Raw genomic sequence first — 57,234 nt, 5'->3', positions numbered from 1 at the left:
CGTGGGTGGCAGGGGCGACATCATGCTGCCCTCGTACTTCGTCAAGCAGGGGTCCGGCGACGTGTACGACCTGGACAACCGCCTCGTCCCGGCCGACTTCGAGGGGACCGGCGGCCTGCGGGTCCACACTGGCGGCCCCATGCTGACCGTGTCGGGCACCTTCCTCCAGAACGAGGGCGTCCTGACCTACTTCAGGGACAACTGGAAGGCGCTGGGCGTCGAGATGGAGGGCATACCGTACGCAAGGGCGATCAGGCACGCCATTCTGAGAGAGAGGGTCGATCCGGGCATCAAGGTGGGGGTGGCCTACTACGCCTCCGACGCGCCCCTGTCGGGCGACCTCCTGTCGGTGCCGCTGGGAGGGTCCGGCGTGGCCCCGGCCTATGCGGCCAGCATAGCGATCCTCAGGAGCATACTCGGGGAGGCCGGGGCTACTTCACCTGCTTCTTGAGTATCATCACCGCACCGCCCAGGCAGTCGCCTATGGCCGCGACTATCCAGCCTTCCTTCTCCTTCTCCCTGATCATCCCGGCCACGTTGTCCTTCATCTTCCAGAAGAGCTGGATCACCTCGTGGGTCCACATGCCCCCGCCCCTTATCATGACGAGGACGCTCCCGCTGAAGACCTCTCCCAGGGTCGCCACGCACCAGCCGTCGGGCTCCATGTCGCGGATGACCTTCTCCAGCGTGCCCCTGCTCTTCCACGAGGCCGTGACGACTTTGTGCTCCATCGCATCCTCCAGCCCGGGTCGGATTCCGTCGATCCGGGAGATCAGGGCATCTGGCCCTCGACCACGTACAACTACACCTTCGACGTTGCCCATTCCCGGGTCGGATTACGTTCGATCCGGGACACGTATGATGACACTTCCGCAGCCATCCCCGCTCTGACGGCGCGCCCGCACCGGTCATCCCCTAGTAGGCGCCGCGCCTCGAGAGCGCTGCGGGGATCGTCAGGAGGAGTATCGACAGGTCGAGCCAGATCGACCAGTTGTCGACGTAGTAGAAATCCAGCTTCACCATCTCGTCGAATCCCAGCTGGCTCCTTCCGGAAACCTGCCAGATCCCGGTGATTCCCGGAACGGTCTGCAGCCTCTTGAGCTGCCTCTCGGTATAGGATGCCACCTCTTCGGGGAGCGGAGGCCGGGGTCCGACTAGGCTCATCTCGCCCTTCAGGACGTTGATGATCTGGGGCAGCTCGTCGAGGCTCCATCGCCTCAGGAAGGCGCCCGACCTGGTCACCCGCGGATCGCTCCTCATCTTGAAAAGGGGGCCCGAGGCCTCGTTGCGGTTCAAAAGCCCCGGCTTCATGGCATCGGCGCCCACCTTCATCGATCTGAACTTGATCATGCGGAAGGGCCTGTTCCTCCTCCCGAGGCGGGTCTGGACGTAGAAGACCGGCATCCCGTCGTCGAGCAGGATCAGAAGTGAGATCAGGATCCCCGGGATGAGCAGCAGCACCGCGGCGACGGATGCGAGGGCGATGTCCACGAGGCGTTTCGTGACCATCCTCGCACCGCTCAGGGGAGGCGCCACCGACTCGACCAGGGTGGTCCCGCCGAGGCTGGTGAATCGAGTGGTCAGGCTCACCATCGTGAACACGTCGGGGACCAGCATGTAGGGGACCCCGGCATGCTCGCACGCGCAGACCACGTCGGCCGTCTCCTCCCGGGAGATCGTGGTGTCGGCCACTATCAGCCTGCCGATCGCCTCGTCCTTCAGGAATGCCTCCAGGTCCTCCACGTGCTCGGCGTCGACCACGGGCGTGTCCGACCCACCCGAGGGCCTCACGAATCCGTGCAGGACGGCCGGGAAGGCGCCCCTCCCGCTCAGGTGCCTGGACAGCTCCCGGGCGAGGCCTCCGCATCCGTAGACGGCGGTTCTGCATGCGAGGCCGGACCTCAGGAACATCCTCCTGGCGAATTCGCGGAAGGAGTTGTGCCACAGCGTCAGGCACAGGGTCGCCGCGGGGAATGAGAAGAGGAGGACGGAGCGGGAGAAGTTGAGCTCCTTCACCGCGAAGCTCAGGGCGAATGTGATCACCACCGCAGTGAAGGTGGACTTCATGATGCCGGCGAGCTCGTCGATCTGGGCGAGCCCCCAGTTCTTCCTGTAGGCCCCGAAGGCCTGGAGGAGGATGACGGATACCAGCCCCATGAGTGCACCGGAGACCAGGTAGTGCATCGCGGAGAGCCGGAAGTCGCGGGAACGGCCGAAGGTCTGCTCGATGAAGCCGGCGAGCGCCTCGTGCCTCAGCCAGAACCCGAGCATGTAGACGCCTATCACCAGGACCATGTCGCCGGCTGCCATCAGCAGGGCGTTGATCCAATCCGGCCTTCTGTTCATCGAACTCCCGGGCGTCTTCCGGAAAGCGCCCCGTGATGGTCTGAATAGAATCTAAGCATGCTCGCGAGGTGCAGCAAAAGAGCTTTTCCGGGCCTCCCTGCGCTCTCGCGCCGGGAGACGTGCTCCATCAGGGCGCCCGGTACCAGCCAGACCTGCGAACCCGATTCCCAGGCCCTCCAGCAGAGGTCTACATCCTCGAAGTAGAGGAAGTAGCGTGGCGACATGAGCCCGAACCTCTCCCTGCCTGCCGCTGTGACCCACATGGCCGCCCCCACGATCCAGTCGACCGGCGACGGCCGGTCGACCGGAGGCGGGAGATGCCTGGCGGTGGCGGCCCTTCCGGCGGGAGTCGCGCCCCATGGCGTTCTCCGGGCGAGTATCGAGGCCGGGTCGGGGAAACTCCTGGCCGAATGCTGGATCAGGCCGTCCGGGGAAAGCAGGCGGGGGCCTGCTATCCCCACCCAGGGGTGCGAACCGCAGAATTCGGACAGGGTCGAGATGGACCCGGGCCTGGCGATGACGTCCGGGTTCAGGAGGAGCACGGGGCCGTGGCCGCAGAGGCCGGCCGCGATGCCGTTCGCCCTTGCGAGGCCGAGGTTCCTGTCCGATCCGACCGCCCTCACGCCCCGGAATCCGCGGGCGATGGCGAAGGACCCGTCCGACGAGGCGTTGTCGAACACCACTATCGCCCGCGGGGCATCGTCGCCGGTCAGGTCGAGGAGCGATCGGAGACAGAGCCCCAGGGTGCCGGAGCTGTTATACGTCGTGATGATGACCGATACTTCGGCTGGCATATCTCCCGGAGGATCGCGGGCGGGGCAAAAAAAAGGAAGGGAGGGGCGGTCACCCGCCCCTCCCGGGCAGCCGGTCTAGCGCTTCTTGCCCTTCTTGGGGCCCTTCTCGATGAGCTCCTTCAGGGTCTTGCCAGCCTTGAAGTGCGGTACCCTCTTAGCCGGATAGGTCTTCTTGGCGTGGGTCTTGGGATCGACACCAACCCTCTGGGCCCGGAGCTTGTTCGAGAAAGTCCCGAAGCCGACCAGGCTGATCTTGGCGTCGTCCGCCTTCAGAGTCTCCATGATTCCGCCGAGGAACGCGTCAACGGCACCACCAGCCTGCTTCTTGGTCAGGCCGGTCTTCCCCGCGACGTGCGCTACCAGATCCTTCTTGGTCATGAAGTCACCCCCTTTCCACGACCATAGTCCGAGTGTAGATCAACGAAAGCCCCGTGTCAAGCGTGCATCTCATGCGGGGAAGTCGATCTGTGCACCATCCCTGAGCACATTCGGCAAATATTCTAATGAAACAGCAAGTAAAAAGCACTTAACGGCATTCTGCCACGAAACCAGCCGTTGCAGTCCGATGGACATCCGCGGCTTCGATCGGCCGGGTCGCGGGCTCTGGAACGGGTCGTGGGGCGTGTCGGGACGGAGGAACGGCTAGAAGTTGGTGACGTGCTGCTCTATCTTGATGTCGGGGAGTTCGGTGATGTTGATCCTGAAGTAGAAGCCCGTGTCCGTGTCGGAGATCTGCCTCACGAAGAGCGCCTCCCAGCAGTGGAGGTCGCGCCTGAGCGTGTAGCTCTGGTTGATGAAGTCACCCTCCACCGCATCGTAGTAGGCCGTGTAGTCCACCGACCACGCCGGCGTCAGTTCGAGGGAAGCCGAGGCCCTGACCTTGCTCAGGTCGTCCGATCCGTCCATGCCCATCCGGTAGTGGTGGGAGAGGGTGAGCCGCCACGGGAGCCCGTCGAATGCTGCGGAGTCGGGGACGAGAGTCCTGTCGTTGCCCGCGAGCTGGAGGGATGTCGTGAACCCTAGATCGTCGAGTTCCCCGTCGTACATGTCCCAGGAGGCGTCGGCGCGGAAGCTGGCGATTGCCAGCGGGGTGAGCTCCAGCGACGCCGAGAGCGGCGAGAACCGCCTGCCCGTGCTGTCCGGATCGAGGTCGAGAGAGGTGGAGACGTCCAGCGAGGCTAGATCCAGCTTCTCGAGCTCCCCGCGGGCCTCCCTCTTGGCCGAGAGGCTCTGGAACAGCCCGAACTGGACCGTGCCTCCGCTGCCGGGCAGCGAGAGGTCGGAGAACGAGTAGAACCTGGATGCGGCGGAGTCCGACGGCTCGAAAGAGAGCCCGCCGTCAGCGCCCGTGATGTAGCTCGAAGGCTCCCAGCCCACGATCACCCTCGGGGTTATGGTATGTCTGAAGGCCGAGAAGCCCAGACCCCCCCCCTGGAATGTGCCGTACAGGTCGGTCGTGAAGCCCAGACTGCCTTCGCCCGCGCCCCACCACGGGAGGCTGCCCCCCTCCCTGTCCCTGTCGTAGACGGTGAACACTCCGCCTATCCTGGGCGTCACCGACAGGAACCCCAGGATCCTGTCCGAGGCCGACAGCTCGATGCCGGTACGGGAGCCGGAATGCGTCGTGCGCGAGTCCTCCCGCTTCGTGTCCATGGCGATGTAATGGCTCGACAGGCTCCAGTACAGGGAATGCCAGGGCTTCCTCTCCGCAGGATCGGAGGGAGCCCGGAACAGCGGGGTGGAGGAAATGCCGATCCTCAGGTCGGGGAGGCTCTGGACGGATTCGGTCTCGTCGGGGATGCTGTCCGGGTTGTTGTCGAGGTAGGCGGTGCGGTCGAGGGTGGCCTGCACCGAGGCTATCCCGAAGGTCCGCGAGATGCTCGCCCACGACCTCACCTCGCTGGTCATCCTGTCCTCGACGTCGGGTTCGGTGTCGTGGAGGTAGGACCTGTCGCTGATGAACTCGCCCCTGAGGCGGGCGGCAGTCCCGTCAGGGAAGTCGTGCAGGTGTTCGCCGAAGAACCTCCACCTGTCGAGGTGGTTCTCGAACTCGCGCCGCCATTCCATCTCGACCGAACCCTCGTGCACGTATCTGAGGCGGTGCCTCTCCCTCGCCGAGACAGAGAACCTGGACCTGTCGAGGATGTCGCCCTGGAAGAGCAGGTCGGTGTAGTCCGACAGGGCGAGGTAGTATCCGAGCCCCCTCAGGAACCGTCCGTCGCGCGAGGTCTGACCGAACCTGGGGATGGTGAAGCCCGACTGCCTCCCAGTCCTGATGGGGAAGACCATGTACGGGAAGTAGAAGACTGGCGTGTCGGCCACGTAGAGGTAGATGGGGCGGGCTATGGCCCTCTCGTTCTGGAAGACCTTCATGGCGGGGGATCTGAAGTAGTAGTCGGAGGTGTCGGCGTCGCAGGTGGTGAACCTGGCGTCGGTGATGTTGAACTCGCGCCTGCCGACCTGGATGATCGAGGAGCCCGAATAGAAGCCGAACTCGTATCGGGAATCCGCCTCCTCTATCATCCCGCGCCGCGCGGTCATGTCGTAGAGCATCCTGCTGCCCCTGATGGACTCTCCGGCGTCGAACAGCTCCGGCGACCCCGATGCCTCTATGAGGTCGAGCTCAGACCTGTAGCGCACCGTGTCGGCCTCCAGGTTCATGTCCCTGTAGTCGACGCGGGATGCGCCCACGAGAACGAGATCCCCCGTGGACGGGCGGAAGCAGATGGAGTCTGCGGAGTAGGCGATGATCTCGAGAGTGGTGGCCGTTGAGTCGGCCGTGCTGTCGGAGAGAACCATGGCGAGGGCGAGCGCGAGCGGGTTCAAGAGGCCGAATCTCTGGCCATGAGGGCCGCGCCGAGCGCTCCCGCATCGGACGATCCCGGCAGGATTGCGACTCTCCACGGGTGTCTCGTGCGCCGCCCGAACTCCTCGCGTGCCGAGGGCAGGAAGAGGCCGGCGGTGTTCGAGAGGCCTCCCGCCAGGTAGAACCCTTCCGGGCTCAGGCAATTGGCCAGGCCGGCCAGGCCGGTGCCGACCCAGCGGCCGAACGTCGCGAAGGCCTCCGATGCCCTGGCGTCTCCGTCCGCGGCCAGCGCGGCGATCTCGCGCGGATCGGGGCCCCCGGCTCCGCCGTCGCTCCCGGTGAAGTACCTGATGAGCGCCTCCCGGCCTGCATAGCGCTCCCAGCAGCCCGTCGAACCGCAGGGGCAGGCCAGCCCGAGGGCATCCACCGGCATGTGCCCGAACTCCCCGGCGTATCCGGTGCCGTAGAGTATCCTTCCCGAGTCTATGATCGTGCCACCGATGCCGGTGCCCAGCGTCACGAGGACCTGCAGACCCCTGGAGGGCACGAATCCCGAGCCCACGGCCCCGTACGCGAATGCGTTGCAGTCGTTGTCGACGACCACCCGCGCCCCCGTGAGGGCACCCATGCGGGACGCCACGTCCAGGTCCTCCCATCCCCTCAGGTTGGGGGAGAACTCGAGCCACCCCCTCGACCTGTCCACCAGGCCGGCGATCCCTATACCCACGGAGGCGGGTTCGGGGTCCGCCCCGAGGATGGTCGAAGACAGCTCGGCGAGCAGCCTACCGGGGCCTTCCGAAGGTCTGGTCTCGAGCACGGCGAGCCGCCTGAAACCGGTGCCGCCGGAGAAGGACCCGACTATGGTCGTCGTCCCCCCGATGTCGGCCCCCCAGAACGCCCTACTCGACACTGACGATCTCGCCGTCGCTGACCATCACGAGAGGAAGGGAGACCCTGGAGACGGTCCTGGCGCCGATGGTGCAGATCCCGCTCGCGCCCCGGATCGACCCCCCCTCGGACAGGGCCCGCTCGAACCCGCCCCTGTCGTCCGCTCCCGCCGACGAGGCATCCAGCAGAACCGAGGCGGCATCGTACCCCTGGGCGGCGAGTATGGACGGATCGTTCCCGTATCTCCTCCTGAAGTGGAAGACGAAGCTCGAAGTCGGGGGATAGGTCGATCCCGCGCCGAAGGAGCAGGTGAACACGGCTCCCTCCATGTACTCCCCGCCGAGCCGGAGCACGGCCTCGTTGTCCAGACCGGAAGTGCCGAGGATCACGGCGTCGAGCGAGTAGTAGCGGAGCTGCGGTGCTATCTGGACTGCCTCGTATGCGGTCACGGGGATGAAGATGCCGTCGGGCCGGGAGGCTCTGATGGAAGAGATCTGCGATCTGAAATCGGTGTCGTCTGTCGCGAAGGCCTCCGTCCTGACCACCTGCGCCCCCATGCTCTCGACGGTGGCCGCGAACTGCTCGGACTGGGTGACCGAGGAGCTCGTATAGCTGTGCAGTATCGCGAGCCTCTCGCAGCCCGCCCTCCTCACCGCGTACTCGGCCACGGTGACGGCCTCCTCTGCGCCGGAGGGGACGAGCCTGTGCACATAGTCGCCTATTTCGTCGATATCCGCGGAAGTCGCTGCCGGCGCGAGGATGGGCAGGCCGTAGTCCTGCGCGAAGGGGGCGAATTCCTCCGTCTCGCCGCTGGTCAGGGGTCCGATCACTGCAAGGCAGGCTTCGTCCCTTCCGAGGTCGGTGGCGATCGAGGACAGCCGGCCGCCGTCGCCGCCCGTGTCCAGCACTACTAGCTCGGGAACATCCGGTGAGAGGTCCGCGGCCCTCTCGAACCTCAGCCTCACCCCGGCCTCGACCTGCGCGGCGTAGGAGGCCCCGTCACCGGTGACGGGCAGTACGAGGGCGATGTAGCCCTCCTCCGGCCGGCTGATCTGGATGCCGCCGCCCCAGCGCTCCCTGAAGCCGGGATACAGGCGGTCGAGTTCGGCCGCGGTCATCGAGGCCCTCGCAGCCTCGCCGGACGCGGCGTATCTCTCCGACAGCGCGAGCAGGACGTAGGGCTCGCACCAGTCGTCCGACCTGAGGGCGGCGAGCTGCTCGGGCGTGAGGCCATCGAGCACTTCGAAGAGAAGGGCCGATGCTTCGTCGGCTTCTCCCGACGGAAGGTCTTCCGGGTCCAGCGCGGAAAGGGCGTCCGCGGCCCGCGACCAGCGGCCGGATGACGAGAGCACCCGGGCCACCAGCATCAACGCCGAGGCCCGTGTTCGCGACCTCGATTCGACAGCCACGCTGTCGGCCGAAGCAAGGGCCTCGTCGGTCCTGCCCATGCCGAGCCACGCCTCCGCCCGCCCGAGGCGCCACTCCTGCAAGGAGGGATTCCCGGATCCCTTGCCGATGGCCTCGGTGTAGAGGTCGGCCGCACGCGCCCACTGGCCCGACTCGAGGCATGCCTCCGCCTGTTCAGCCTGCGCCGATCCGTCACCTGCATCCGTGGTCCTGCAGGACATCGACGTGAAAGCGGCGGCGAGGGCCGTCAGTGCGAGGGTGCGGCGCCAGCAGGACATCTCGTGACCTCCAGTTCGTTGTCTTCGTGACTGCGAATATGCCCCTGACGCGGCTCCCGGTGCAACGAAAGGGCCCGCCTCGCGGCGGGCCCCAACACGTCGGACCGGGTCCGGGCCTCAGTTGCCCTGGGCGGGCTGGCCCTCGACCGGGATCAGGCTGTCTATCGGAGTCTCCATGTTCTCGAGCATCCACTGTGCATCGTCGGTCAGCTCGGACGCCGGGAAGCGCTCGATCATGTCGGAGAAGGCGGTTCTGGCACTCTCGTAGTCCCTGAGGTACTCGCTGTAGGTGAAGCCGACGAGGAAGGCGGCCTGATAGGCGGTGGAATCCTCGGGGAACCTCTCGAGGAAGAGCTTGAAGTACGTGATGGCGGTTTCGGGGTTGGATTCCATCATGCTCTGCGCTAGCATCATCAGGGAGTCGGCAGGGACGTCGGGGCCGGGGAGGAAGGCCTCTTCGTTGATGGAGACGGCGTACCTCTCTCTGAGTCCGGGCAGGAGCTGGTCACGGTAGTAGGTGTTGACCATCGAGGGCTTCAGCGTGTTGATGATGGACTCGCGGACCTCCTCGAGGGGCCTCGCGCCCTCCTCGACCTTTTCCGCGACCCTGAGGACGACGGTGCCGAGGTCGGTGTCGAACGGGCCGACGATGTCGCCGGCCGAAGCCGCGAACAGGGCCGCGGTCATCTCCTCCTGGGCGCCGAGATACGGCATGGGGGAGTCGGCTGTGATCCAGCCCATGTCTCCTCCGAGGGAGGCGGTGGGAGCGTGCTCGCTCGTCCTGACGGCGACGCTGTCGAAGGGCTGGCCGGCTTCTATCTCTGCGAGGGCTGCGTCTATCGTCGCGGGCGATGCGGCGAGGATCATGTATGCATGGACCTGGGCGCTGCGGAAGTAGATGTCGCCGGTGTGCTGCTCGTAGTAGGCGATGATCTCGGAGTCGGGCACGACGACGCTGTTCACTACGTTGTTCTCGTAGAAGACCTGGATCAGGGCGCGCTGCCTGGTGAGCTCCACCTGCTGCATGGCCAGCTCCACCTGGGCCTGCACGAAGGAATCGCTCTCTAGGCCAGCCTCCTCGGCGGCCTGCAGGAGGAGTTCGCGCTCGACGAGATGATCGAGGAGAACCCTCTGGCCCTCGGGGGTCTCGAAGCTGGCCCGCTGGTACGGCGGGATGAGGTCCAGTTCCTGCCTGAGGGTCTGCATGGTTATCTCGACGTCACCAACCGTGGCGAGGACCACGGTCGAGTCGGATTCGACGGTGTTGACACCGGGCGTGCCGCATCCGGCCGTCATGGCCACAAGGAACGCCGAAACGACGACAAGCTCCTTCATTCTGTTCCTCCGTCGGCTCTGGCTTCGAGTGTTCCCTGCTCCGCCGGCAGGTCGTATACTATGAATCCGCGCGCAAGCTCCTCGAGTGCAGTCTCGACCGGCTTGTCAGGCTTCGCACCCTCGATCAGGGGCGGGGAGCCGGCCTTGAGGTGTCTGACCCGCTTGGAGGCCGCCAGGGACAGCAGATACTGGTTCTCGCTGGCGGCGGCCTGTTCCTCGATCTGGAAGAAACTCCTCATCATACTCCGTACGTTCCTTCTGCACGGCAGGGCCGCGCTGGGCGGCCCTGCCGTGCGCTCAGCGGGATAATGGCTCTATTGGCTGTCTGCGTTCTGGGCTTCGTACTCCTGCAGGAACTGCCAGCGGGGCAGGTCGATGAGGTCGACCTCCCTTTCGTCGACACGCTGGGTCCCGAGCTCCGAGACATCCCAGCGGCGTATCACGAGAAGACGGTCGACATCGGAGGAAAGGGCTCCGTCTGCCCTGCTCGGGAAATTGAGCGGCCTGCGGAAGAATACCTCGACCCTGGAGACCTCGGGGCTGGACGTGGTGTAGCCCACGAACCTGAAGGTCTCGACCACCACGGAGTCGCCCCTGGGGCGGCCGCGCCTGTCGGGGTTCTGATAGAAGACGTATGTCGTATCGGGCTGAGTCTCGAAGACGTACTCGCCGCCCATCGGGTCGACCAGTTCGGCGGTGCTGATCTCGAGGGCGGAGAGATCGGCGGGGAGAAGCACCCAGGGGTACCTGTTGCCGAGATATGCCGCCTGCTCCTCGCAGACCCTGACCAGGTTGGCCCTGGATGCGTCGATGCGCCTGTTCTCGGCGTACGTGGCGAAGGCGACGCGCCTGAAGGTGGGCGCCCAGTCGGCCTCCATGAACAGAGAGTCGGGGAATTCCTTCTCCACGAGGCCGCCCACGACGCCCCCATGCCTCTCGAGATTGTTGCAGGAGATGGCGAACTGGGAACCGAGAGCAAGCTTGGGATCGTAGTAGTAGGTGGAGTCGCGGAGTTCCTCCTCGACCCAGATGCTCGGGCATACCCCGACGCTGTCGGGAAGGCCCGCGTACTCTAGGAGGGATGCGAGGTCGGGCGCGATGCCGCCGTCGTTGTTGTACATGTAGTCGATCTCTGCGGTGGCGAGCTCCTGGAGGTGGGAGCGGCACAGGTCCCTGGGGATACGGTGCGACTGCACCCTGTCGTAGATCCTGTAGATGAGCAGGGCGGCAAGAATGACGATGAGCACCCTTACGAGGAACTTGCCTTTCATGTCTGATATCCCTCCACGGAGCGCGGACTCGGCAATTTGTATCCGATGTTGCAGGAATCTATGGGCGCTTCTTTCCGGCTGTCAAGTTGGGCTACATGTCGGAGAAGGCGATGACGGGCACCGGACGGGCGAGCCCGGCGACGACTTCTCCGGGCACGGCGGAGATCAGCGGAGATCCCGCCTCGACAGTCAGCGTGGCTGGCGGCTGGCCGGGAGTGAGGACCGCAGTCTCGACGCTGTCCATCTCCGAGATGACCGATGCCGGACCCTGCAGGACTACCGTCTCCGGGGAAACCGAAGTCCACAGGTAGCGCGACGGGACCGGCCCCATCGTGGGCACCCCGACCCTGACGGACCGGGTTCCGATGCTGTCGACGACTGCGGTCACCAGGCCGGGCTCGAAGCCGGACACCGATAGTTCCGAATAGGGTCTTCCGCTCCAGCGGATGGCCGCGGGGTCGAACTCGAACGAGATCGTGGCCGGAAGCGGGCCTGGTCTGGCCGTGGGCGGCAGCAGACCGATCGATGAGGGGGCGCCGTTGATCTGGTCCCAGAGCACCATACCCCCGCGGCCGGTGAAACTGACCGTCACGCTGTCGAACTCTCCGGCATTGCAGAAAGCCAGGCTGTCCGGCAGGTCCGGCCGTTCGACGGCCATCCGATGGACGACGTCGAAAGTACGGTTCTCGAGCGCCACGAGCCAGAGGATGACTGCGATGACCACCGGGAGGACGTTGGCCGAGAACCTCCCGGGGGTCGTGGACATCAGCCCTCCTCGCCTGGCTGCCCCGAGGGGTTCTGGAAGCCTATGGAGCCCTGCGGATCGGTATCGTCGAGCTTGCCGTACTTCGACTCGTACACCTTCACCTGGCCCTCGAGGGCCGAAATGAGCGACTTGATCCTGTGCGGCGACAGGATGACCCTCGCCTTGAGGCTGGCTGCGGGGACTCCCGGCATCTGCCTGGCGAAGTCGAGCACGAATTCGGCCCGCGAGAAGCTCACGAGCGCGATGTTGCTGTAGACTCCGTCCGCATCCTCGGGTCTGACGTTGATTCGCGGCGGTGTTTTGATCATCTTCACCTCCTGGAGCCATTTCGCGGACCTATGCACCAGGCCGTGCCGGCGGTCAAGCCCGCCGGCGCCGGAGGACAGAGTGACCCCCCGGATCGATCCCGAGCCCGTTCTCGAATCATTTCCCGGCAGGAGGCTGCTGGTGGTCGGCGACCTCATGCTCGACCGCTACCTCGAAGGAACCGTCGACAGGATATCTCCCGAAGCCCCGGTTCCGGTCGTCGCGCTCGACGACTCCCGCGGGAGGACGATCCCGGGCGGTGCGGCCAATGTTGCGATGAACATCCGGACCCTGGGCGCGGATGTCGGTATCGCGGGCGTGGTGGGAGACGACGCCGACGGCCGGGAGCTGCTCGAGATCCTGTCGGGCGCGGGGATAGACTGCGGGGCCGTCCTGACCGACGCCTCGAGGCCCACCACCTCCAAGACGCGGATCACCAGCAGGAACCACCAGATCATGAGGCTCGACAGGGAGGTGTGCGCGCCGCTGGACGGGCTGGTGCGGGATTCTCTGCGCAGGCTGGTCCTCGACCGCCTTCCCGGATCCGATGCGGTTGTCTTCCAGGACTACGACAAGGGCGTGATCGACGAACCGCTGATCAGGGATGTCGTGGCTTCGGCCTGCGCGCTGGGCCGGCCGGTGGCCGTCGATCCCAAGCACAGGAACTTCCTCTCGTACCTGGGATGCACCCTGTTCAAGCCCAACCGCCTCGAGACCTCGCGCATCCTCGGAAGGGACATCCCGGACGTCGAATCGGCCATGCATGCGGCCGCCGAGCTCGTCGAAAGGCTGGACGCCGGCGCGGTCATGGTGACCCTCGGCGAGCAGGGGTCCGTGACCGCCCTCAGGGGCGGAGGCGGATTCCACAAGCCCACCTTCGCACGGAGGATATTCGACGTCTCCGGGGCCGGTGACGCGGTGATCTCGGTCATGAGCCTGTGCCTCTCCGCCGGGATCGACCTCGAGACTGCGGCGACGATCTCGAATCACGCCGCGGCGGCGGTCTGCGCCAGGCCCGGCGTGCATGCCGTCACTCCCGAAGACATAAGGGAGGAGTGCCGCGAGTATTATGCCTGCGACTGACGGGGGCCTTCCGGACCCCGCCCTCGCCGCGGCCCGCTGCAGGCGGGTGAGGAGGGCGGGGCTCTCGCTCGTGTTCACGAACGGCTGCTTCGACGTGCTCCATCCCGGCCACCTCTCTCTTCTCGAACAGGCCCGGGCTCTGGGCGACTTCCTCGTGGTCGGGCTCAACACCGACAGGTCGGTCAGGGCCCTCAAGGGTCCCGGGAGGCCGGCCCTCCCGCTGGAGGGCAGGCTGGCCCTGCTGTCCTCCCTCGAACCGGTCGACCTCGTCATCCCGTTCGACGAGGACACCCCGGAGCGCCTCATCTCCGAAGTCGCCCCCGACGTGCTCGTGAAGGGCGGCGATTATGCCGCATCCAGCGTCGTCGGCGCAGCCTCGGTCGAGGCCCGGGGGGGAAGGGTCGTGATCGTGCCTCTGGTCGAGGGATTCTCGACCACCCGGATCCTCGGCGGAGGCCGGACGACGGGATGACAAGGCCCCGGGGCGCTTCGGCCGATACCCTCGCGGTTCTGGCGGTCGCCCTCTCCGTCAGGCTCGTCCTTCTGTTCGAGATCTCCGGGACGCCCCTCTTCCTCCACCCGCCTGTCGACGCGGCATGGCATCACGAGTGGGCATCCCTCGTGGCGTCGGGCGATGTCCTCGCGTTTGCGCCCTACTTCCGCGCCCCGCTCTTTCCGTGGCTCCTGGGGGCGTGGTACGCACTGGCGGGATCGTCCGTCCTGGCGGGGGCGCTGTTCTCGCTGGCAGTCTCGGTCGCAGGATGCGTACTCCTCCACAGGGCCGCCCTGCTGTTCACGGGGAGGCGCGCCGCGCTCGCCGCGGCCCTCTGCTGGTCCCTCTGGGCCCCCGCCGTGTTCCAGTCCTCGACCCTGCTCATAGAGCCCCTCTACATGACGCTGCTGATCGCCTCCCTCCTGCTGCTCCGCGGGGGGCGCCCTTCCTGGGCGTCCCTCCTGATGGGTCTTGCCGCCATAGCGAGGCCGGGAGCCCTGCTGCTGATTCCGACCCTGTTCATGCCCACCGGCCGCAGGAGGTATCTGAGGCTGCTGCCTGCGCTCGCCCCCGCTGCCCTCGTGTGGGGTGTCAACGCGTGCGCCGGCGATCCGGGCGTGTTCATCTCCTCCCAGGGCGGCATAAACCTCTATCTCGGCAATGCCGCGGAGGCTGACGGGATGACCGCGTTCGCCCCGAGACCCCCCGACGGCTCCGTGGTCCGGCCCGACAACGTATGGTCGGCCAGCGTGCTCGGTGCCCCGCCCGGCTCCACGGAGTCAGCCGTGTCACGATACTGGACTGTCCGGGCCGTCGGATCGGCCATGGACGATCCGGCCCGCTGGGCGGCCCTCACCGCGCGGAAGGCCCTTCTCCTCCTCTCACCGGTGGAGATCCCCGGCAACTACGACCTCTACTACATGCGCGGATCGTCGCGGCTCCTGGGTGTGCTGCTGCTGCCGCCGCCCTGGTGCGTCCCGTTCTCGATCCTGCTGCTGCTGCTGCCCCAGGTGCTCGCATCGGGGAGGGCGGACTGCGGCGACAGGCTCCTCGCGGCCTGGGTCCTGCTGCTCCTGGCCGGTGTCCTGCCGTTCTTCGTGACGGGGAGGTTCAGGCTGCCCGCGATACCGTTCATCCTGCTCCTGTACGCCCGGAGGCTGCCCAGGAGGGCTCCCGGGCTGATACCGCTGGCCGCGGGACTCGCGCTCGCAGCCGGGGGGGCGCTTGCGTCGGGGGGGCTCGCAGGGAGGTCCGGGGTGAACATGCCCTTCCAGGATGCGCTCGCCCACGTCGAGGAGGGCAGGACGGCCGAAGCCGAGGTTCTGTTCCTGATGTCGCTCGACAGGTCCTCCCTCAGGCCCGACCTGAACATGAACAGGGTCGAGGCCATGCACGACCTCGGCCTCCTGGCCGCGCGGAGGGGCGATCTCGAGGAGGCTGCGGGATGGTGGAGGGCCGCCCTCGCTCTGGCGCCCGGATTCGCACCCTCCCGCGAGGCGCTGGAGGCCATGCCCTAGTCCGGCCCGCCCGCCACCGGACATATTCGGGATCAGTCGAGGAACTGGCCAGCAATGCGAAAGGAAGAAGCCATGGCCGATCAGGTGGAGTTCAACGAGGCCAATGTCCGGGCCGAGATCGAGAAGATCCGTCCGTTCCTCCAGAACGACGGCGGCGACATCGAGTTCGTGGCGCTCGAGGGCAACGTGGCAAGGGTCAGGCTCAAGGGGTCCTGCTCGGGCTGCGCCTTCGCCTCCCTGACGCTCCAGTTCAGCGTCGAGAAGACCCTGAAGCAGACTTTCCCGCAGCTGGAGAGGGTGGAGAACGTCCAGGGAGCATAGGGGGCCGGGAGCCAGGAAGGCTGCCGTCGACCTCCTCTGCGGAAGGGATGCCCGGGGTGTCTCCGGCAGGGACAGGGACTTCGCATTCCTCCTCGAGCGCGGGGCGGTGGCCTGGAGGCTCCGGCTGGATGCGGCCCTGGCGCCGCTCTGCTCGCGGCCGCTCCAGTCCCTTCAGATCGAGGTTCTCTCGGCGCTCCGCATAGGAGCGCTCCAGCTCCTCGTCCTGGACACCCCGGCGCACGCCGCGGTGTCGGCCACCGTCGACGCCTGTCCTCCGAGGGCCAGGCCCTTCGTCAACGCGGTCCTGAGGAGGCTCGCCGCCGAGGGCGAGCCCCGTGACCTCCCCCCGTGGATCGCCCAGTCCCATCCCCGTGAACTCTGGGACCGCTGGTCCGCCCGCTACGGCGCAGCGGGGGCCGAAACCCTCATGCGCTGGGACAACTCCCCTCCCGATCTGGGCTGCTGGTGTCCCTCCCGCGAGGTCGAGGGTGCGCCCGGCCGCTACCTGGAAGGCTACAGGTACTTCGAGAGATCGGGCAGGCTCGGTCCGTCCGGCATGGAAGGAATCTACGTCCAGGACGAGGGCGCGGCGGTCGTGGCCTCGGGAGCCGCCGGCCTCCCCGGGGAAACGGTGCTCGACATCTGCGCCGCACCGGGCGGCAAGACGGCCCATCTCGCCTCGAAGGGCGGGACGGTCCTCTCCATCGATTCCTCCGTCGAACGCATGGGGCTGTGGAAGGAGAACGCGCGCCGCCTGGGCTGGGAGTCATGCCACCCTGTCGTTGCCGACTGCACCGCCCTCCCGGTGAACTCCGCCGACAAGGCGGTGGTGGATGCCCCGTGCACCGGAACCGGCGTCCTCAGGAGGAGGACCGACGCGAGATGGGGCTTCAGCGCTGGGCTTCTGGAAAGGTGCACGGCCGTACAGGCCGCGCTTCTCGATGCCGCGGCGGAGTGCGTCAGGCCGGGGGGGAGCCTCGTCTATTCCGTGTGCAGCCTCGAACCCGAGGAATCCACCATGCAGGTCTCCCGCTTCGAGGATGCTCATCCCGTTTACAGGCGGGCCGCGTTCCCCGCGCCGGGGGTTCTTGTCAGGGACGGCATGCTGTGCATATTCCCACCCGAACACGGCATCGACGGGCATTTCGCAGTCCGCTGGGAGAGGATGAGTTGAAAGACACGGGCAGGTTCCTCGTCCTCCTCCTGTCGGGGGCGGCCATGGCCTTCATAGCCGGCGCAGTCATCGCCCCTCTCGCCTTCAGGACCCCGAGGTTCGTCACGGCGCTCGGCGCTTCGGCCCAGCCGGTCATCGTCCCTCAGGTCACGGGCTTCACCAGGCAGGATGCACGGCGAGAGATCGAGACGGCCAACCTCGTCCTGGCCGGCGAATGGTCCGAGTACGGGCCTGCCGAATCGGCCGGGCAGGTCATCAGGCAGGATCCGGCCCCGGGGACCCAGGTTCCCAGGGGGTCGCCGGTCAACGTCTTCTGGAATGTGGGCCCGCTCTTCAGGCCCTACGATCCCGACATGCTGGTCGGGCTCACGGCCACCGAGGCCGAGGAGATGATAGCGGACTGGCAGCTCTACACCTCCGGCAGGAGCCGCGCCCCGCACATCACGGTCCCCGAGGGCAGGGTCATCTCGGTCCATCCCCGATATGCCGACAGCCTCCCGGTCTACATACCCGTCAGGCTCCTCGTCTCGACCGGGTGGGACGGGATGCCCCTCTTCACCGGGATGGGGATGGCCGAGGCCGAGAGCATCGCCGCCGTACACGAGCTGACGCTCGTGACAGAAGGCTCCGACATGGTGGGGGAGAGCGGGATGGACAGCCTCGTGGGCTCCCAGACACCGGCGCCCGGCACTTCGTACATGCCGGGGGATACCGTGCGGGTGCGCATAACGATCACATCGCCGGCAGCCCTCGGCGCCGGGACGGAGGAACCCGGCCAGCAGGGCTGGGGCCAGTGGTGATGGCTGCATGAAGCGCCTTGTTTCGGCCTCGATCCTCTCCTGCGACCATGGGATGCTCAGCCCGGAGGCAGCCTCCATGGAGGCCGCCGGGGCTGACATGATCCACCTCGACGTCATGGACGGGGTCTTCGTGCCCGAGCTCACGTTCGGCCCCGCCGCCGCGGCCTCGATATGCCGCGCGACCGGCATTCCCGTCGACGCGCATCTCATGGTGATGCAACCAGATACGCTCATCGACGGCTTCGCCGGGGCCGGGTGCAGGTACGTGACCGTCCATGCCGAGACATGCCCCCACCTCGACAGGACTCTCGCCAGGATCCGTGAGAGGGGATGCCTCTGCGGGGTCGCCCTGAACCCCGCCACCCCTCCGGAGGCGGTGAGATGGGTTCTCCCGGTCGTCGACCTGGTGCTGGTGATGACCGTCAACCCGGGCTACGGCGGACAGGGCCACATCGATCATGTCCGCCCCAAGATATCTGTTCTGAGGCGCAGTCTCGACGAACTCGGCCGCGACGACGCCCTCGTCTCCGTCGACGGGGGAGTCGACTCCTCGAATGCCGCCCTGCTGCGCAACTGCGGCGCCGACATGCTCGTGGCCGGATCGTTCATCGCCCGGAGCTCCGACCGGGCGGCAGCCATGGAGGCACTGAGATGAGGAAGGCCGTGCTGGCGGCATCCGGACTCCTGGCCCTGCTGGCGGCATCCTGCGGGACCCAGACCCGTTCCGTCGACGAGGGAACCGTGGAGGAGCTCCGTACGCTGTTCGAACAGACGCAGTGCGAGTTCAGGATGGACGACCTGGCCTATGCCGTCTCGGTGCAGTTCCCCTATCTGGTGGAGGACTCGCTTCCCCCCGACGTGATCCCCGCCGGAGTCCCCGACAGCCTCACGGCATGTCCCGTGAGTCTCCTGCCTTATGCGATCCACTTCGAAGTCGACGGCATAACGGTGACATGTCCCTCCGGGCACGGGTCCGTCACCGTCGATTACTAGCACTTGAAGTTGTGTGCAGCCTTGCATATGATTGACTTTCTCCCGGCCTGCGGCCGGTAGGGCCGACGGATGCTCGAGAGGCTCTCGGAGAGGCTCGGATCCGTGCTCGACCGCCTGCGCGGGCGGGGGGTGGTTTCCGCCGCCGACGTGTCGGAGGCGATGCGCGAGATCAGGCGTGCGCTGCTCGAAGCCGACGTCAGCATCCGCGTCGCCCGCGACTTCGTCGATCGGGCCGGGGCCGAGGCCCTGGGCGAGAAGGTCCTGAAGAGCCTCACGCCGGGCCAGCAGATCGTGAAGGTCGTCCACGACCAGCTCGTCGGACTCATGTCCCACGAGAGGACCGCGCCGGATACCGGCGGCAGGCGGCCGGTCGTGTGGCTCCTGGCCGGGCTCCAGGGTTCCGGCAAGACCACGACCGCGGCGAAGCTCGCGGTCTGGGCGGCCAGGAGGCGCGGGATGCGACCGCTGCTGGCGGCATGCGACCTGCAGAGGCCCGCTGCCGTCGAACAGCTCGGAATCCTGGCCCGGAAGGCAGGCACCGGGTTCTTCGGCGAGAGATCGGCCGGAGGTCCCGCCGACGTCGCGAGGGCCGCGCTGAAGCTGGCCGGCAGGGAGATGTACGATCTCCTGATAGTCGACTCCGCGGGCAGGCTGCATGTCGACGACGGGCTCATGGAGGAGCTCTCGGAGATCCGGGGCGCCGTGGAGCCCAGGGAGACGATCCTCGTCCTCGACGGGATGACCGGCCAGGACGCCGTGAACGTCGCGCTCGAGTTCGACGGGCGAATCGGCATCACCGGGGCCGTGCTGTCCAAGATGGACGGAGACTCCCGGGGAGGCGCGGCGCTGTCCTTCGCCTCCGTGACCGGGAGGCCTATCCTCTTCCTGGGCACCGGGGAGGGGCTCGACGATCTCGAGGCCTTCGACCCCTCGCGCATGGCGGGGCGGATCCTCGGGATGGGCGACATCCTGGGCCTCGTGGAGAAGGCTTCCGAGGCATCGGACAGGATCGACGCCGAGAAGCTCGAGAAGAAGCTGCGCCGGGGCGAGTTCACGATGGACGATCTGCTCGCCGAGTTCGGGCGGCTGCGGAAGATGGGCCCGCTCTCGGACATCCTGGGGATGCTCCCCGGGCGCATGGTGCCGAAGGGCGTGACCGTCGACCCGAAGGAACTGGGTCGCAAGGAGGCCATGATCCTGTCCATGACGCCGGAAGAGCGTCGCAGACCGGAGCGGATAGATGGCAGCCGGCGCAGGAGGATCGCGAAGGGGAGCGGAGTCTCCGTGCGCGAAGTGAACAGGCTGCTACAGGATTACAGGGCGATGAAGGAGATGATGAAGAGGATCGGGAAATCGTCGAGGCTCGCATCCCTCCTGAGAGGATAGGCGGCCCCGGTTCCCGGCTACACGGGATGCAACGGAGGTGTTGACTTGGTGAGGATCCGGCTCAGGAAGATGGGTACGAGCAAGCTCTCGTTCTTCAGGATTGTCGCGGCTGACGGCAGGAAGGCCCAGGACGGGAGCTTCCTCGAAGTTCTCGGATACTACGACCCCCTGCGCAGGCCGCATGAGATAAAGGTCGACGAGCAGAAGGTCTTCGACTGGATGAAGCGCGGAGCCCAGGTGAGCGAGACCGTGAGGAGTCTGCTCCGCAGGACCGGTACGTGGGAGAGATGGTCCAGGTATCGTGCTGGCGAAGAGGTTGCGCCGGAGATGGTCTTCCTGAGGGGTGACAGGAGGACCGCTGCGGACTCCGGGAGTTCCGACCGGGCCTGACTGACGCCGCAACAACACGACTGGAGGGGTGTCCATGAAGGAGCTCATCGAGATGATCGCCAAGACTCTCGTCGAGAATCCTGATTCCGTTCAGGTCGACGAGAAGACGACCGAGGACATGCTCGTATACGAGCTCAGGGTCGCGGAGAGCGATCTGGGAAGGGTCATCGGTCGAGAGGGCAGGATCGCCAAGGCCATGCGCACGATCATAAGGTCGATCGCAGCGAGGAAGGGTCAGAAGGCGACTCTCGAGATAATGGACTAGCATGACCGGGGTCGTGCGGGCCGGATTCGTGACACGGCCGCGCGGCCTAGCCGGCGAAGTGGATCTGAGGCTCTTCCTGGCCGGACGCGCAGTCGGCCTCCCTGCGGGCTTCGAGTCGGAGGTCGGCGGCAGGGCGCTCAGGGTCGTCCGGTCATCGGTGCGCTCCGTGGACACGGTCGCGGCTCTGTTCGAGGGGATAGACTCGCTGGAGGCCGCGGAGGAGCTCAGAGGCGGGGATTTCTGTGCCCGGCGCGAGGCATTCATGGCCGTGCCCGGGCTTCGGCCCATGGGTCTCTTCCTCGGCATGAGGATGGAGTGGCAGGATGGCGGGGGAGTCGTCGAGGGCTTCGACCCCTTCTCGGCCAACCCGCTTCTCGAGGTCGCATGGGAGGGCGGCAGCTTCGAGGTGCCGCTGCTCCTCGTGACCGAGACGGGAACCATCGACTGGGACGGCGGGTGCATGAGGCTGAGGCTCCCCGCCGGGCTCGCCTCGGGAGCGGATTGAGGATAGCGGTAGCGACTCTCTTCCCCGAGCTCCTCGAGCCGTTCCTGCGCACGGGTGTCGTGGGCAGGGCGGTCTCTTCGGGGAAGGTCGAGGTCGAAACCCTGGACATCAGGCTCCACGGAGTGGACGCCAGGGGATCGGTCGACGACTACCAGTTCGGGGGCGGAGCCGGCATGCTGATGAGGCCGGAGCCCCTGTTCGAGACTCTCGAATCCGTCGAATGGCGCGGGGGCGCCAGGGTGGTCCTGATGGCGCCGGACGGCAGGAGGCTCGACCAGGATCTTGCCCGTGACCTCTCGCAGGCTGACGGCATCGTGCTCTTCTGCGGCAGGTACGGCGGGGTCGACGCGAGATTCGTCGACGGGGCCGTCACAGATGAAGTGAGTGTCGGGGATTTCGTCGTCTCGGGCGGGGAGATCCCGGCGATGCTCCTGCTGGAGGCGGTGCTGAGATGGGTCCCCGGGGTGCTCGGGAGGCTCGAATCGGCGGTTTCCGACAGCTTCGCGACCGGCCTGCTCGACTACCCGAGGTATACGCGGCCGGCCGTGTTCCGGGGTGAGCCGGTGCCGGAGGATCTGATCTCCGGCGATCACGCCCGTGTGGAGAACTGGAGGTTCGAGAGGGCGCTTTCCAGGACCAGGGCGAGGAGACCGGACCTCCTTGATGGTGTGAGTGTGGAGGACGCGAGGGATAGATTCTTGGGGGCGGTCAGACAGGCCGCCAGGACGAAGGAGCGGGAAGATGGATGAGCTGCTGAGGCTGGTCGAAAGCCGCCGGCCCGCCGAGGGCGTGCAGGATTTCGGTCCAGGCGACAACGTGAAGGTCCACTACCAGGTCGTCGAGGGCGACAAGGTGAGGATCCAGATATTCGAAGGCGTGGTGATCTCGCGCAGGGGCGGCGGCGCAGGCGAGACCTTCATCGTTCGCAAGATCTCGAACGGCGTCGGCGTCGAGAGGATCTTCCCGCTCTGCTCGCCCAGGGTGGCGGCGGTCGAGGTGGTCCGCAAGGGCAAGGTCAGGCGCGCCAAGCTGTTCTTCCTGAGACAGAAGAGGGGCCGTGCCGCCAGGATCAAGGAGAAGCGCGTCTACTAGCGCTCGGGGGGACGGACTCCTCGGATTCGATACCCGTGCGGCATCCCTCTGGGGGCGGGTCGCGGGGATCGACGAGGTCGGGAGGGGGCCGCTCGCCGGCCCCCTCGTCGCATGCTGCGTGGTCCTGCCTCCCGGCAGGGACATCCCGGGGGTCTTCGACAGCAAGGCGCTGAGCCCGGCCCGGAGGGCGGAGCTGGAGGAGATGATCCTCGATGCCTGCCTGGGCCGGGGCATGGGCGTCGTCGAGCCGTCCGAGATAGATTCCGACGGCATGTCGCGGAGCGTCGCGATGTCGTTCCGGCGGGCCGCCGGGTCCTGCCCCGCTCCGGCGGACGTGTATCTGATCGACGGCCTCGAGGTCCGGGATCTCGCCCTCCCGGCCAGGTTCTTCGTGAAGGGTGACTCCCGCAGTCTTTCGATCGCGGCCGCCAGCATACTCGCCAAGGTGCACAGGGACAGGCTCATGGCCATGGCCGATTCGGAGTGGCCCGGCTACGGCTTCGCCAGGAATTCGGGCTACGGGACGGCGGAGCATCTCGAAGCCCTGCGGAGGCTCGGCCCCTGCCCGGTCCACAGGCGCTCCTTCGCCCCCGTGGCCCGCACCGCCGACCTGTTCGGAGGGTGGTGATGGACCCCCTTGCCGCCGAGGCCGAGAACTCCGTGGCATCATGGCTCACGGATCGCGGCTGGACGATCCTCGAGCGCAATCTGAGGCTCGGCCCGGGGGAGGTGGATATCGTGGCCCTGAGGGAGGGGCTGATGGCCTTCGTGGAGGTCAAGCTGGCATCCTCGGGCAGCGCCACGATGGCCCCGGAGAAGATCGACGCCCGCAAGAGGTCGAAGATCGCAGGCGTGGCGGCCATGTATCTGTCTGTCACCGGATACGATGGAGACTGCAGGTTCGACGTGGCCATCGTGAGGGGCGCGAGCGGAGCCTTCGAGGTCGACTACCTGGAGAACGCCTTCGTCTCGCGGACGCTCTTCACGGTCTGACATCACAGCAGGGGCCTGCCCGGCGGCCCCTGCTCTCAGGTCCCCTTCGAGAGGGCCAGGATGGCGGCGCCCAGCGCCCCGGTGATCCTGGGCTCGTCCGGTACGAGTATCCCGGTGCCCATCTCCTCCACGAGCGCTCTCACCACGCCGCCGTTCTTCGCGACGCCGCCGGTGAACACCACCTGGGGGAGGAGCTTCGTCCGGCCGGCCATCGAGACGGTCCGCCTCGCGACGGCCCTGAAGACCCCGTTCAGGATGGACGGTATCGGGACCCCGGACTGCAGGAGGCCCACGATCTCGCTCTCGGCGAACACGGCGCACATCGAGGAGATCTCCACCGAGGCCCTGTGATCCTTCACGGCGTCGGCCATGCCGTCGAGCGGGACCCCGACGATCTGCCCCGTGAGCTCGATGAAGCGGCCCGTGCCCGCCGCGCACCTGTCGTTCATCACGAAGTCGGTGGTGCGGCCGCCTTCGTCCATCTCTATGAGCTTCGAGTCCTGGCCGCCGATGTCTATCACGGTCCTGGCCGACGGGAAGAGGTAGGAGACCCCGCGGGCGTGGCAGAGGATCTCGGAAGCGACCCTGTCCGCGAGCTTGAAGTAGTTCCTGCCGTATCCGGTCGCGAGAGTGCCGGCGAGGTCCGCGCGATCGACGCCGGCAGCCGCCAGCACCCTCCCGAACAGATCGGCCGCAGCGTCCGCGGGACGCGACCCGGTGTCCGTCACTGCGGATTCCACCATCTGCGCACCATCGAAGAGGACCACCTCGATGGACCTCGCGCCTATGTCGACCCCGCAGCCGAGTCTCACGAAAGCTCCAGCAGCGTCTGGATCCTCACGGCCAGCCTCTCGCGGTCGGAATCCGAGTAGTCGGTCTCGACCTTCATGTAGGGGAGGCCGAGCGTGTCGCGGACATGGCGCTCGACCAGGTACGATTCGACGTTGTAGGTATGGCAGGCGTGCCAGACCAGGTCCACCACGGCCTGCGGCCTGAACCTGGCCGCGAGCCTGTCGATCAGCTCGAGCCTGCCCCTGTTGGGTGTCATGCAGGAGCAGGGGATGTCGAAGTGCTTCCTGGCGACCGCCTCGAACGGGTCTCCGTCCTCCGGGGTCAGCTTCTCGGTGGGCTTCACCCCAGAGCAGGCCTCCTGGACCACGACGATCCCCCCGCACTCCTCGACGAGCTCGATCACCTTGAGGGTGTCCCTGCCCGTGGGGCATCCCGTCACCATCACCCTCGGCGCGCCCGCGGGAGCCGCCCTGAAGCCTTCGGCGGCCCTCGCCCGGACCCCGGAGGCGAAGCGTCCCAGCATCTCCAGGTGCCTGTCGAAGCCCGAGAGCCTGTATCTCACCAGGGCGAGCTCCCTGCCCGTCACTATCGGCGGGTCGGATTCGCCCAGGGAGAACACCTCGTTGAGGAGGCTCCTCTCGCGGTTCATCCGCCTTATGGCGTCCCTCATCCTCTCGTCGGTGATCTCGACTCCGTACAGGTTCTCGAGGAAGCGCGCGAGCTTCCTCACCTCGGAGACCCAGTGGCGGAAGGCATCCTCCTCGTCGCACTTCTGGGTGAGCTCGAGGATGTGCTGCGGCTTCCTGTCGGCTATCAGCTCGTACATCTTCTTCTTGCCGTCGCAGGTGGTCTCGGCGACCACGGCGTCGCACACCGAGAAGAACGGGCAGCGGCTGGTCAGGATGTAGCCGAACGACGACTTGATGAGAGGGCACAGGTTGGAGGGGAGCACCGTCTCCGCCGGGGCGATCGTCCTCCTGCTGGTGCCGCAGAGGCAGACCGGGCTGGCGCCTGCCGCCATGATGACCTCGCGGGGGGTGTACTCGCAGTAGATGCCCACCACGCCCCTGCCCTGCCTCTTGAGGGCGCGCACCGCATCCACCTCGACGGCGATGGAGTCGTCGAAGTACTCGAAAGGGTCTTCGCCTGCGGCGGAACCCGGCCCGCCCGGGCAGCATCCCGTCGACACCATGGGCGACCTCCTGGATCTCAGAAGTTCCGTGAAGCTCTCCATCCTGCCCGCCACCTGCTCGTTCCGGCGACCGGGGGAGTAGGGCACGTCGAAGGCGAGCAGGGGTATGCCGGCCTCCCTCTCTATCACCTCGGCCAGCACCTTCTCCTCGTGGGGGCAGTGGCTGGCCCCGAATATGCCCGACACTATCACGCCCTCCGCGCCGAACCTCCGGGCCTCCTGCGCTATCCTGGCGGCCCTGGCGTGCGGCGACCCGAGCATCAGGTCGTCCATGCAGTTCTCCGCGACGGATGCGAAGACATCCCCGCCTCCGGCCAGCGGCAGGTACGAGTGCGAGATCATGTACTCCGAGCCCGCCACGCATCCGCCCATGTCCTCGAGCTGCGTCACGAGCGACGCATCGGTCGGGGGGGTCACCCAGTAGACCCTCAGGGGATCCTCCCCGAAGGGGGATGTGCCGGACTCCAGGCGCGACCTGACGGTCGAGAGCAGGTCGTCCAGCACGTCGAGGCTCTCGTCGGGTTCGGAGCAGGTATGTATGCCGATGAACTCGGCAAGGAGCATCTCGAGGCCGGGCAGAGGCGGCCTGCGCGCGGAGTAGACCAGGCGCCTGAGCTCGGCGATGCGCCCCCGGAGCCCGTTGAAGAGGTCCCTGCTGCGCTCGAGGTCGGCTTCGGAGGCCGGGTGCCCCGTGAGCCGCTCCATCGCACCGGCGATCCCCCTGAGCTGCCCCTCGGCGAAGCGGGCGGCGGAGAGCTGGTAGCGCATGCCGCCGTGGGGCGTCACTCCGTATTCCTCTCCCGGGGACCACGACGTCTCGTCGAACCGCCCGGCCATCTCCCACCAGTGCACGTTTATCCCCAGGCCCTCGATGAGCTGCATCACGGCCGAGAAGTCGTCGCAGCAGGCTCCCACCCCCGCGATGCACAGGTCGGGCTTCGGGAAGTAGTCGAGCGTCACCATCGCGCCCAGGGCCGCCCTCACGTAGCACAGTTCCTCGCCGGCCCCGAGCCTGGCAGCCTCGTCGAGCAGGTGCGGCTCCTCGGAGAAGCAGGGGGCCCACCACAGCTCGTCGGCATAGAACGTGAGCGCGTCGCGCCAGGCATAGGTGATCACCGGCACCTGGCCCAGGTCCTTCATCGCGGCGACTATATTCAGGCCGTTCTCCTTCGCCAGGAAGAGGCGGTCCTTCTCGCTGAACAGGAAGGCCCAGAGCCTGAGGGCGGCCGGCGAGTCGTCGAACCGCAGCCTGCGGAGGAGTGTGTCTCCCCTGCACGAGTATTCGTGCGGGCTGAACAGGTACTCCACACCGCCGGGGATGAGGTTCCTCAGAAATCTGCACCTGTCGCGGTACTCGTCCGGGACCTGCCTGATGCGGGCCTCCCAGTCGTCCGAAGTGATCCTCTCCGAGAAGCGCGTCATGAGAGGCTCTCCAGGAAGGCCTCGATGCGGGTGCCGATCCTCTCCCGGCCCCCCGGCCCGAAACTCGTGTCCAGGACCAGCACCGGAACGGGCATCCTGGCCCTGATCCTCTCCCGCTCGGTGTACCAGAGATCGCAGAACTTCAGTGTCTTCAGGATCATGCCGCGGCAGCCCGCCTCCTCGATCGATTCCGCCAGGTAGTCGAAGACCCCTGCGTTGGGCCTGCAGCGGGCGCACCGCGATGCCCCGAAGTACTCGCGGGCCAGGCCCGCGGGCGAACAGTCGCCCGGTCCGCCCGAGGGGAGCGATGCCTGGAGGCCCGAGCAGCCCAGCGGGACCATCACGGCGCCGGCTTCTTCGAGCAGCTCCGGGACCGAGCCGTCGCCGTGCGCCATGGGGCCGCCCGCGACGGCGATCCTGGGTCCGCCCGACCAGGCGCCTCGGCCGGGTGCAAGGGATTCCAGGAACGATGCCAGCCCGCCCGGCCGAGCGATGCTCAGCAGCGAGAAGGCTGCGTGCAGCGCGGTGGGCGGGAGGCTCCCGGCCATCGCGATGGAGCGGAGGGAGGAGGCTGCCCTCCTCCTCTCCGTCTCGTATGCGCGTGCGTCCGGCTCCGAGTACGCGACATGGCCCGAGGCGGCCAGATCCCCGCACAGTCTCTCCACCTGATGCGCGAAGTAGCCCTCGGCCTCGGGGGTCCTGGTGGACGGGAGCTGGATGTGGAGCGCCGGGGTCCCGGTGACCCTGCCCAGCTCCTGGAAGAGTCTCCTGGTCTGGTCGCACGTGTACATCGCGACCCAGACGTCCACCATGCCGTGGAGCCCCGATCCGGCGGCGGCCGCCCCGGCGAAGGCCTTCACGAGAGGGCAGGAATCCGGTCTCATGAACCGTTCCCCTGCCTCCTCGTTCGAGCCGGTGGCTCCGTGCAGCACCCTGACCGGGCGCATGCCCAGGCCGGCCCCGACGGACATCGGGAAGGCGTGGCAGAGAGTCCCCAGGACGCGTCCGCCGCCTGATCGGAATGACGCTATCCCGCTGAGCTCGCTCTCGATCCTGGCTTCCAGGAGATCCGCCCGTCCCGTCACCCTTCCTCCGGTCCGCCGCGCATGCCTGCCGTTATTTCCTGAGAGCCACGATCCGGCATCTGCCGAACGACCCCGCGTGGGCCTGCTCCGACATGAACGCCATCTCGCCCCCGAGCGCCTTGAACATGTCCATGTCCCACCCGATTATGCGCAGGGCGTCGAACGTGAGCTGGTCCGTGAGCATGGAGATGTAGAGGTCGATGCACTTCGCGAAGTGCGGAGTGCAGTCCTCGGAGGAGACGATCTCGAAGCCCGCGTCCCGGAGGAGGCCCTCCCAGTAGGACCGGGGGCCGATGAAGGGGAACTTCATGAAGGAGCAGATCCTCTGGGCGGTCGACTCGGTCCATCCCGCCGGGCCTTCTACCCAGTCGCTGAACGCCGCCCTGCCGCCGGGGCGGAGCACCCTTGCGGCCTCGCGGATCATGGATTCCTTGTCCTCGACGTAGCACCAGGCATCCTCGCCCCACACCACGTCGAAGAAGCCGTCGGGCCAGGGGATGCTCCTGACGTCGCCGAGCCTGTACTCGATGGAATCGGAGAGGCCGTCGGCGGCCGTCGCGGCCCGGGCCTTCGAGAGCATCGCCTCGGTCGCATCTAGCCCGTAGCCCTTCGCTCCGTGGAATCTGGCGAGGAACCTCAGGCCCGCGCCGAGGGCTGAGCAGAGGTCGAGGACCTTCTCGCCCCGCGCGATGCCGGCCTTCCCGGCCAGGATCATGGATTGCTGGAAACCGCCGATGTGGATCTGCTCGCCCATGATGAGCTTCCACAGATCGCCCTCGGGGCCGCTGTAGACACCCTGCACGTCGGCCAGAACAGCTCTTGTCCTCTCCATGGATCCGATCTCCCCCTTCCGCTCCGGGCCGCACGGGTCCGGACGCCAGAGGAGGGCCCGCGGCAGTGCCCTCAGGCCGCCGCAGGAGGCGGTCAGGGGGCCGGCTGCCTCATATGGAGCCCGACCGGGCTCCGGGCCCGGCCTCAAACCTTCATGCTGTACAGAGTCACCATGACGGTCCTCACGCTCCATCTCCGTTCGGATTGTGGAAGGCGCCCGGCCTTCCAGCCGCGAAGATATCCGCCTTGCCCCCGAAGGGCAATAGGTCGGTTCCTGGTTTCAGATTGTTCAGATGCAGAGATATCTTTCTGTCCCGCAGTGCTATAGCCATGTTTCGGTATTCTTGACTTGCATGAACTATGCTACATCAAGCTGGATGAATGCCGAAAACCGCGCCTGATGGTTCTCGATAACTCCAGTCGTGGAAATGAAAACAAGTGCTGCGAGGCAGTGTCACATGCGGCTGTGGCAAGGAAGAACATGCAGAACCACCAGGGAAAACCATGCGGCAGGAGCCATTTGGCGAGGGAGTCAAAGGAGTTGAAAGCGGACTGCAACACGCAAGCTGTTCTGCAGGCTCCCCGGGGGAGCCTGCGGGAAAAGGCGGCAGGCCTGAGCGCTCTCGCAGGTTTCCTTCGGAAACCGTGCTGCGCTTCCCCTTCATATCCGCCGGCGCGGAAATGAAGGCGTCGCCAGCTTTCTGCCGAAGGCAGACAGCGAGAGACCATGATTCCAGCCTTGACGCAGGCTGTTCTGCAGGCTCCATGGGGGAGCCTGCAGGAAAAGGCGGCAGGCCTTAGCGCTCTCGCAGGTTTCCTTCGGAAACCGTGCTGCGCTTCCTTCTCATTTCGCTCCGCGAAATGAGGGGCTTGCACTTCCTGCGGGATCGGAATACACTGGAGATGAAGAAGGAGGTGGAGGCAGGCATGCTGGCCCGCACCAGGGGCATGGGCATCTGCGGGATAGACGCCTTCCCCGTCGAGGTCGAGGTGGACATGGCCAGGGGGCTGCCTACGTTCACCCTGGTCGGCCTGCCCGACAGCTCCGTGCGCGAGTCGAGGGAGAGGGTGCTGTCCGCCATGGGAAGCGTGCTCGACAGCCTGCCCGGAAAGAGAACAACGGTCAACCTGGCTCCCGCCGACAGGAGGAAGGAGGGGTCCGGCTTCGACCTGGCCATCGCCGTCGGGCTTCTGGCTGCCGCTGGGGCCGTCCCCGTCGAGGCTGCATCCAGATACGTCTTCGTCGGCGAACTCTCGCTCGACGGCGCACTCAGGCCTGTGCGGGGCATGCTCTCGATGGCCTTCGGCGCACGGAGCCTCGAGCACTCTGGCCTGATCGTCCCGGCCGGCTCCGCCCCGGAAGCCGCCCTGGTGGGAGGGCAGGACGTGCTGGGCGCCCGCAACCTTGCCGAGGTGGCCTCTCTCCTTCGCGGTTCCGCCTCGATCGAGCCTACGAAGCCCGATACCGACTCCATCCTTCGGGGCAGAACCGATGCCGAGCCCGACATGAGCGATGTCAGGGGCCAGGAGCAGGCCAAGCGGGCTCTCGAGGTCGCCGCCGCCGGCGGGCACAACATCCTGATGATCGGGCCGCCGGGTGCCGGCAAGACGATGCTCGCCAGGCGATTTCCCGGAATACTGCCGCCCCTCGAGTCCGAGGAGGCCCTCGAGACCACCCGGATCCACAGCGTCGCAGGAATCCTGCCGGAGGGCACGCACATCGTCCGCGAAAGGCCCTTCCGATCCCCTCACCACACCGTCTCCGACGCGGGGCTCGTGGGCGGCTGCACCAACCCTCGGCCGGGAGAGGCCAGCCTGGCGCACAACGGGGTCCTCTTCCTCGACGAACTCCCCGAGTTCCGCCGCAGCGTGCTGGAGGTGCTCCGCCAGCCCATGGAGGACGGAGTGGTTACCATCTCGCGGGCGTCCTCGTCGGTCACGTTCCCCGCCGGGTTCATGCTTCTCGCCGCGATGAACCCGTGCCCGTGCGGCTTCCTGACAGACCCGCGGAAGGCCTGCATCTGCACCGGCCCCCAGATACAGGGATACCTCCGCAAGATCTCCGGTCCCCTGCTCGACAGGATCGACATCCACATCGAAGTTGCGCCGGTCCGCTACGGTGACCTGTCAGGCCGCACGCCGCCGGGAGAGTCATCGGAGGCGGTGAGGGCCAGGGTGTCCGAGGCCAGGCGCAGGCAGCTCGCGCGGTTCGGGAAGGGCCGGAAGGTCTTCTGCAACGCCAGGATGAGTTCGGCCCAGGTGCGGCGCTTCTGCACGCTCGGCCCAACGGAGGCCGCCTTCCTGCGCGACGCGGTGGAAAGGTTCGGATTCTCCGCACGGGCCTACGACAGGATCCTCAAGCTCGCACTCACGATCGCGGATCTGGGAGGGGAGGAGAGGATAGGTGCGGCGCACATCGCCGAGGCCGTTCAGTACAGGGCGCTCGACCGCGACTTCTGGCAGAATGCCTGACTGCCCGCTCCGGCCGGCAGTCCGCTTCCAGGCTGGAGGCTTCATTGCCGCGACGCCCCGTATCCCCGGGAAGGTATGATAGGGACATGGATACCGAACTCTCCGCGGGGATAGCCCAGGCGCTCGGCAGGATCTCCGACGGGATCGGCAGGGCGCTCGCCGAAGCCGGGCGGGAGGGCCCGGTGAGGATCATGGCGGTGACCAAGACTCATCCCGTCCCGATCGTATCCGCGGCCATCGCAGCCGGGATCACGCTGATAGGCGAGAACAGGGTCAGCGAAGGCGGCAGGAAGATCGCCGCGCTGGGGCGCGATGCCGCCGAGTTCCATCTCATCGGTCCCCTCCACAGGAGCGAGGCCAGACAGGCCTGCAGGGACTTCCATTTCATCGACTCCATCGACAGGGAGGCCGTGCTGGAGGCCGTGGCGGCGCGCAGCCGCGGCTGTGGGGAGGAGGGGCCCGGAATCCTCCTGGAGGTCTACACCGCACCGGGGGAGGGGAAGCACGGATTCCCACCCGACTGCGATCTGCTCAGCCGCATGGTGGACAGGGCCGTGTCGCTCGATCTGCCGCCGGGCGGGTTCCTTACGGTCGGACCCCTGGAGGGTGGCGCCGCCGCATCCCGGCGCTCTTTCGCCCTGCTCCGCGAGACGCGGGACAGGGTTGCCGTCTCCACGGGCCTCGATCTGCCCGAACTGAGCATGGGCATGAGCGGAGACTGGTACGAAGCCGTGCTGGAGGGCGCTACGACACTGCGCCTGGGGAGGGCGCTCTTCGGCGAGAGGTCCGGATTGACGCGGTAAGGCCCTTCTGTATCTTCAGAAAGGCAGATGATGACGCGGCACTCCTCCGGGCCCCGCCCGGAGGGAGGGGAGGCTCCATCGTGCGACTCACACCTCTCGACATCAGGAGACAGCGGTTCGCAAAGGCGCTCCGCGGCTATGACACGGCCGAGGTCGAAGCCTTCCTCGAAATGGTCGCGGATGCCTGGACGGAGCTGACCGCCGTCGTGGAGGGCTCCGAGAAGGAGCTCATCGCGCTCAGGGCCAGGGCCGCCGACTTCGACCGGATGGAGGGCGCCGTGCGCGAGGTACTCGTCGCGCAGCAGCAGAGCGCGACAAGGGCGCGGGAGGACGCCGAGAAGGAGGCGGAGCTCATCGTCATGGACGCCGAGGTCAAGGCGGCCAATCTCGTCAGCGAAGCCCGCGAGAGGGTGCAGATCCTCTCCGAGACCATCCGTGAGCTCCAGGACAGGAGGCTCGCGATCCTCGCGCAGATGTCCTCGTTCCTCGAGGCCCAGGGCAGGGTGATCGAGATGGAGGAATCCAGGATCAAGGCCGATTCCGTTCCGGAGGGCAGGCTGCTCTCCGGCGAGGAACCGGGCGACGGCCCCATTCTGGAACTCTCAGAGCTCTGAAGCCGTGACCGTTCTGCTCCTGGCCGCCATCTCCGCTCTCGGGGGGCCGGCATTCCGGCATTCCGGAACTGCATATGCCGCCATATGGCAGGTCCCCGAGCTCAGGCCCGTCCATTCCCCGTCGGGAGAGATCGCGGGCTGGGCGGCCGCCGGCTGCGGCTTCAGCGGTGAGGGCTGCGACATCCTGCTGCCGCGCATGAACGTTTTCCTGCCGATACCTCCGGGTTCCGAACCCGTCCTCAGGGTCGAGGCTTTCGGAACAGCCGGGATGGATGGCTCGGTCCGCAGGGTCATCCCCGCCGGCGGAGGCGATGAATTCGTCGTCGCCGACCCATCCGGGCTTCCCCGTGACTGGGGCGGGCTCGAAGGGATATCGAACTTCAGGGGGTTCAGCCTCGCCAGGGTTTCCCTCTATCCCGTGATCCTCTCGGGAGGCTCGCTCCTGACGGCGTCCTCCCTGCGGATCGTCCTGGATCACGGGTCAGCCTCCAGGCCGACGGCGGTCACCGGAGCAGAGGGCGATCTCCTGAGGCTCTTCACCGGCACCGACAGGGCCTGGCGGGCGACGCCCCGGGGCGCGACCCGGGAGAGCCCGTTCATGGGCCTTCCCTGGGCGAGGATCGGTGTAGACACCGCCGGTGTCCACGCCGTCACCGGCGACATGATCCCCCAGGCCTGCGGTTCCTCCTCATCCACGCTGTCCATGTTCACAGGCAGGGGCAGGATGATGGGGCCGTCGCCCTGGGACAGCACCTATTCGCCCCGCGCCGTTCCCATCCTCGTGAGCGACGGCGGTGACGGAACCTTCGACGAGGCAGACAGCATCTACTTCTTTGCCCGTGGGCTCTCGTGGTGGGCCTCCGACGGCGACAGCCTCCCGGCCCACTTCATGCACCAGTTCTCGGGCCGCAACGTCTACTGGCTCACATGGGGAGGAGAACCCGGCGCCCGGATGGACATCCTCGACGCCGGACAATCGGGTGCGCCAGCCGTTCAAGGCGATCTCCCCGCCAGGTTCCACTTCGAGAAGGACGTCGCCCGGAAGCCCGATCTCGTCCCCGGCGACTGGGTGTGGGACTCGGCCCTGGGTTCGGGCACCCAGTGGTTCTACCACGAATTCTCGATCCCCGACGCCTCCGACGGCTTCGGGACGATCAGGCTCAGCCTGTATGCGACCGATCCCGGTGATCACCGCGTCGTGGTGCAGATCAACCAGACCACCATCGCTGATGCAGCCTGGACGGGCGTGGGCGCACTCCCGCTCACAGCCGCGGCCCTCAACCTGCATGACGGCCCCAACACGCTGTCGCTCGGAGTAGTGCACAACCCGTCATCCGACGACGTCTTCATGGACTGGTTCGAGGTCTTCCCCCACGCATCCGCGGGATTCCACGGGGCAGGCCAGGTCCAGATCCCCATCGAGCGCCTGTCTCCGGGCATGCGCCACAGGATCGACTGGGACGGGAGCCTCGACGGAGCAATGCTGTTCGCTACCGGGAGCGACACGACGGCCGCCCTCCTGGAGGGCTGGACTGGTTCGTCCTTCGAGATAGACATCCCGGCGGGATGGACCTCCCGCGAGATATGGGCCGTGCCCCCCGGCGGTGTGATGACCCCCGCCTCGATCGAATACGCCGAGCCGGGAAGGCTCCTCGCCTGGCAGGGCGGGGCCGAGAGGCTCTACATCCACCCCGGAGGATATGTCGACGACGTGGAGGCCCTCCTCGATCCAGCCGCCTCGAATGCTGCGGTTTCGCTCGAGGAGATCTACGACGAGTTCGACGGCGGCGTCAGGGACCCCTACGCCGTGGTGGCCTTCCTGGATTACGTCCTCGACAACTGGGACCCGGTCCCCGTCGACGTCATCCTCTGCGGCAGCGGCCACTTCGACCCCAGGAACAGGATCAGCTCGAGGATCAGCCTCATCGACGCGCTGCATTCCCCCGGCGACTTCTTCCAGGACGACATCTACGCCATGACCGATGGTGCCGACCTGCCGCAGTTCGCAGTGTCGCGCATCTGCACCTCGGAGCGTTCCGGATTCGCCGCGATCGCGTCCAGGTCGCAATCCTACAGGTCGGGGGAGTACGGCGGGACATGGCAGGTCCGTGTGATCGGGGCGGCCGACGACGAGCGCTCGAGCAAGAGCTCGTACGACGAGACCTACCACACCGAGAGCATGGAATACATACTGGAGCACAGCCTCCCCGCGACTTTCAGGCCGGTGAAGCACTACCTCATCTTCTACCCGTTCGACGACCTGTGGAAGAAGCCCGAGGCCCGGGCCGACTTCATCGGGCTCTGGTCGGAAGGCGCCCTTCTGGTGAGCTTTCTCGGGCATGGCAGCTTCGACCAGCTTGCCGACGAAGGGCTGTTCTACATGGAGGACGTCGGTCTGCTCGAGAATTCCGACCGCCTGCCCGTCGCCTTCTTCGGCTCGTGCAGGGTGGGCCAGTTCCAGGATCCGGCGTGGGACTGCCTGGCCCAGTCGGTGACGACCGCCCCGCTGGGCGGCGCCATCGCAGGCATCGGCGCCACCTTCGACACCGCCGGAACGCTCAACGAGGCGCTTCTTGCCGCCTTCACCGAGGCCGTCCTGTCCGGCGACGGCGCCTCGATGGCCTCCTGCCTGCTGGCCGCCAAGCTCTCGGCCGGGTACTCGGGTCTGAACAACAGGGTCTACGTGATGTTCGGCGACGGCTCGACCCCGCCCGCCCTTCCGGGAGCCCTGCCCCAGCCGTACTCCGACACCCTGCGCACCGGCGAGCCGGCCGCCGTCAGCGGCGAGTGCCCGGAAACCGGGCCGGTCCTAGTCGAAGCCTTCGAGTCGGCGCGCAGGCAGACCTACTACACCTTCAGGCAGGGCCTCCCGATCGACTACATGGACATGGGGGCCAGGTTCTTCTCCGGATCGGCCGCGGCCGGCCCCGAGTACTCCGCGCCCATGTTCGTCCCCGCAGACGCGGACACCGGGAGCGCGGGCAGGATCGCCGCCGTCCTCCTGGCGCCGTCCGCGACGTTCGCCTGCGCACTGTTCCCTCATCCCGTGATCCACGGAAACCCTTCGGCCGCAGACTCGACCGGGCCCTTGATCGAACTCTGGATCGACGGGTTCAGGGAGACGGAAACCCCGACGGTATCAGGCCCGGTCGCGGTCGAAGCCAGGCTCTCCGACCCCTCCGGCATCGACCTTGTCGGCAATCCGGGCAGACAGCTCGTCCTCTATGTGGACGGTTCGCCGGTGGATGCATCGGGCTCGTTCACCTACGATCCCGGCAGCGCCACCGACGGCGGGCTCGAGGTCCTGCTCGGGACCCTGCCCGCAGGGGCGCACTCTCTCGAGCTCGCCGCCAGCGACGGCCTCCTCAACCGCAGCAGCGCCGGGATGGATTTCGATGTAGTCGCAAGCGACGGGCCCAGCTTCAGCAGCGTGTTCGCCTACCCCTGCCCGGCCACCGACGGAGTCTCCATCAACTGGGACCAGAGCGGGTCCGAGCCCGTCGACCTGGACATCTACACCATCTCGGGCAGGCGCATCCATTCCGAGAGGAACCTGAGGTGCACGCCCGGCTATAATCAGTACTGGTGGGACTGCAATGACAGGGATGGGGACCCGGTGGCCAGCGGGTCCTACATCTTCCGGATCTCAGCCGGCGACGCCGAGGCATGCGGCATTCTGGCGCTGGTCAGATAGGCTTTCGGGAGGGGACATGACGAGATCTCTTTGCACGGCTCTTCTGGCCGGCCTGCTCGCGACAGCATCCGCGACGACCGCCAGCGTCATCTGGCTCAGCATCACGCCCGGCGCCAGGGCCAACGGGATGGGCGAGTCGTTCACTGCCATATCCGACGACGCCACCGCCAGCTACTGGAACCCTGCCGGCCTCGCGCTCATCGCCCCCGAGACCCAGGAGGTGACGCTCCAGCACTCCAACTGGCTGCCCCAGCTCGCCGACGACATGTACTTCGAGTATCTCGGCTACGCGAGGAACCTGGAAGGGATCGGCGGGGTCGGCGGGAACATCACCTTCATGTCCATGGGCGAGATGCTCGAGACCGAGCAGGGCGTAGAGGACCCCATCGGCACGTTCTATTCCTACGGCGTGGCAGCCACCGGAGCCTTCGGCACCGAGGTGGCCCCCGGCACATCGGTGGGCATCGGGGCCAAGTTCATCTACGACCACCTCTACTACACCGACGAGGGCAAGGGTACCTCCTTCGCGGTCGACCTGGGCGTCCACTACCAGATCCCGATGGACCAGATCGGTCTCGGCAGTGCGGGCGACGCCTCCCTGGGCGCCAGCGTGTCGAACATCGGCCCCAACATGAGCTATGCCGGCGAATCGGAGAACAACCCGCTGCCCCGGACCCTCCGTCTCGGGCTCGCGTACGAGCCATTCGACACCCAGCTCACCCAGCTCAGCATCGCGGCGGACTACAGCAAGCTCATCGTCAACATGGACGACGGCTTCTCCACCGAGGTGCGCGAGAACAAGTGGGGCGCGGGCGCCGAGTACTGGTACTACGACCTCCTCGGGCTGCGCGCCGGCTACACCCACGACACCGAGGGACAGTCGACCATAAGCGGCGCCACCTTCGGAGCAGGCCTGAGGTATGGCGGCCTCCAGTTCGACATGGCCTTCGTGCCCGTGGACGAGAGCCTCGAGGGCTCGGGCAAGTACAACAAGAAGTTCTCTCTGGTGGTGCAGTTCTGAGAGCAGCCGGCGCCATCATCGCCGCCGGCCTCCTGGCGGCTCCCGCGAGGGCCGCGGTACCGTTCACGACAGGAACCGGCGTGCCCTGGCTCAACGAGAGGCCGTCATCGGGCACGGCCATCTCCGACGGCACGCCCGCGGCGCCGTTGTCAGCCTCGGCGGAGATGTCGCTCTGCGTCATCAGGGTGGACTTCGTGGAGGATTTCACTCCGCTCACCTCCGGCGACGGAAAGTTCCTCACCGGGCACGACACCGGCTACACCCAGGGCCTTGCGGACGACGTCGCATCCTGGCTCCTGGACGTCTCCTACGGCGACCTGGAGCTCACCTGCGACGTGTACCCGGATCAGGGCGCATACCACATGCCGCACCAGATGTCATGGTACGGCGCCGATTCGGCCTGGGCGGCCGGGTGCTGCCTCCTCCTGCGCGACGCCGTGGAGGCCGCCGACCCCGGCATAGACTTCTCGCAGTACCAGTCCGTCATGGTGGTACACGCGGGTTCGGGGCAGGAGGCGGACATCCTGGGCGACAGCCCGGGCGACCTCCACTCGGTCTTCCTCACTCTCGCCGATCTGACCTTCTACCTGCCCGAGGGCGGCTCCGGGTACCAGGGCATCCACACGGACGACGGAGTCTTCGTCCAGGAGGGCCTGATCGTCCCCGAGCAGGAAACCCAGGACGGATACGGCCTCGGCGTCCTCGGCACGATGGTGCACGAGTTCATGCACCAGCTCGGTCTCCCCGACCTGTACGACACCCAGTCCGGAGGAGTCGGGGTAGGCGGCTGGGACATCATGGGCTACGGCCAGTGGATGAACAGCGGCTTCTGGCCCACCGGGCCCGGCGCCTGGTGCAGTGTGAGGCTCGGATGGACCCAGGTTGTCGACGCTTCCGGAGGCGGGACATGGGATCTCGAACCCGGGGGCGAAGCCCTGAAGGTGGATCTCTCCGGCAGCGAATACCTCCTCGTCGAGAACCGCCTCCGCGATCCCGACGGCGACGGTCTCTGCGGCGAGCACGAGAGGGACTACGCCCTCCCCGGCTCCGGGATACTCGTCTGGCACGTGGATGCCGGGGTGGTGTCGGCGAACACTCCCACGAACACGGTCAACACCGATCCTGAACACAAGGGCGTCGACCTCGAGGAGGCCGACGGCATACAGGACTTCGACTACTCCCTGCCTGACGTCTTCGGCATCATGGGCAGCGAGTACGATCCTTTCTTCTCGGGCGGCTACTCCGACTTCTTCGGTCCCTCGACCGTTCCTTCGAGCGAAACGAGCTGGGGCGGCGCCACCGGCGTCTCCGTCTCGGTCGGATCGGCGCCCGGCGCCTCGATGCAGGTGACCGTCGACCCCGTCGCCATGGCCTATGGATGGCCGGTGCAGACCGGTCCGCTGGCCGGCGGACCCTGGCGGTGGAACACTGCCGACGGGCCCCTCCTTCTCTTCAGATCCACCACCGGGCTCCTGTGGAGGGTGGATCCCGAGGCTCCGCAGGAACCCGTGACGGCCGTCGCCCTGGGGGTGACGGCGGCGCCCGCCATCGCCCCCCTGTCCGGCGCTGCGGACGACATGGTCTGGCTCGGTGACGACGGAGAGGTCCATCTCCTGGGTCCCGACGGCACGGAGAGACCGGGCTGGCCGGTCATGGCGACGGGCATGCCCGTCCGCTGCGCGATTCTGGCGGAGCCCGGGCTGGTGATGGTGGCCACCGACAAGAACGTGATCCACCTGTTCGGGACGGACGGCGATCCCGTCGAGGGCTGGCCCGTATCCGTCTCGGAGTACCCGGATGGCCTTGCAGCCTGTGCCGACGGGGGATCTCCCCGGCTTCTCGCAGCTTCCACCGCAGGCGGGAGGGTCTACGCCTGGGATCCCGGCGGCGAGGCGCTCGAAGGCTGGCCCGTCGAGGCCCCGGGCGGTGCACCGGTCTCCCCCCCTCTGGTCTGCGACATGGACAGGGACGGCACGGTGGAGGTGGCGGTGCTGTGCGGCGGCATGCTCTCGTGCTTCTCGTCCGTCGGGGCGATGGAGCCCGGCTTCCCCGTGCAGACCGGATCGGAGCCCATGGGTGCGCCGTGGCTCTGCGATCCCGATTCCGACGGGATGATCGACATCGGGATAGAGACCGCCTCGGGGATCGAGATCCACGAAGCTTCCGGCGCCCTCCTCCTCGACTGGCCCGAGATCTACGAGGGCGATCCCTCCGAGGGATGGTCACAATCCGCCTCGGGCTGCGGCGGATCGGGCTTCGTGGCCCACTTCTCACGGGACGGCCGCCTCTTCCTGCGCAGCGGCTCGGGCGAGGTGCTCCCGGGCTTCCCGAGATCGACTGGTGACGACCCTCTGGGTGCACCGCTCCCGGTCGACTTCGACGGGAACGGCTGGTATGGCGTCGTCGCATGCGACAGATCGGGATGGATAGGCTTCTGGGACGACGCCGTCCAGATCCAGGGCTGGTTCCCCGGGCTGGATTTCAGCGGCGCCGGCTGCTGGCCGGAGAACCTCCTCCCCGCGCTCTCGCCCGGCTCCGGGGGCGTCACCTCCGGCAGCTTCTTCGTGTATCCCAACCCCGTGAGGGACGGCGACGCGACGATACGGTTCGAACCCGGCTCCGACTGCCGGTACGGGATAGATGTCTTCAACGTGGCTGGCGAGATCGTCTCCTCCTTCTCGGGCGAATGCACGGGCGGGCTGGCATGCGAGGTGCCCTGGGACACCTCCGACCTCTCGCCTGGGCTCTACTTCGTGTGCCTCGACGCAGGGGGCGAGGAGATGCTCTTCCACGCGGCCGTGACCGGCCGCAGGTAGCGGGGGCGGTATGAACAGGGCACTTGTGATCTGCGCGCTGGCCGCCTCTCTCTCGTGGTCCGGCGGCGGCAGCGGCGCCGTGGTGAGGTCGCTCGTGCTGCCGGGATGGGGACAGCGCCACCTGGGGTACGAGGGCCGCGGCAACATCTTCCTCGGCGTCGAGGCCGCCACCTGGATCGGCGTCGGAGTGTCTATCCTCGAGGGATCGATCTCCACCGACGACTACGAGAGCCTCGCGCTGAACGAGGCCGGGATCGACGCATCCGGCCTCGACGACGACATGCTCGACGACGTCGCCGACTTCGGCTCCACCCTGGAGTTCGACGACTACATAAGGCGCCTCGCGAGGTACTACTACCCGGACGATCCCGTGGCGCAGCAGCAGTACTTCGACGCCAACTCCTGGCAGGGCGGCGACACCTGGGCGTGGTCTTCCGACGAAGAGCGCGAGAACTTCGAAGACGCCCTCCGGCAGAGCCGTGAATGGTACCGCCGGGCGATCTACGCAGGGGCCTTCGCGGTGGTGAACCGGGCCGTCAGCGCCATAGACGCCGCCCTGATCGGAGGCGACGAGCCCGTGCTCTACAGCTCCCTCGACAGCCCCGACCCGTACGACTTCTCGTCCGTCCGCATCACCGTGGGAGCGAGGTTCTGATGCATGCCCTGATGCTCGCGCTCATCCTCGCCTCGCCCGGGCGGATGCTCATCGACGGCACCTTCGCCGATCCGAGGGTCGCGCAGATCGACGCGAGGCACGACCCGTCATTCGAACCCTCGAATCCCCTGGCGTTGTCCGCCAACGGCCCCGAAGTCGGCGACACGGTGATGTTCTGGGCCCAGGACTACTCAGGAGGCGGCCAGGGCTTCACGTTCTACCTGGTTGAGGCCACCTGCAGGTTCGCCGGCGCGAGGACGTACATCTTCGTCGAGGACGCCTCGTGGGGAGAGCACTACATGATGCAGGACGTCCTCGATCTCGCGAAGGCCCTAGAGGACAGCACCCCTGCCTCCCCCGGCATGGGCATCGTGGCCCGCACCACTTCGGTGATGGGCGAGGTCCCCGACGAGATCGACGGCGACCCGAACGTCTACTTCCTGGTCCTCGACATCCCCGACGGCTTCGATCCCGCCCAGGGCGGAGTGGTCATCGCCGGGTTCTTCAGCCCCTACAACCAGTTCACCGAGGAGGAGGCGTACCTGCAGTACGGGGGGCACTCGAACGAAGTCGAGATGCTCTACATCGACTGCTACCCCTGCGACGGCGGCGACGCCCTCTACACCGCCTCCCACGAGATAGTGCACCTGATCCAGTGGGGGCTCGAGCCCTTCAGCGGCGAGGAGCTCTGGGTGATCGAGAACCAGGCCCAGACCGGCACCTTCCTCTGCGGCTACCCGGCCGACCAGGTCGGGACGTTCATCGAGCTGGGAGGCGTCACGCCGGCTGGCTGGACCGAGTTCGACGATCCGGTCGAGCAGGTCGCCGGCTACGGCGCCGGATACCTCTTCTTCGCCTATCTGTACGAGAGGTTCGGCGGCGACGCCTTCGTTCACGGCTCTCTCAGGGCGGCGGCATCGGGCCTTCCCGGCGTCGAGGAGGCGGTCGAGGAGGCTTCGGGAACCCCGGTCGACATGATGCAGGTCATGCGGGAGTGGGCCCTCGCCTGCTGGATCGACGACCCCGCGATAGGCGACGGGCGCTGGGGCTGGGACTCGTTCAGGGTGTCCGACTACGATACGACCCAGCCGGGTTCGCGCAGGGGCCTCGACTGGCAGGGGTCCGTGGAGGCCCTTCCGTATGAGGATCCCGCGCATCCCCTCCCGGCCTTCACGCTGGACGCCTACAGCCTCGACTGCGCCTCATCCGAGGGCAGCTTCAGGGCCTCGGCCTCCGGCATGGGCGAGTTCTCGGCCTGGTTCAGGGGTTCGGCGTCCGACGCCCCCCAGATGCTCGAGGCCGGCAGCGCGCGCGACGTGGCCGTCCCGTTCCCCGAACAGGGCGAGGTGCTCCTGCTCTGCGGTTCGTTCTTCGGGCTCGACCTCTCGGCCTCCGCGGGGGATCTGGGCCTCTCCGGAGGAACCCTGGCGGTGTTCCCCCAGCCCTGCACGGGCACGCTCTACCTCGGGCTCGATTCGAACGGTTCCGCGGCCTGCATGTACGTCTTCGAACCCTCGGGCCGCCTCGTCGACACCGTCGAATTCGGAACGGCAGGGCCGGGCGAAACCGTCCTTTCCTACCCCGGCGCGGCCGGTCTCTCCACGGGCGTGTACGCGTACAGGTTCGTGCAGGGGGGTGCTGAGGTCTGCGGGAGGTTCGCGGTTGTCCGCTGAACTCCTCCCGGCGCTCCTGACAGCAGTCCTGGCCGCGGCTCCGGCGGGATTCGACCTGCCTGGCGGCACGGTCGACGCCGCGCTCGGACCCGGCGGCACGATAGTCTGCCTGCGCGCCGACTCCCCCGAGATCGTGCTGATCGACTCCACAGGTGCCGAAACGGCCCTCTGGGACCTGGAGCGAGCCGTGCTGCCGGTTTCCGTGGCGTCACTGCCCGACGGATCCTTCCTCGTGTGCGACGCCTCCTCCTCCTCCATCGTCCGGTACACCGACAGGGCCGAACCGGTCGAGAGCATGGCGGTGCCCGGCGGCACCTGCGCCATAGCCGCCTACGGTCCCGAGATCTGGTGCTTCTCGCCCGACGCCGGGGAGGTGTCCTCGATCCCCGGGATGCACTGGATCGCCGACGCAGAGGGCTTCAGACCCGCCGACCTGTCCCTCGAAGGGAGGCGGGCCGTGCTCAGTTCCTCCTCGGGCGCGCTGCTGATCGAGCCCGGGATCGCCGTGACTCTCCCCGGCGGGCCTTCCTGCCTCGCAGGCGGCAGGATCTTCAGTCTCGACGGCGATTCGCTGCGCGAGGCCTCGGGCTCCGTCGAGCCCGCCTTCGTCCCCGGGGTATTCGACCGGATCGAGGGGCATCCCGACGGCAGGATGCTGCTCTGGAACACCGCGGACGCGAAGGCGGTCCTCCTGGAGTGAGCCTCCTCGTGTTCCTCTGCGCAACCCTGGCTGTGGACATCCGCACGAGCGACGGCACGGGCTTCTTCGAACTGCCCGACAGCGTCTGGGCCGATCCCGCCACCTGCCGCGCCGAGTCGGGAGGAGACACCCTCCTGACCGCCCCGGGGGCCTGGGGCAGCCGCACCGGGCTGATCGTCACCCCGGCGCCGGCGGCAGGGGATACGGTGATCCTCTTCTACGACATCCTCCCTCTTGCCGTCAGCTCAACCGCGGCCCTGGACGTGGCCCTGCTAGAGCGCGAGCCCGTGGGCGAGGCTCCGGGAACCGCCTTCCCGGAACCCTACCAGGACGCCTCGGGGCTGGTGATATCGGGGGTGAAGCGCCTGGGCTTCTCCGTAGGCCACGGCGGAGGCATGGAGCAGAGCACCAGCCTCTCGATCGCAGGCACGATAGCCGGCGGCATCGAGGTCGAGGGCGTGGTCTCCGACGAGAACCTGCCCCCCGGGGGATCCGAAGCCGTCTCGGAGCTGGACAGGGTGAGGCTGGGGCTGACGGGGACGGGCTGGTCGGCGCAGCTCGGCGACATGGAGTGGGTGCGCGGCACGACCGGCCCGCTTTCATGGCGCCGCGAGGCGGGGGGCTTCCTCGGATCGGCGGGGGATCCGGCCGTGGTCAGGGTAGAGGGCGGCGCCGGGGTCTCGGGCCAGAGCCACAGGAGGGCGGTGTTCACGACCCAGGAGGGCGTGAGGGGCCCCTACGAATTCTCCGGCGGTACGGAGGTTGTCCCGGGCAGCGACGAACTCTGGCTCGACGGTACGAGGCTCACCAGGGGCGCCTCCGCGGACTACACGATCGACTGCACAGCCGGGACCGTGACCTTCGACGAATCGCGCCTCGTCAGGCGCGACCAGCGGGTGGAGATCACGTACTACTCGCGCGGCGACGGGTACAGGAAGACCCTCTACACGGCCGGGGCCTCGGTTCCGCTGGGCGGGATAACGCTTGAGGCCTCCTCCTTCTCCGAATCCGACGACAGGGGGCGCCCGCTGGGCTTCTCCCTATCGGAGGAGGCGGTCGAACTGCTGCAGAACACCGGCGAGTCGGCCGACAGCGCCTGGGTGGACGGCGCCGATTCGGTAGGCACCGGTGAAGGCTCGTACTCCCGCGACAGCCTGGGCAGGTATGTCTACGAAGGGCCGGGGCAGGGCGACTGGAGGGTGACCTTTTCCAGGCCTCCCGACGGCTCGCCCGGCGACTACATCTACGACTCCGCCCTCGGGGGGTTCGAGTGGGCCGGGGAGAGCCTCGGCACGCATCTCCCCAGGCAGTATCTCGAGATCCCCTCCACGCTCCAGGTCGGGGGGATGACGGTCTCGGGCGGTTCGCCCTCCGCGGGCTTCATCGTCGAGACCTCCGTCTCCAGGCGCGTGGGCAACTCCTTCAACCCGTCCGAGACCACCAGGGAGGGCGTCGCCACCCGGTCGAGGCTCTTCCTCGAATCCGACGCCGGCCCGGGCGTCTCGATCGCGCTCACCGGCGCGAGCACGGGGTTCCGACCGGCGGGCATCTGGCTGGGGGACAGCGTACTGGCCGCATGGACCCTTCCCATGGACTACGCCGGCCTCGACGAGATCGCGGAAGCCGCTGCGCATGCGGGTGTCTTCGCCGCCTCAGGAGGCATCCTGCTGGCCGACAGCGGCGGCAGGATCGGAAGGGGCTCGGTCTCGGCGAGCCCCGCATTCGGGGGCCTGCTGCTGGATGCCGGCCTGGATGGCGCGGGGAGGAGCGGGACCCCGTCGCTCGCAGACGGCCGCTACCTCGAGGGCGCCCTCGGGCTCGCCGACGCCTCGGGCTCCGTCCGACCCAGCATCGGGGCGGGCCTCCGCGACGAGAGCTGGCCCGACAGCCTGGCGGGCAGGCTCGCTACGGGCTGGACCGAGACCCTCTTCTCCCTGCCGGGCTGGGAGTCGGGCGTCAGGCTCGAACTGGAGAGGGACTGGCGCGACGGCCTGATCGAACTGCCGTTCCGCACCATCCGCGGGAGGCTCGAAACGGGGAACACGGCCGCGGGCCGGCGGTTCACCGGGTCGTTCGAGCATTCGACGAGCTCCTGGCGGAGCGGTGGCTCCACCCAGGCCGACGCCTTCGAGGCCGACTACTCCGCCTCCGGTGCGGGGGGCTGGTTCCATGCCGTCTATTCCGGGTCCGGCACGCTCTCGACAGAGATGGAGATCCATTACAGGTACGTCGGCGAGGGTGAGGGCTCCTACAGTTATGACGAGGAGACCGGCGAGTACTACCCGGATCCCGACGGCGACTGGGACGTGTACTACACGCCGGGCAGCGGGGGGACCGTCACCGAGGAGGCTTCGCTCGAGGCCGAGTTCCTCACCGGCGGATCCCTGGGCTACTCGGTCGAGGGCTCTGCCGATCTCGTGTCGCGCGACGCCGGAGGCAGGCTGGAGACTTTCCTCCTGGCCGGCGCCTTCGGCAGCGGGTCGGGCGGCTACTCCCTCGAAGTCTCGCCGTCCTGGCGCGGCGCCGGGACCGTCAGGCTGCTGCGGCTGCGGGGCGGGATCTCCCTGGATCGCACGGTCTACAGCGGTACGGGCGCCAGGGAGGACAGGGAGGCGAGGATCGAACTCTCGGGCCGGATGGTTCCGGAGGAGGCGCTGGAGGCCGCCTGGGCCGCGGAATACTGGAGGATCGACGAGGAGCTGTACTCGCCGCGGAGGAGGACCGGGCTCCGCTTCGAGGTCGATCCGTCCGTCGAGGCCGGCTCGGGCTTCAAGCCGGGCATCCTCGCGGCATACGAGAGGCGTGCAGAGGAGTACGCCCCTCTCTCGGCCGCGATGTACGAGGCGGCCCCGCACGTCTCCTGGAGCCTCCGGGGCTGGAGCGCGTACGGCTCGGTTTCCGCAGGGTACATCCCGGGTGACGCCGAACTCCCGGTGTGGTTCTTCGATGGCTCCGGCACGGGCACGACATGGTCCATCCAGGGGCGCGCCGGGCGCTACTTCGCCGACGGCCTCTCGGTCAGCCTCACCTTCTACGGGCGGAGGCCGGCCGGCTCGGAATGGGTGCGCCGCGCCGGGCTGGAGGGGGCGGTGAGCTTCTGATGGCTATCCACGCCCTCGGCGCCGCGGTGCTCCTCTCCCTCACATCGGGCGCGTCCTTCACCGGCGGTCCTCCCGTCCCGCCCCCCGCCCTCCTCGAAGGGATGGACGCGATCTCCGATTCGACCGTAGCAGCGCTGCAGGACCGGGTCCTCAGGTGGTATCTCCACCAGGGCTATCCCTTCGCCTCGACGGGATGCTACCTCGCGGCTCCCGACAGCCTCGTGGCCGCGCTCGTGCCCGGGCGGCACGCCTCGCTTGAGGGGTTCAGGATCGAGGGGCTCTCGGGCACCAGGCCACGAACCCTCACCAGGCTCTTCCGCGGTGATGTAGGCGGCCCCTACGATCCCGGAGACGTGGAGGAATGGCGCGAGAGGCTCGAGAGGCTTCCGTACGTCGCCTGGGTCGGCGGCTCCGAGCTCATGCTCGGCCCCGGCGGCAACCTGGTGGTCGTGCAGGAGGTCACCGAGGGGCCGATGGGGAGCTTCTCGGCATCGATGGGCGTCTCCGGCCGCGGTGGAGGCGACGAGTTCGAGGGGGAGGGCGCCCTGGACATCACCAACCTTCTCGGCACGGGCCGGGAACTGATGCTGTCCATCGAGAAGTCGGGCTGGGGCGGCACCGACGCCGCGATCCGGTATCTGGAGCCCTGGGTGGCCGGCATGCCCCTCTCGGCCTGTCTGGAGGCGTCCCAGGAGGTGCCCGACAGCGCCTGGCTCAACCGCGAGGCCGAGGCCTCCACTGTCTGGGAGGTCGACGCCGCGCTGTCGGTCGTCACCGGGGCGGGGAAGTGGTGGGGCTATTCGCCGGAGGCCGACAGAACCTACGGCTACGGCCTCGCAGGGATCGCCTACCGCCCCGGGAGCATGACCGCCATGGGCTGGGAGGGTCTGGAACTCGACATCGAAGGGCGCCTGGGCACGTCTGCCGGGCCCGATTCATCTGGCACCCTCGCGCAGGCTGCGCTCGATTCGAGGGTGGACATCTTCGGAGGCCCCCTGGGGTTCGGCGGGGAGGTGCTCGCAGGCGGAATCCTCGAGGGCGAGCCGCTCTATGCCAGGCTCACCCGGCTCGGAGGCCAGGAGACAATCCGCGGGCGCCCCGAGAACGCCTTCAGGGCCGTGAGGTACGCGATCCTCAGGCCGGAGGTCTCGCTCGGCGAGACCGAGACCAGGCTCTACGCATTCTGCGACCTGGCCTGGATCGAGGAGACGTCTCGGGACACCGATGCTGCCGGGGCGGGCGGAGGTCTCCGCGGCACGGCCGGCAGCTTCAGGGTCGACGCGGCCGTCGGCATCCCCCTCGACGGCGGCCCGGCGAGGTTCTACCTCTCAGCTGTAGCAGAAGTGCTCTGAACATCATCCCGCATCAGGCGCTCCGACGTGCCGGGACCCGTCGGGGATCCTGACTCTCGCGCCCGGCCTTCTACATGGGCTTCCTGTTCCGCTCCAGCAGGTCGATCAGGCTGACCAGCCTCCTCGCCCTGGTCTCCTCCTTCTTCGCCTCGAGGTACAGGCCGACGAACTGACGCCTGGTCGACCGCGGCATGGCCCTGAAGTTCGCAAGGGCGTCAGCGCTCCTGCCGATGAGCACCTCGAACTCGTCGAAGCGCTCTTCCGGTACGGTCCTGTCCTGAACGGCGTCCCAGGCCCCGTCCCGCCTGGCCCGCTCGATCGCTTCGAATCCTCTCGCGGTCATGAGCCCTTCACGGATGAGCCTCTCCGCCAGCTTCCTGTTCCTGTCGGACCAGCGGCTGCCCTTCCGCCTCGGGGAGAAGTACTTCCCGTATCTCGACCCGTCGATCCTCCTGATCTGGCCGTCGATCCAGCCGAAGCAGAGAGCCTCCTCGAGGGCTTCCGCAGGCGTGATGGCCGGCGACGAGCCGTCCTTCACGAAGAGAAGCCACACTCCATCGCCCGAGTCGTTCGAGGAGAGCCATTCCCTGAACTCCTGCCTCGATGCAAACTGCAGCTCTTCCTTCATGGGTCCGTCCGTTCCGGTGACTTTCGACAAGCGGGCACCCGATGTGCGTTCTAGAGGAACCTGATGATGCTCAGTCTGGCGAGGCTGTTCGCCACTCGGTACGAGATCCGGCCGTACGCCGGGCTGTGGTGGGGCGCCCCCGCGGGCAGCTCGTAGCCGGCCAGGTCGAGGGCGCGCATTGGCGGGGGGAGCAGTTCGCCGAGGGAGATGATCTCGTCCCAGAGGGCCGCGAGGCCGTCCAGCGTGCCGTTCCTGGGAGGCTGACCGAGTATCGCCTCGGCCACCGACGCAGGGTCGGCCTTCATGCGCCTGAGTGCGCCGAGGTGGAGCCTGGAGGTGCCCGTGCCCGGATCGAGCACCTGCACCGCGGGGCCGGCCGTGTCGGCTTCGAGGTCGGCCGCCTGCTCCCACTCGGCCATGAAGCAGGCCTGCGAGCGCTCCCGGGGCACCCTCAGCAGGTGGTCCGCCCCCATCACGCTCTGATATGCCAGCTTGTAGACGTCGCAAGGCTCGAGCACCGGCCTCAGCGACGCCTCCAGCGCAAGGACACCAGCCAGTTCACCCCTGTCCATGCCTGTAAGATGACCAACCCGCCGTCCACCCGTAAAGCCGGCCCGAAGAGGCGGAGAATTACTCATACATAGGGAGTCATGTCAACGCCTGATGGGCATCAGATGCACATGGATATGCCCATCAGAAAGTGAGGCCCTTTCGCACCCCCTTTGTCCCAAGCGATTCAGAAGATCATTCTTGACAAACGCTTATGTGAAGAGGCGAATTTGGCATGCGCGATGCTATCGTATCTGATGATGGATGTAGTTGACCCGTCGAGGTGCCATCTGAATAGTCACGAATCGTTCCTGATCCCCGACACGGTGGAGTAGGTCGATGGTGGAACTCGAAGAGAAGGGCTTTCCTGACAACAGTGCCAATTTCAGGGTGCTCTGGGCAAAGAGCAGCCCGCGCCATCCCCTCTGGAAGCACCTTCTCGATTTGGCTGCCGTTGATGATCAAACCCATCTTTTCCCCCTGCATGTTCAGGTCCCCCGCAAGACCGTGGCCATACCGCATCCCTCAGCAAGAGGTAAGGTGAATTGACTCACTTCGCCCATACGAAGCCGGGTGCGCCTCCCTCGGAATGGCAATCCCTCGATTCCCACCTCTCAAATGTTGCCCATCTTTCCGCCGACTGGGCATCGTGCTTCGACTCGGAGGACTGGGCATGGACTGCCGGCTGGCTACACGATCTTGGGAAGGCCTCTGCAGCCTTCCAGCACTATCTAGAGTCTTCGAACGATTCTGTAATGGAATCGGGCAGACGCGCTTCGTCATTCGCAGACCCCGATTATGACAGCACCACGGGCAAGGGCAGGGTGAACCATTCTGCGGCAGGAGCGGCCTTCGCGGAAGAAACGATGCCCTTACCGGTTAGCCGGGTGCTTGCCTATCTCTGCGCCGGTCATCACTCGGGGTTGGCTGATTACTTCGCATCAGAAACCAGTCGGGCCTGCCTCAAAGAGAGACTGAAGGAGGGGCAGAAACTCCTTTCTGCGATCGATTCAGGGCTGGACAGCATACGCGATTCGACGAAAATGAATCTGAAGTGCCCTTCCTTCGTGAATTCAAGGAATCTCCATCTCTGGATCAGGATGCTCTTCTCCTGCCTCGTCGATGCCGACAGGCTAGATACCGAAGCTTTCTGCAGCCCTGATTCCGCTGCGCGTAGAAGAGGCTTTGCCGGTCTCGAAGACCTGAAGCACGATCTCGATGCTCATCTCGAGCTATTCAAATCCGACACTCAGGTGAACCTGATCCGGAAGGATGTTCTGGCCTGGTGCCGCGAGAAGGCTCAGCTTCCTCCGGGCTTGTTCTCCCTGAACGTTCCCACCGGAGGAGGCAAGACCCTTTCCGGGATGGCGTTCGCGCTCGATCACGCCGTCAGGTACTCCAAGCGAAGAATCATCTATGTCATCCCGTATACGACAATCATCGAGCAGACGGCCTCAGTCCTCAGATCGATCTCGCCCCGCTGGGAGTACAGCATCATCGAGCATCACTCCAGCTTCGATCCGAAGCGGAGCACACCGGAGTTCGATCTGGCTGCGGAGAACTGGGATGTCCCCATAGTTCTCACTACCAATGTCCAGTTCTTCGAATCCCTCTTCTCCGCCAGACCTGCCGCCTGCCGCAAGCTCCACAACCTCGTCGACAGTGTTGTGATACTGGACGAGGCACAGCTCATCACGCCGGAAAAGCTCACGCCCTGCGTGTGGGCGATGAACGAGCTTGTCAGGAACTACGGTGTGACGATGCTCCTTTCCACTGCTACACAGCCGCCTCTTCCGAAGCTCACCACAGCCCATGAGATAGTACCTGATCCTGCGTTGCTGCACAGGTTGCTCAGGAGGACATCGATCACCATGCCAGCCTCTCTGAGCGGATCTCCGACTTCATGGCCCGTGCTGGCAGCCGAACTTGCTGAGCATCCCCAGGTACTATGCGTCGTCAACTCCAGGCGCGATGCGTACGAGATATGGCGTGAACTCAGGCAGCTGCTCCCGTCTGACGAGGAGCCCTTCCATCTCTCGACGCTTCTGTGCGGCGAGCACAGGTCGAAAACGGTCTCCGAGATCAGAAGAAGGCTCGACAGAGACGAGAGAGTTCGCGTCATCAGCACCCAACTGATCGAGGCCGGGGTTGATCTCGACTTCCCAGTAGTCTATCGGGCGGCAGCCGGTCTCGACTCGATCGCCCAGGCGGCGGGCAGATGCAACCGGGAGGGCAGACTCGGCACGGGGAGGGGCATGGTGAAGGTCTTCGTCTCGCCGGGCCGGATACCCCGGGGGCTGCTCTCGTCCGGTTATACCTCGATGATCGAGATCGCCTCGCTCGAGGGCTTCGATCCCTCCGAGCCGCAATGGTACACCCGGTATTTCGAGCAATTCTACTCTCGGCTCAACGACACAGGAGCCCGATTCATGCAAGGTCTTCAAAAGGATGCAGCCGATTTTGTCATCAGTTTTCGGTCGGTTGGCGATTCCTTCAGGCTTGTCGACGAGGACAGCAGGCCGTTGCTCGTTCATTACGGCGAAGGTTCGGAATTGATCGATCAACTCGAGCGATTCGGCCCGAATCGTGATCTCCTAAGGAAGCTTCAGCGTCATACCGTTTCCTTGCAGAGCTGGCTGTTCGAGAAGGAGCAGAGAAACATCAGGGAAATCGTCGATGGCTTCGACTGCTGGAACGGTCCATCCGGACCCCAGATCGACGTCGACCTGTTCAAGGAGACCTTTTTTTCGGAAGAAACGGTTTTCTGACTGGGGGTGCCCCGTGAGAGGATTCTGTCTCGAGGTCTGGGGGCCGTATGCCTGCTTCTCTCGACCGGAAATGAAGGTCGAGCGCGTCAGCTATGACGTGATCACCCCGTCTGCCGCGCGGGCGATCTTCGATGCGATCCTCTGGAAGCCGGCTATCTCATGGAGGATCCACCGGATCGAAGTGCTGAACGAGATCAGATGGTTCTCGGTTAGGAGGAACGAGGTCGGTAGCGTTGCCTCGACCCGTTCGAAGGGAATCTTCGTCGAGGACGACAGGCAGCAGAGGGCCGGGCTTATCCTCCGAGATGTGCGATATCGGATCCATGCCGACTTCGAATTCATCCCGCCTGGGCAGAGGCAGAAGGTCAGAAATCCTCTGCCAGAGTATCTCGCCGATCCAGCAGAGGAAGAGATCCTGAGAGCCGATGAAACCGAGGCGAAATACGCCGCGATGTTCGAACGCCGTGCCAGGAAGGGGCAGTGCTTCAATCAACCCTACCTAGGCTGTCGCGAGTTCTCTGCCGAATTCCGACTGGTAGATCCTGAAAAGGAACCTGCCGAGACGATACAGGACACTCGTGATCTCGGCTGGATGGTCTATGACATCGATTTCACGGATCTGGACAATCCGATGCCCCTGTTCTTCAATGCATCCATCGAGAAAGGGGTCGTCGCTGTTCCGGATCGCGGATCGCCGGAGGTGAGGGGGGCATGATACTTCAGGCCCTGAAGGAGTATTACGACAGAAAGTCGAGCTTCCAGGAATCGGAAGGCGAATCAACCTCGCTGGACAGGGGAGATCGTATCGCCCCGGCTGGGTTCGAATGGAAGGAGATCCCCTGGGTGATCATCCTCGACCGGGATGGCTTGCCACTGGCAATCGAGGACACCAGAGAACGGAGAGGGAAGAAGCTCAAGGGGCGCAAGTTTCTTGTTCCTCATTCAGTCCTGCGTGGAAATGACCTGAAAGCCAATCTGCTCTGGGATGGCCTCGATTATGCCCTTGGAATCGACACAAAGGGCAAGGGCGATCCGAATCGGACGCAGCAACAGCACCAGCTCTTCATTGCTGGGATCAAGAATCTCTTGCTGGATGACGACGAAGCGGTGAATGCCGTAAGCTTGTTCTTGGAGCGAGAAGATATGTTGTCACTCCTGTCCGGTCTTGCCGGCTGGCAGGATCTCATGGACGACAAGGCTCCCAACGTCACGTTCAGGCTCGCAGGAGACACTTCGACCGTCGGTGAAAGAAGGAGTGTATTCGGAGTCATCACGAACAGTGTGGATGAAACGCTACCGACAGTGACCTGCATGGTCTCTGGCGAAACAGACAGGCTCGCGAAGCTCCATTCCAAGATCAAGAATGTCTGGGGAGCGCAGTCATCGGGTGGAAGCATCGTTTCCTTCAACGCGGATGCCTTCGAATCATACGGTAAGATCCAAGGCATGAATGCCCCAGTCGGGGTCGCAGCAGCAACAGCGTATACGACTGCGCTGAATCATCTTCTGCGTGAGGATTCGGACCAGAGAATGCAGGTCGGGGATACATCCACCGTATTCTGGTCGAAACGGCCTAGCAGTTTTGAACACAGCTTCGGCTCATTCTTCCACGAGCCTCCCAAAGACGATCCTGATCGCATGTCAGGTGCAGTGAGAGACCTGTTCCGGTCGGTAGAAACCGGTGTACTGAGCGAACAAGGCAATAACGAGTTCTATGTTCTTGGGCTTGCACCGAATGCAGGCAGGATTGCGATCAGGTTCTGGTTGCACGGTCGGATCGACGAGATGGCTGAAGCAATCAGACAGCACTTCCTGGATATCCAGATGATCCATGGGCCAAAAGATCCCAGGTTTCTCTCGCTCTTCCGGCTGCTTGTCTCGATAGCAGCACAGGGGAAGGCAGACAACATTCCGTCTCATCTCTCCGAAAGCATCATGCGCGCAATCCTGGAGAGAAGACAGTATCCGAGAGCCTTGCTGCAGGCGGCTCTTGTCCGAATCAGGGCGGAACACGAGGTCAACTATCCCCGGGCTTCAATTGTGAAGGCATGTCTCAACAGGATTACACGAACCGATGTCGCTTATAGTGAAAAGGAGATGCAGATGAGCCTCGACCAATCGAACAGGAATGCCGGATACCTTCTTGGGCGGCTGTTCGCAGCTCTCGAACGGGTACAGGAGGAGGCGAGCCCGGGTATCAATGCAACAATCAGGGACAGATTCTACGGGGCTGCATCAAGTACGCCGGTGACGGTGTTCGGCAACCTGATGCGGCAGAAGAATCATCACATCGCGAAGATCGAGAATCCTGGCAGGCAGGTGTTCTACGAAAAGCTCATCGGGCAGATAGTCGAAGGAATCGATGACTTCCCCGCCCACCTGACCCTGGACGATCAGGGGCGGTTTGCCATCGGATACTACCATCAGAGACAGGATTTCTACACGAAGAAAGCTGACAAGGTCGAGGAGATGGGGGTACAGAAGTGAGCGATCCGATCAGGAACAGATATGACTTCGTCCTTGTTTTCGACGTACAGGACGGCAACCCGAACGGCGATCCCGATGCCGGGAACCTCCCCAGGCTCGATGCGGAAACCGGGTGCGGACTGGTGACAGACGTCTGCCTGAAGAGGAAAGTACGCAACTTCGTCGAGATCGTGAAACAATCACAGCCTGGGTATGAAATCTATGTCAGGGAGAAGGCAGTCCTGGGGCGGGCACATGTGAAGGCATTTTCCGAGCTTGGAATCAACACTGGTCAAGGGGCCAGTATGCCTGTTCCGGCTTCGCTTGAACCTCTGTTCTCGGACCTTGTGCTGCCCGAGGGGATTACATACCTCGATGTGGCTGAAGAGGGTGGCGATCGTATCGAAGTGGCGCCAGACGCTGACAAAGCGGAGATCAAGGCATGGATAAAGGAGAACAAGCCGCCAAAGCAGGTTGTTGATCTGATACTTGCCGTCATGAAGGAAGCAAAACCCAGGAAACCAACGGCCGATGAAACTCAATTGGGCCGACTCAGGATGATGAAAGACTACTATGACATCAGGACTTTCGGAGCAGTCCTGTCCTTGAAGTCAGCTCCTAACTGCGGCCAGGTGCGCGGCCCGGTACAGATGACATTCGGCCGTTCCGTCGATCCTATCGTAACTTCCGAGCACTCAATCACACGTATGGCCGTGGCAACCGAAGCGGAGGCTGAGAAACAGGGTGGAGACAACCGCACGATGGGCAGGAAGAACACCGTGCCTTACGGCGTGTACGTAACACACGGCTTCATCTCGGCCAATCTCGCTGCACAGACAGGGTTCTCACAGGAAGACCTGGACCTATTCTGGGATGCCCTGAAGATGATGTTCGAGCACGACAGGTCGGCCGCTCGCGGGATGATGGCTACCAGGAAGCTTGTCGTGTTCAGACATGACTCGGCTCTGGGCAACGCTCCCGCCCATCAGCTCTTCGATCTCGTGACACTGAGAAAGAAGGACGAGTCGAAGCCTGCTCGAAACTTCTCCGACTACGAATGCACCGTGACGTCATCCGGGGTCCCGGCAGGAGTCTCATTGATGGAGCTCGTGTAGGGATGAGTTGATACCCGGTGGGAGGCCGAGAACCGACTATCGGCGAAAAGATGACAAGGCTGTACTCCGATGATGAGCTGCTAGCACTGTCTTTGCTTCAGCACATCATGTTCTGCGAACGACAGTGCTCGCTGAACTCGAATGAACAGCTCTGGTTCGATAACAAGCTGACTGTATCTGGCAGCCAGCTTCATCGGAGAGTCCACGGAGATGCCCCGAGACGGGAAAAACGGGGTGATGTCATCGTCGTCAGGGAGTTACTGCTGTGTTCCCATTCCCTTGGCGTCACCGGGAAGGCTGATGTCGTGGAGTTCCACAGGGTCTCCATCAACGGGATCTCGATGGAGGGATGCGATGGCCTGTGGCAGCCATTTCCCGTCGAGTACAAGCACGGTAAGCCCAAGGTTGACGATTGTGACCGGGTGCAGCTCTGTGCTCAGGCAATCTGCCTTGAGGAGATGCTTGGAGCGGAAGTTCCGGAAGGTGCCATCTTCTATGGCAGAATCCAGAAGAGAGAAGCTGTTGTGTTCGATCCGGTGATGAGGCGAACAACATGTGATAGCGCTTCGAAACTCCATGCTCTTGTTGAGGGCGGTCGGAATCCGCCGGCGGTGTTCAGGGACGGTTGTACCCACTGCGCGATGAAGGATGCATGCATGCCTGAAGTGACAGGACTCCGCGAAAAGGCATCCGGATACATCGTCCGCGCTCTGTCGGGAAATGACGCTGACGGCTGAATAATGAAGAAACACTTGAACACAGTCTATGTGACAACGCCTGGAGCATATCTGTCGCTCGAAGGCGAGGCGATACTCGTCAAGACCGATGGCGAAGTGAAGGGCCGTCTGCCGATGCACATGCTTGAGAGCATCGTCTGCTTCGGGCATGTCGGTATCAGCCCGCCCTTGATGTTCGCCGCGTGCGAACGTGGGATCTGTATTGCCTGGTTCACAGAGCGCGGTCGTTTCCAGGCAAGGGTGGGCGGTCCGGTATCAGGCAACATCCTTCTGCGCAAGGCTCAGTATCGATCGTCGGAGGAACCCTCGTGCAAGGCGCAGATCGCGCGATCCTTCGTCATCGGCAAGATTGCAAACTGCCGGTCGATTCTTCAGAGGAATGTACGAGATCATCCCGAAAAAGCTGGTTCGGACGCGAAAGAAGCCGTGGACGCCTTGTCTGGAAGCCTCAGGTGTGCTTCCGAGTGCCTGGATGTAGACACTCTTCGAGGCATCGAAGGGATGGCCGCGAACTACTACTACGGCGTTTTCGATGGAATGATCCACGTAGATGAAGACTCGTTGAGATTCAGGAACCGCTCGAGGCGTCCCCCGCTCGACAGGGTGAACGCTCTGCTTTCCTTCATCTACACGATGCTCGTCCATGATTGCGTTTCCGCGTTGGAGGGCGTCGGGCTCGATCCACAGGCGGGTTATCTTCACGCTGACAGGCCTGGCAGACCCTCCCTCGCACTCGATCTGATGGAGGAGTTCAGGTCCTTCATAGCGGATCGTCTTGTGCTGAGCCTGATCAACAGGCGCCAGGTCACACCGTCCGGTTTCACGGTCACAGAAACCGGAGCCGTGCTGATGGACGACGATACCAGGAAGACTGTCTTGGTCGGTTATCAGGAGCGTAAGAACGAGGAACTCCGGCATCCGTTCCTGGAGGAGCAGGTCACAGTCGGAATGCTCCCGCATCTTCAGGCAAGGCTTCTGGCGAGGCACCTCAGGGGGGATCTCGATGCCTATCCGCCTTTCTTCGTCAAGTAGGCCGGTATGTTCGTTCTTGTGAGTTATGACGTGAGCACTGTGAATTCTGCTGGGCGGAGGAGACTCCGGCGTGTCTCGAAGGCATGCCTCGACTTCGGCCAGCGCGTTCAGAACTCCGTGTTCGAGTGCATCGTCGATCCGGCTCAGTGGGCTGTACTCAGGGGCCGGCTTCTGTATGAAATGAAGGACGATGAGGACAGCCTGAGGTTTTACTTCCTGGGAGCGAACTACCGAAACAAGGTCGAACACCACGGAATCAAGGATGTACCGGATCTTGAAGGACCTATACTTTTCTAGCCGCGAACGTGAAGCTGACATGGATGATATGGCACGTTCGCGGAGCTGTAACATGTTGCAGTGCATCACTACACAGATCGTGTTGCGTCTATGAAGTTTCGATCTGTTGATTCAGAAGACGGTTCGCGGAAGCGACGCAGGTTCTTGTTGTCAAATATTACTATAGGTGCATGACGGTCGCGCCCCGCGCGGGCGCGTGGATTGAAACGC

Annotated in this window: 54 protein-coding genes and 1 pseudogene (1 of these 55 only partly in view); 37 read left to right on the top strand and 18 right to left on the bottom strand. The window is 65.7% G+C overall.

All coding sequences use genetic code 11. The features are described 5' to 3' along the window. Nucleotides 1–451, top strand: the final stretch of a protein-coding gene (locus QUS11_06090) for a hypothetical protein (protein ID MDM7992867.1). Its footprint begins 1,190 nt before the window's first position; 451 of the gene's 1,641 nt are visible here — the last part of the coding sequence; its start codon lies off the left edge, out of view; it ends in the stop codon at nt 449–451. On the opposite strand, the gene QUS11_06085 is transcribed toward QUS11_06090, so the two are convergent. The 12 genes from QUS11_06085 to QUS11_06030 all read right to left on the bottom strand — a co-directional run bounded on the left by QUS11_06085 (nt 432) and on the right by QUS11_06030 (nt 12,199). Further along, nucleotides 432–731, bottom strand: a complete 300-nt coding sequence (locus QUS11_06085) for a hypothetical protein (GenBank protein MDM7992866.1) — start codon at nt 729–731, stop codon at nt 432–434. The two genes, QUS11_06090 and QUS11_06085, sit on opposite strands and share 20 nt — an antisense overlap. A 184-nt stretch (nt 732–915) precedes the next feature. Further along, nucleotides 916–2,346: a sugar transferase gene (locus QUS11_06080; protein MDM7992865.1), complete on the bottom strand. Its 1,431-nt coding sequence runs from the start codon at nt 2,344–2,346 to the stop codon at nt 916–918. Then, nucleotides 2,343–3,140, bottom strand: a complete 798-nt coding sequence (locus tag QUS11_06075; protein ID MDM7992864.1) for a glycosyltransferase family 2 protein — start codon at nt 3,138–3,140, stop codon at nt 2,343–2,345. The genes QUS11_06080 and QUS11_06075 overlap by 4 nt, the downstream gene beginning before the upstream one ends. Before the next feature lie 75 nt (nt 3,141–3,215). Next, nucleotides 3,216–3,518, bottom strand: a complete 303-nt coding sequence (locus tag QUS11_06070) for an HU family DNA-binding protein (protein MDM7992863.1) — start codon at nt 3,516–3,518, stop codon at nt 3,216–3,218. Nucleotides 3,519–3,782: 264 nt separating this feature from the next. Beyond that, entirely contained in the window at nt 3,783–5,966 is a 2,184-nt protein-coding gene (locus QUS11_06065) for a putative LPS assembly protein LptD (GenBank protein MDM7992862.1), read from the bottom strand. Next, complete coding sequence (locus QUS11_06060; GenBank protein MDM7992861.1) at nt 5,963–6,856, bottom strand: ROK family protein; 894 nt, start codon at nt 6,854–6,856, stop codon at nt 5,963–5,965. Before QUS11_06060 ends, QUS11_06065 begins: the two co-directional genes overlap by 4 nt. After that, complete coding sequence (locus tag QUS11_06055) at nt 6,846–8,519, bottom strand: penicillin-binding protein activator (protein MDM7992860.1); 1,674 nt, start codon at nt 8,517–8,519, stop codon at nt 6,846–6,848. Before QUS11_06055 ends, QUS11_06060 begins: the two co-directional genes overlap by 11 nt. A gap of 117 nt (nt 8,520–8,636) precedes the next feature. Next, the gene (locus QUS11_06050; protein MDM7992859.1) at nt 8,637–9,854 is read right to left on the bottom strand and encodes a peptidyl-prolyl cis-trans isomerase; all 1,218 of its coding nucleotides are present in this window, start codon (nt 9,852–9,854) and stop codon (nt 8,637–8,639) included. Beyond that, nucleotides 9,851–10,093 (bottom strand): DNA-directed RNA polymerase subunit omega, encoded by a 243-nt coding sequence (gene rpoZ / locus QUS11_06045; GenBank protein MDM7992858.1) that lies wholly within the window; start codon nt 10,091–10,093, stop codon nt 9,851–9,853. The genes QUS11_06050 and rpoZ overlap by 4 nt, the downstream gene beginning before the upstream one ends. Nucleotides 10,094–10,168: 75 nt before the next feature. Then, nucleotides 10,169–11,125 (bottom strand): hypothetical protein, encoded by a 957-nt coding sequence (locus tag QUS11_06040; GenBank protein ID MDM7992857.1) that lies wholly within the window; start codon nt 11,123–11,125, stop codon nt 10,169–10,171. Nucleotides 11,126–11,216: 91 nt separating this feature from the next. Next, nucleotides 11,217–11,891 (bottom strand): hypothetical protein, encoded by a 675-nt coding sequence (locus QUS11_06035; protein ID MDM7992856.1) that lies wholly within the window; start codon nt 11,889–11,891, stop codon nt 11,217–11,219. Then, nucleotides 11,891–12,199 carry a DUF3467 domain-containing protein gene (locus QUS11_06030; protein MDM7992855.1) on the bottom strand — a complete coding sequence of 103 codons (309 nt, stop codon included), beginning with the start codon at nt 12,197–12,199 and terminating at the stop codon, nt 11,891–11,893. The genes QUS11_06035 and QUS11_06030 overlap by 1 nt, the downstream gene beginning before the upstream one ends. 79 nt (nt 12,200–12,278) lie before the next feature. Between QUS11_06030 and QUS11_06025 the strand changes: the two genes are divergently transcribed. The 17 genes and pseudogenes from QUS11_06025 (at nt 12,279) to QUS11_05945 (ending at nt 23,209) form a co-directional block, all read left to right on the top strand. Continuing rightward, the gene (locus tag QUS11_06025; GenBank protein MDM7992854.1) at nt 12,279–13,280 is read left to right on the top strand and encodes a PfkB family carbohydrate kinase; all 1,002 of its coding nucleotides are present in this window, start codon (nt 12,279–12,281) and stop codon (nt 13,278–13,280) included. Then, nucleotides 13,267–13,752 (top strand): D-glycero-beta-D-manno-heptose 1-phosphate adenylyltransferase, encoded by a 486-nt coding sequence (rfaE2, locus tag QUS11_06020; protein ID MDM7992853.1) that lies wholly within the window; start codon nt 13,267–13,269, stop codon nt 13,750–13,752. The genes QUS11_06025 and rfaE2 overlap by 14 nt, the downstream gene beginning before the upstream one ends. Next, nucleotides 13,749–15,290, top strand: coding sequence for a hypothetical protein (locus tag QUS11_06015; protein MDM7992852.1), 1,542 nt, complete (start codon nt 13,749–13,751; stop codon nt 15,288–15,290). Before rfaE2 ends, QUS11_06015 begins: the two co-directional genes overlap by 4 nt. A gap of 72 nt (nt 15,291–15,362) precedes the next feature. Next, nucleotides 15,363–15,611 (top strand): NifU family protein, encoded by a 249-nt coding sequence (locus tag QUS11_06010; protein MDM7992851.1) that lies wholly within the window; start codon nt 15,363–15,365, stop codon nt 15,609–15,611. A 58-nt stretch (nt 15,612–15,669) separates the two neighbouring features. Continuing rightward, a pseudogene (locus QUS11_06005) lies at nt 15,670–15,918 on the top strand (transcription antitermination factor NusB). Nucleotides 15,919–16,167: 249 nt separating this feature from the next. Next, the gene (locus tag QUS11_06000; GenBank protein MDM7992850.1) at nt 16,168–16,785 is read left to right on the top strand and encodes an RsmB/NOP family class I SAM-dependent RNA methyltransferase; all 618 of its coding nucleotides are present in this window, start codon (nt 16,168–16,170) and stop codon (nt 16,783–16,785) included. Continuing rightward, complete coding sequence (locus QUS11_05995; GenBank protein ID MDM7992849.1) at nt 16,782–17,585, top strand: PASTA domain-containing protein; 804 nt, start codon at nt 16,782–16,784, stop codon at nt 17,583–17,585. The genes QUS11_06000 and QUS11_05995 overlap by 4 nt, the downstream gene beginning before the upstream one ends. A gap of 7 nt (nt 17,586–17,592) precedes the next feature. Continuing rightward, on the top strand, nt 17,593–18,240 hold the full coding sequence (gene rpe, locus QUS11_05990) for a ribulose-phosphate 3-epimerase (protein ID MDM7992848.1): 648 nt from the start codon (nt 17,593–17,595) through the stop codon (nt 18,238–18,240). Further along, nucleotides 18,237–18,578: a hypothetical protein gene (locus QUS11_05985; protein ID MDM7992847.1), complete on the top strand. Its 342-nt coding sequence runs from the start codon at nt 18,237–18,239 to the stop codon at nt 18,576–18,578. Before rpe ends, QUS11_05985 begins: the two co-directional genes overlap by 4 nt. A gap of 69 nt (nt 18,579–18,647) precedes the next feature. Continuing rightward, the gene (gene ffh, locus QUS11_05980) at nt 18,648–19,964 is read left to right on the top strand and encodes a signal recognition particle protein (protein MDM7992846.1); all 1,317 of its coding nucleotides are present in this window, start codon (nt 18,648–18,650) and stop codon (nt 19,962–19,964) included. 48 nt (nt 19,965–20,012) lie between these two features. After that, complete coding sequence (gene rpsP, locus QUS11_05975; protein ID MDM7992845.1) at nt 20,013–20,354, top strand: 30S ribosomal protein S16; 342 nt, start codon at nt 20,013–20,015, stop codon at nt 20,352–20,354. Between the two features lie 34 nt (nt 20,355–20,388). Then, entirely contained in the window at nt 20,389–20,619 is a 231-nt protein-coding gene (locus tag QUS11_05970) for a KH domain-containing protein (protein ID MDM7992844.1), read from the top strand. Nucleotide 20,620: 1 nt separating this feature from the next. Then, a complete protein-coding gene (locus tag QUS11_05965) occupies nt 20,621–21,124 on the top strand; it encodes a hypothetical protein (protein ID MDM7992843.1) in 504 nt (167 codons plus the stop codon). After that, nucleotides 21,121–21,873 carry a tRNA (guanosine(37)-N1)-methyltransferase TrmD gene (trmD, locus tag QUS11_05960; protein ID MDM7992842.1) on the top strand — a complete coding sequence of 251 codons (753 nt, stop codon included), beginning with the start codon at nt 21,121–21,123 and terminating at the stop codon, nt 21,871–21,873. Before QUS11_05965 ends, trmD begins: the two co-directional genes overlap by 4 nt. After that, nucleotides 21,866–22,216, top strand: coding sequence for a 50S ribosomal protein L19 (gene rplS, locus QUS11_05955; GenBank protein MDM7992841.1), 351 nt, complete (start codon nt 21,866–21,868; stop codon nt 22,214–22,216). The genes trmD and rplS overlap by 8 nt, the downstream gene beginning before the upstream one ends. Beyond that, nucleotides 22,182–22,844: a ribonuclease HII gene (locus QUS11_05950; protein ID MDM7992840.1), complete on the top strand. Its 663-nt coding sequence runs from the start codon at nt 22,182–22,184 to the stop codon at nt 22,842–22,844. Before rplS ends, QUS11_05950 begins: the two co-directional genes overlap by 35 nt. Beyond that, nucleotides 22,844–23,209, top strand: a complete 366-nt coding sequence (locus tag QUS11_05945; GenBank protein ID MDM7992839.1) for a YraN family protein — start codon at nt 22,844–22,846, stop codon at nt 23,207–23,209. The genes QUS11_05950 and QUS11_05945 overlap by 1 nt, the downstream gene beginning before the upstream one ends. A 35-nt stretch (nt 23,210–23,244) precedes the next feature. On the opposite strand, the gene QUS11_05940 is transcribed toward QUS11_05945, so the two are convergent. Genes QUS11_05940 through QUS11_05925 form a run of 4 tightly spaced genes read right to left on the bottom strand, consistent with a single transcriptional unit; the run spans nt 23,245 to nt 28,532 of the window. Then, nucleotides 23,245–24,021, bottom strand: a complete 777-nt coding sequence (locus tag QUS11_05940) for an acyl-CoA dehydratase activase (protein MDM7992838.1) — start codon at nt 24,019–24,021, stop codon at nt 23,245–23,247. Next, the gene (locus tag QUS11_05935) at nt 24,018–26,615 is read right to left on the bottom strand and encodes a double-cubane-cluster-containing anaerobic reductase (protein ID MDM7992837.1); all 2,598 of its coding nucleotides are present in this window, start codon (nt 26,613–26,615) and stop codon (nt 24,018–24,020) included. The genes QUS11_05940 and QUS11_05935 overlap by 4 nt, the downstream gene beginning before the upstream one ends. Further along, entirely contained in the window at nt 26,612–27,700 is a 1,089-nt protein-coding gene (locus QUS11_05930) for a 2-hydroxyacyl-CoA dehydratase family protein (protein MDM7992836.1), read from the bottom strand. Before QUS11_05930 ends, QUS11_05935 begins: the two co-directional genes overlap by 4 nt. 31 nt (nt 27,701–27,731) lie before the next feature. Then, a complete protein-coding gene (locus tag QUS11_05925; GenBank protein MDM7992835.1) occupies nt 27,732–28,532 on the bottom strand; it encodes a methyltransferase domain-containing protein in 801 nt (266 codons plus the stop codon). A gap of 902 nt (nt 28,533–29,434) precedes the next feature. Here QUS11_05925 and QUS11_05920 point away from each other — a divergent pair. The 11 genes from QUS11_05920 to QUS11_05870 all read left to right on the top strand — a co-directional run bounded on the left by QUS11_05920 (nt 29,435) and on the right by QUS11_05870 (nt 47,432). Beyond that, nucleotides 29,435–31,003, top strand: coding sequence for a YifB family Mg chelatase-like AAA ATPase (locus tag QUS11_05920; GenBank protein MDM7992834.1), 1,569 nt, complete (start codon nt 29,435–29,437; stop codon nt 31,001–31,003). A gap of 86 nt (nt 31,004–31,089) precedes the next feature. Next, entirely contained in the window at nt 31,090–31,806 is a 717-nt protein-coding gene (locus QUS11_05915; GenBank protein MDM7992833.1) for a hypothetical protein, read from the top strand. A gap of 80 nt (nt 31,807–31,886) precedes the next feature. After that, entirely contained in the window at nt 31,887–32,420 is a 534-nt protein-coding gene (locus QUS11_05910; protein ID MDM7992832.1) for a DivIVA domain-containing protein, read from the top strand. A 4-nt stretch (nt 32,421–32,424) separates the two neighbouring features. Beyond that, nucleotides 32,425–36,114: a C25 family cysteine peptidase gene (locus tag QUS11_05905; protein MDM7992831.1), complete on the top strand. Its 3,690-nt coding sequence runs from the start codon at nt 32,425–32,427 to the stop codon at nt 36,112–36,114. A gap of 16 nt (nt 36,115–36,130) precedes the next feature. Beyond that, nucleotides 36,131–37,135 (top strand): PorV/PorQ family protein, encoded by a 1,005-nt coding sequence (locus QUS11_05900; GenBank protein ID MDM7992830.1) that lies wholly within the window; start codon nt 36,131–36,133, stop codon nt 37,133–37,135. Nucleotides 37,136–37,215: 80 nt separating this feature from the next. Next, a complete protein-coding gene (locus QUS11_05895) occupies nt 37,216–39,951 on the top strand; it encodes an immune inhibitor A (GenBank protein ID MDM7992829.1) in 2,736 nt (911 codons plus the stop codon). A 10-nt stretch (nt 39,952–39,961) separates the two neighbouring features. After that, nucleotides 39,962–40,606, top strand: coding sequence for a hypothetical protein (locus QUS11_05890; protein ID MDM7992828.1), 645 nt, complete (start codon nt 39,962–39,964; stop codon nt 40,604–40,606). 11 nt (nt 40,607–40,617) lie between these two features. After that, on the top strand, nt 40,618–42,279 hold the full coding sequence (locus tag QUS11_05885) for a hypothetical protein (protein MDM7992827.1): 1,662 nt from the start codon (nt 40,618–40,620) through the stop codon (nt 42,277–42,279). Next, nucleotides 42,269–42,979 carry a hypothetical protein gene (locus QUS11_05880; protein ID MDM7992826.1) on the top strand — a complete coding sequence of 237 codons (711 nt, stop codon included), beginning with the start codon at nt 42,269–42,271 and terminating at the stop codon, nt 42,977–42,979. Before QUS11_05885 ends, QUS11_05880 begins: the two co-directional genes overlap by 11 nt. Continuing rightward, the gene (locus tag QUS11_05875; GenBank protein ID MDM7992825.1) at nt 42,976–46,080 is read left to right on the top strand and encodes a hypothetical protein; all 3,105 of its coding nucleotides are present in this window, start codon (nt 42,976–42,978) and stop codon (nt 46,078–46,080) included. The genes QUS11_05880 and QUS11_05875 overlap by 4 nt, the downstream gene beginning before the upstream one ends. Further along, the gene (locus QUS11_05870) at nt 46,080–47,432 is read left to right on the top strand and encodes a hypothetical protein (GenBank protein MDM7992824.1); all 1,353 of its coding nucleotides are present in this window, start codon (nt 46,080–46,082) and stop codon (nt 47,430–47,432) included. Before QUS11_05875 ends, QUS11_05870 begins: the two co-directional genes overlap by 1 nt. Nucleotides 47,433–47,502: 70 nt before the next feature. Here the strand turns inward: QUS11_05870 and QUS11_05865 are convergent, their stop codons facing one another. Both QUS11_05865 and QUS11_05860 read right to left on the bottom strand, forming a co-directional pair. After that, entirely contained in the window at nt 47,503–48,060 is a 558-nt protein-coding gene (locus tag QUS11_05865) for a YdeI/OmpD-associated family protein (protein MDM7992823.1), read from the bottom strand. A gap of 50 nt (nt 48,061–48,110) precedes the next feature. Further along, on the bottom strand, nt 48,111–48,632 hold the full coding sequence (locus tag QUS11_05860; protein MDM7992822.1) for a hypothetical protein: 522 nt from the start codon (nt 48,630–48,632) through the stop codon (nt 48,111–48,113). 316 nt (nt 48,633–48,948) lie between these two features. On the opposite strand from QUS11_05860, the gene QUS11_05855 reads away from it, so the two are divergent. The 8 genes from QUS11_05855 to cas2 are packed head-to-tail and all read left to right on the top strand — an operon-like array spanning nt 48,949 to nt 57,024. After that, the gene (locus tag QUS11_05855) at nt 48,949–49,158 is read left to right on the top strand and encodes a hypothetical protein (protein MDM7992821.1); all 210 of its coding nucleotides are present in this window, start codon (nt 48,949–48,951) and stop codon (nt 49,156–49,158) included. Continuing rightward, nucleotides 49,155–51,377: a CRISPR-associated endonuclease Cas3'' gene (locus QUS11_05850; protein ID MDM7992820.1), complete on the top strand. Its 2,223-nt coding sequence runs from the start codon at nt 49,155–49,157 to the stop codon at nt 51,375–51,377. The genes QUS11_05855 and QUS11_05850 overlap by 4 nt, the downstream gene beginning before the upstream one ends. After that, entirely contained in the window at nt 51,286–52,092 is an 807-nt protein-coding gene (gene cas5c, locus QUS11_05845; protein ID MDM7992819.1) for a type I-C CRISPR-associated protein Cas5c, read from the top strand. Before QUS11_05850 ends, cas5c begins: the two co-directional genes overlap by 92 nt. Further along, entirely contained in the window at nt 52,089–53,864 is a 1,776-nt protein-coding gene (gene cas8c, locus QUS11_05840; protein ID MDM7992818.1) for a type I-C CRISPR-associated protein Cas8c/Csd1, read from the top strand. The genes cas5c and cas8c overlap by 4 nt, the downstream gene beginning before the upstream one ends. Further along, the gene (cas7c, locus tag QUS11_05835; protein ID MDM7992817.1) at nt 53,861–54,958 is read left to right on the top strand and encodes a type I-C CRISPR-associated protein Cas7/Csd2; all 1,098 of its coding nucleotides are present in this window, start codon (nt 53,861–53,863) and stop codon (nt 54,956–54,958) included. Before cas8c ends, cas7c begins: the two co-directional genes overlap by 4 nt. Before the next feature lie 50 nt (nt 54,959–55,008). Beyond that, on the top strand, nt 55,009–55,695 hold the full coding sequence (gene cas4, locus QUS11_05830; GenBank protein ID MDM7992816.1) for a CRISPR-associated protein Cas4: 687 nt from the start codon (nt 55,009–55,011) through the stop codon (nt 55,693–55,695). 3 nt (nt 55,696–55,698) lie between these two features. Next, a complete protein-coding gene (gene cas1c / locus QUS11_05825; GenBank protein MDM7992815.1) occupies nt 55,699–56,727 on the top strand; it encodes a type I-C CRISPR-associated endonuclease Cas1c in 1,029 nt (342 codons plus the stop codon). Nucleotides 56,728–56,733: 6 nt separating this feature from the next. Then, nucleotides 56,734–57,024 (top strand): CRISPR-associated endonuclease Cas2, encoded by a 291-nt coding sequence (gene cas2, locus QUS11_05820; protein MDM7992814.1) that lies wholly within the window; start codon nt 56,734–56,736, stop codon nt 57,022–57,024. The last annotated feature ends 210 nt before the right edge of the window (nt 57,025–57,234 follow it).

Source organism: Candidatus Fermentibacter sp., from assembly GCA_030373045.1.
In the GTDB taxonomy this organism is placed as follows: domain Bacteria; phylum Fermentibacterota; class Fermentibacteria; order Fermentibacterales; family Fermentibacteraceae; genus Fermentibacter.
This window is presented reverse-complemented; position numbering and strand designations above follow the sequence as displayed.

Excerpts from the sequence above, each read along its gene's own strand:
- QUS11_06085 (MDM7992866.1), bottom strand. The coding sequence starts at position 731 with ATGGAGCACAAAGTCGTCACGGCCTCGTGGAAGAGCAGGGGCACGCTG.
- QUS11_06080 (MDM7992865.1), bottom strand. The coding sequence starts at position 2,346 with ATGAACAGAAGGCCGGATTGGATCAACGCCCTGCTGATGGCAGCCGGC.
- QUS11_06075 (MDM7992864.1), bottom strand. The coding sequence starts at position 3,140 with ATGCCAGCCGAAGTATCGGTCATCATCACGACGTATAACAGCTCCGGC.
- QUS11_06070 (MDM7992863.1), bottom strand. The coding sequence starts at position 3,518 with ATGACCAAGAAGGATCTGGTAGCGCACGTCGCGGGGAAGACCGGCCTG.
- QUS11_06055 (MDM7992860.1), bottom strand. The coding sequence starts at position 8,519 with ATGTCCTGCTGGCGCCGCACCCTCGCACTGACGGCCCTCGCCGCCGCT.
- QUS11_06050 (MDM7992859.1), bottom strand. The coding sequence starts at position 9,854 with ATGAAGGAGCTTGTCGTCGTTTCGGCGTTCCTTGTGGCCATGACGGCC.
- rpoZ (MDM7992858.1), bottom strand. The coding sequence starts at position 10,093 with ATGAGGAGTTTCTTCCAGATCGAGGAACAGGCCGCCGCCAGCGAGAAC.
- QUS11_06040 (MDM7992857.1), bottom strand. The coding sequence starts at position 11,125 with ATGAAAGGCAAGTTCCTCGTAAGGGTGCTCATCGTCATTCTTGCCGCC.
- QUS11_06035 (MDM7992856.1), bottom strand. The coding sequence starts at position 11,891 with ATGTCCACGACCCCCGGGAGGTTCTCGGCCAACGTCCTCCCGGTGGTC.
- QUS11_06030 (MDM7992855.1), bottom strand. The coding sequence starts at position 12,199 with ATGATCAAAACACCGCCGCGAATCAACGTCAGACCCGAGGATGCGGAC.
- rfaE2 (MDM7992853.1), top strand. The coding sequence starts at position 13,267 with ATGCCTGCGACTGACGGGGGCCTTCCGGACCCCGCCCTCGCCGCGGCC.
- QUS11_06015 (MDM7992852.1), top strand. The coding sequence starts at position 13,749 with ATGACAAGGCCCCGGGGCGCTTCGGCCGATACCCTCGCGGTTCTGGCG.
- QUS11_06010 (MDM7992851.1), top strand. The coding sequence starts at position 15,363 with ATGGCCGATCAGGTGGAGTTCAACGAGGCCAATGTCCGGGCCGAGATC.
- QUS11_06000 (MDM7992850.1), top strand. The coding sequence starts at position 16,168 with ATGGAAGGAATCTACGTCCAGGACGAGGGCGCGGCGGTCGTGGCCTCG.
- rpe (MDM7992848.1), top strand. The coding sequence starts at position 17,593 with ATGAAGCGCCTTGTTTCGGCCTCGATCCTCTCCTGCGACCATGGGATG.
- QUS11_05985 (MDM7992847.1), top strand. The coding sequence starts at position 18,237 with ATGAGGAAGGCCGTGCTGGCGGCATCCGGACTCCTGGCCCTGCTGGCG.
- ffh (MDM7992846.1), top strand. The coding sequence starts at position 18,648 with ATGCTCGAGAGGCTCTCGGAGAGGCTCGGATCCGTGCTCGACCGCCTG.
- QUS11_05970 (MDM7992844.1), top strand. The coding sequence starts at position 20,389 with ATGAAGGAGCTCATCGAGATGATCGCCAAGACTCTCGTCGAGAATCCT.
- QUS11_05965 (MDM7992843.1), top strand. The coding sequence starts at position 20,621 with ATGACCGGGGTCGTGCGGGCCGGATTCGTGACACGGCCGCGCGGCCTA.
- rplS (MDM7992841.1), top strand. The coding sequence starts at position 21,866 with ATGGATGAGCTGCTGAGGCTGGTCGAAAGCCGCCGGCCCGCCGAGGGC.
- QUS11_05945 (MDM7992839.1), top strand. The coding sequence starts at position 22,844 with ATGGACCCCCTTGCCGCCGAGGCCGAGAACTCCGTGGCATCATGGCTC.
- QUS11_05935 (MDM7992837.1), bottom strand. The coding sequence starts at position 26,615 with ATGACGCGCTTCTCGGAGAGGATCACTTCGGACGACTGGGAGGCCCGC.
- QUS11_05925 (MDM7992835.1), bottom strand. The coding sequence starts at position 28,532 with ATGGAGAGGACAAGAGCTGTTCTGGCCGACGTGCAGGGTGTCTACAGC.
- QUS11_05920 (MDM7992834.1), top strand. The coding sequence starts at position 29,435 with ATGAAGAAGGAGGTGGAGGCAGGCATGCTGGCCCGCACCAGGGGCATG.
- QUS11_05915 (MDM7992833.1), top strand. The coding sequence starts at position 31,090 with ATGGATACCGAACTCTCCGCGGGGATAGCCCAGGCGCTCGGCAGGATC.
- QUS11_05900 (MDM7992830.1), top strand. The coding sequence starts at position 36,131 with ATGACGAGATCTCTTTGCACGGCTCTTCTGGCCGGCCTGCTCGCGACA.
- QUS11_05890 (MDM7992828.1), top strand. The coding sequence starts at position 39,962 with ATGAACAGGGCACTTGTGATCTGCGCGCTGGCCGCCTCTCTCTCGTGG.
- QUS11_05885 (MDM7992827.1), top strand. The coding sequence starts at position 40,618 with ATGCTCGCGCTCATCCTCGCCTCGCCCGGGCGGATGCTCATCGACGGC.
- QUS11_05870 (MDM7992824.1), top strand. The coding sequence starts at position 46,080 with ATGGCTATCCACGCCCTCGGCGCCGCGGTGCTCCTCTCCCTCACATCG.
- QUS11_05865 (MDM7992823.1), bottom strand. The coding sequence starts at position 48,060 with ATGAAGGAAGAGCTGCAGTTTGCATCGAGGCAGGAGTTCAGGGAATGG.
- QUS11_05860 (MDM7992822.1), bottom strand. The coding sequence starts at position 48,632 with ATGGACAGGGGTGAACTGGCTGGTGTCCTTGCGCTGGAGGCGTCGCTG.
- QUS11_05855 (MDM7992821.1), top strand. The coding sequence starts at position 48,949 with ATGGTGGAACTCGAAGAGAAGGGCTTTCCTGACAACAGTGCCAATTTC.
- cas5c (MDM7992819.1), top strand. The coding sequence starts at position 51,286 with ATGGCTTCGACTGCTGGAACGGTCCATCCGGACCCCAGATCGACGTCG.
- cas8c (MDM7992818.1), top strand. The coding sequence starts at position 52,089 with ATGATACTTCAGGCCCTGAAGGAGTATTACGACAGAAAGTCGAGCTTC.
- cas4 (MDM7992816.1), top strand. The coding sequence starts at position 55,009 with ATGACAAGGCTGTACTCCGATGATGAGCTGCTAGCACTGTCTTTGCTT.
- cas1c (MDM7992815.1), top strand. The coding sequence starts at position 55,699 with ATGAAGAAACACTTGAACACAGTCTATGTGACAACGCCTGGAGCATAT.
- cas2 (MDM7992814.1), top strand. The coding sequence starts at position 56,734 with ATGTTCGTTCTTGTGAGTTATGACGTGAGCACTGTGAATTCTGCTGGG.